The organism is Dyella humi (assembly GCF_044904605.1).
GTDB classification, from domain to species: Bacteria; Pseudomonadota; Gammaproteobacteria; order Xanthomonadales; family Rhodanobacteraceae; genus Dyella_B; species Dyella_B humi.
Window position 1 is genome coordinate 742,740 of the sequence record NZ_JADIKI010000022.1, and the last position, 57,671, is coordinate 800,410.

Sequence of the window (57,671 nt, forward strand, 5' to 3'; positions counted from 1 at the left end):
GTATCGGCCTGCGCACTTTGTTGCAGCATGGCAGTGAAGGCTACGAGGTGGTGGGCGAAGCGGCGAACGGGAACGAGCTTCTCGGCGTGCTCGCACGTACCACTTGCGATGTGGTGATCGTCGACTTCCTGATGCAGGATGTCGGCGAGCCTCTGGATGGCGTGCTGCTGCTGCGCGAATTGCGTCGGCGTCACCCGAAACTGCGTATCGTGGTGCTGACGATGCTGCGCAATCCGGCCATCGTCAGAACCATGTACCAGGAAGGCGTGGACGCCGTGGTGGAAAAAGCCGGCATGGTCGATGAGTTGCTGGTTGCGCTGCGTACCGTGCGCGCCGGGCGCAGCTACGTGCCTCGGCATTTTCAGGAGCGGCTGGCCGATGGACACGACTTCGCCACCGACAAGCGGACCGATCGCGGCGATGCCAAGCCGATTCTCTCCGCGCGAGAGGCGGAAGTGGTGCGCATGTTCGTGCAAGGGCGCAGCCTTACCGAAATTGCCGCCCGCACGCATCGAAGTATCAAGACCATCAGTCGCCAGAAGCGCAGCGCCATGCTCAAGCTGGGCATCGACAACGACAGCCAGCTGTTCGAGTATGCGCGCCTGCATGGCTTGTATGGCGAATAGGTTCGCTTCTACACATTCTCTTGACGATGTTTGAGACAGTTCTGATTTTCATCAGCTGTTCATCTGAATAAGCTCGAGACAACCTTCAACGTTGCGCGTGTTCCACTTGACCGGCAAGCCGTTTTGCTCGCTTGCCTAATAGGTGTCATCGGATGACCGGCGCACACACATCGGCGAAGGCTGCAGCCCATCGGTACGACAGGGCAGTGTTCACTCGGGGGGTCTTCATGCTTATCCAAGTCCGTCGCGGCACGGTTACCGCTATCGCGCAGACGCCTGTCTGCCAGCTATCCGACAAACCTCCACGAAAGCTAATCACGCATCGCTGAAACGGCGAGCGGCATACCTTTTTAGTTTGTGCGCCCGCCGCGTGGCGGGCTCTGACGATGGGCATTGCAAGCGCCCATCGTGCGTTTTTCGGCGAGACATCATTCAATTGAAGGGGAAATCCATGGCGACGTCACCTGTCCAGGTGGAACGGAAATTCGCGCTGCCGGGTATCGATGTCATGCGCAGGGCGTTCGACGAATGCAAGATGGAGGCGATTTCGCTGAGCGAAGGCGAGCTGCGCGGAACGCTGGGCAGTTACCGGCACGGGGCCGCGATGCTGTGCAGCTTCGTGGTCGACTTTGCCATTCACTCGCGCTTCGTGTTGCCGCCGGGGTATTTCCTGTTTTGTTATTTCTATCAAGCAGCGCAGGGCAGTTGGTGCGCGGGCATGCCGCTGCATTCGGGCACGGTGCTGCTGGCGTTGCCCGGCAGTTCCTGCGAAATGATGCTCGCGCCGGAATCGAGCATCAGCCTGGCGCTGGCTCCCGTGCGCCCCAGCGTATTGAGCGCCGTCGAAAGAAACCCCGATTCCTTCGGCGACGCGGGGCAGCAGTTCTCGCTGTTTAGACCGGAGTGCCACACTGAAACACGGTTGGGCGCGCGTTATGCAGTGATGTTCGACAGCCTGATCGGTAAGCCCAGGCATGGCATGTCCGTGTTCGTGGAAAGCGGCATGGCAGACACGCTGGTGGACGACCGCGCCTTGAACGAACTGTTTGCTCAATCCGTTCCCGCCTTGACGCCCGCCAACGGCTACCGGCCACACTACCCGACGTTGCGCAAGGCGGTGCGTTTCATGCGCGCGAACCTGCATCGCGATATCTATATCGAAGAAATCGCTGCCGCCGTGCAGATCAGCGATCGCAGCTTGCGCCATGTTTTCGACGATCTGCTCGGCGTATCGCCCACCCGTTATCTGTCACTGCTTCGCTTGCACGAAGCCAGCCGCCGACTTTCCGTGCATGGCAACGCGAGCAGGCCATCCATCAAGGCGGTGGCCATGAGCTGCGGTTTGTGGGACCTGTCGCGCTTCGCCGCCAACTACCGGCGTGCGTTTGGTGAGCATCCCAGCGCAACGTTGATGCGTACCTGCAGTTTTGCTTCGTGATATTCGGACTCGCGGCCATTCGCCAAACATCCTTCAGAGCGTGATCTTCTATGGCCGTCATTCCCGCGAAAGCGGGAATCCATCTTGCCTCTGGATGGAAAAAAGTGGATTCCCGCTCTCGCGGGAATGATGGCAATACATAGGTTGAGCGCATGCGAATCCTGCCATGCATGATCGGGCGTCGACGTTGGGGGTTCGCATGCGCTCACCCCAGCCTACCGTCTCCCCCGTAACTCGCTTCACAAAGGAAGACAAAACAGCCTCCTTTGCCGAATTTGCATATCACTGACCGACTTTGCGCACATCTTCCTCCGAATTTGCGCATCGCTTTGCATTGTAGATCGATTCAATGCATGTGCAGGGTGAGCAACGCGTCAGTGGATTGCGTTGCGAAACGCGAATGCCAACTCACCACGACCATGCCGTCGCCGGCAAGGTCGTGCGTTGGATGCCGGCCCGATGTTTTCCCGCATGCCAGGACGGCATGTGTTGGCGAATCGACGCCGGCGGCAAGCAAACAGACTCCACCCCCCGAGACGCCTCAGGATCTTTTGCTTGCTGGGGATTGCTTGTTCGACGTGGCGCGTGGTTCGCGCAAAAGGATCGGGCTGCTTCAAGCGCCCATGGAAACGGTTTTCGGAGGTGCCATGAATAGGATCTACAGCAAAGTCTGGAACCATGCCTTGGGGCAGGTTGTCGTGGCTTCGGAGTTGGCAGGGTGCCGTCGCAGCAACGTGGTCGATCGGCGCGACGGATCTCAGCGTTTCTCTCCGAGCCGTCTCAGCGCAGGCGTTCTGACTGCACTGATAGCGCTGGGCTGGGCGGATTGGGCTAGTGCGCAATCGGTGAATTGCACCGCGGCGCCTTACAACGCCTACAACAGCACCGCTTCGTGCATGGGCTACGGGGCTACCGCCAGCGGCACCGGCGCGACGGCGCTGGGCTCTACTGCGAATGCCGCCGTATTGGGTGTGACCGCGGTGGGATATGCATCCTATGGAGCGGGACAGAACGCTGTAGCCGTTGGCTTTCAAGCCTATGCCAGCAGCATCAACGCCATTTATGTGGGCGCGCGCAGCGCTGCAGGTACGGGAGCGACGTCAGCGGGCGCCATCGGCATTGGTACCGACGTAACAGCTTCCGGTTCCAATGCCATCGGTATTGGCACTGACGTCACATCTACCGGTGACTATGGCACCGCCATCGGTTACGTAGCAAACGCGGGATCCGACGCCACTGCGCTAGGTTCGAGCGCCAACGCTGCCGGAGCAGGTGCAGTCGCGGTAGGGGCGACAGCCAATAGCGCAGGACAGAATGGTATAGCCGTCGGCTCTGGCTCTATTGCGTCCAATCTAAACGCCATTTATCTGGGCTCGCGCACCGCTGTAGGCGCCGGCTCGACCGGGCAATCGTCCATTGCCATTGGCACTGACGTCGTCTCTAACGCCGACTATGCGACCGCCATTGGTTTCGAAACCGTGGGGAGCGGCGCCGCAGGTGTATCGGTAGGTTACATAGCCAACAGCTCCGGGACGCATGCTATCGCTGTCGGCTTTCAATCCATCGCCAGCGGTCTCAACGCTGTGTATCTGGGTGCGCGTACCACCGCTGGCACGGGCGCGACCGCGGCGGGGGCGGTTGCCATTGGCACGGATGTGACTTCCTCTGGCCCCTCTTCGCTGGCAGCGGGGACGGTGGCCAGCGCCTCGGCGCAGAATGCGGTGGCGTTGGGGGCGGGAGCCCTCGCAAGCGGCGTGAGCGCGCTTGGCATAATGAACGGTTCCAACGCCAGCGGCGCAAACGCGATAGCGTTGGGTGGGGCCGATTCCGTCGCGGAAGGTGGTGCATCGACCCCCGCTGCGGTGTCAGGCGCCGCGGCGTCAGGCATTCGTGCAATTGCGATGGGGGCCGGCGCGAATGCAGGTGGCGCCTCGTCCATCGCCCTCGGTGATTCGGCTCAGACGGGAGCTAATACCGATGCCATTGCCATGGGCACGACCGCAACGGCGTCAGCCGGTAGCGCCATCGCATTGGGCAACGCGACCGTTGCGAGCAACGCCAATGCGACAGCTGTTGGTTACCGCGCAACGGCCAGCGGAACGTATGCCACCGCACTTGGCGCGTCCGCCACGGCGTCGGGCACCGGCGCGCTCGCCATCGGCGCCAACAGTCTGCCCTCCGCGTCTGCTAATGCGCTAGGCACTGTGTCGGTGGCCATCGGCGACCGTGCGTTTGCGTACAACACCCAAGATTTGGCGATTGGGCCTAACGCAGTGGCCGGTGTTTCGGGCTCTGCCACGATCACCAACGATACGGCGGTTGGATATAACGCACAGGCGACGGGCGGTAATGCGTTTGCCGGAGGCGGTGGCTCCACGGCCTTGGCAGCATCGAGCGTTGCGATCGGCAATTCGGCGTCCGTATTGGCCGCCGCCGGCGCCGGCTCGGTAGCGATGGGCAATGCATCGACGGTCCATTCCGGCACCGGCGCGGTGGCGATCGGTCAGCAACAATCCGCGTCTGGCAATGGTGCAGTGGCGATCGGTGATCCGAACACAGCCACCGGTAATGGCGCCGTGGCGGAAGGTGCGAACAACACCGCCAACGGCAATGGTGCCGTAGCCATTGGCAACACCAACAATGCGACTGGTCAGGGCGCAGTGGCGCTTGGCAATGGCTCCAACGCTACCGCGGCGAGCGCGCTCGCATTCGGCGATACCGCTACAGCCAGCCAAACCAATGCAATCGCTTTGGGCGCCGGCGCTACGGCCGCTGCGCAAGCGGGCGACGTGGCGCTGGGCGCAGGCTCCGCCACGGCAACGGTGGTGAACACCAGTGGCGTCACGCTTGGCGGTACGGCCTATACGTTTGCCGGCACCAATGCGACCAGCACGGTGAGCGTGGGATCGGGCACGGCGCCGCGCACGATTACCAATGTGGCGGCGGGCCGCATCAGCGGCAGCAGCACGGATGCGATCAATGGCTCGGAGTTGTATGCCACCAACCAGGCGCTGTCGTCGGCGATCGCCAGTGGATCGATTCATTACTTCAGCAATAATGATGGCGGCACGCAGCAGGCGAACTACAGCAACAATGGCGCGACAGCTAACGCGGCGCTGGCAGCGGGTATACAAGCTGCGGCTTCGGGAGTGGCCTCAGTAGCGGTGGGTTATCAATCCAACGCCAGTGCCGCCAGTGCGATCGCGCTTGGCAACAATGCATCGAGTGCCGGTGCCAATGATATCGCGATAGGACCCAGCTCGAACGCGAGCGGCACCTCTTCCATCGCAGTGGGCGCGGCAACCATCGCCAACGGCCTTGGGGCGACCGCATTGGGTATCAACGCCAACGCAGCTACGCAGTGGGCGACCGCGCTAGGTGTCAACTCGGTATCCAACGGCTTTAATTCGCTCGCCGTGGGCGCTGCTGCCATTGCCAATGGCGCGCAATCGACATCGATCGGCTGGGGCGCCAATACGCAGGGCAGCTATGACACGGCAGTGGGCCCCACCGCGCGTGCCACGGCCACGACAGGCGCCGTCGCCATGGGATATAAGGCCAATGCGCTAGCGAACAATGCGACTGCGATTGGCAACAGCTCGCAAGCATTAGCGGTTTCCACAGTGGCGATCGGGGATACCAACACCGTTGCTAGTACATCGGGTACCGGCTCGATCGCCGGCGGACACAACTCGCAAGTGCTTGGTGGCACCGGTGCGGTGGCACTTGGCGAAAGCCAGACCGCGAACGGCAATGGCGCAGTGGCTATCGGCGATCCGAACAGCGTCAGTGGCACTGGTGCGGTGGGCGTGGGTGCGAACAACACCGCGAACGGTCAAGGTGCTGTCGCGCTCGGCAACACCAACAATGCTACGGGACAGGGCGCAGTAGCGCTTGGCAATTTGTCCAACGCGACCGCGGCGAGCGCGCTTGCGTTTGGCGATACCGCTACCGCCAGTCAAACCAATGCAATCGCGCTGGGTGCAGGCGCCACGGCGAGTGCGCAGGCGGGCGATGTGGCGCTGGGTTCGGGCTCGGTCACTGCAACGGTGGTGAACACCACCAGCGCCACCGTGAATAGCGTGACGTATTCGGGCTTTGCGGGTACGAACGCGACGAGCACGGTGAGCGTGGGTTCCGGCACTGCGCCGCGCACGATCACCAATGTGGCTGCGGGCCGCATTGGTTCGGCGAGTACGGATGCGATCAACGGTTCGGAGTTGTACAGCGTTGCAAACACGCTGCAATCGAACATTACGGCAGGACAGACGCACGATTACAGCGTCAACAGCACGTCGACCGGCACGGATACGAACTACGGCAATGCCGGTGCGACCGGTAGCAATGCGTTGGCGGCGGGCGTGAGTGCCTCGGCCACGGCTGTGAATGCCACGGCTGTGGGTAATGCGTCCAAAGCGCTTGCGGCATCGACCGTGGCCTTGGGCGACAGCAATAGTGTGGTGGCGGGTTCGGGCACGGGCTCGTTCGCGGGCGGACACAATTCGAAAGTGCTGGCCGGTACTGGTGCGGTTGCGATTGGTGAAAGCCAGACCGCGAACGGCAATGGTGCGGTGGCGATCGGCGATCCGAACACCGTCAGTGGTACTGGCGCGGTGGGCGTCGGTGCGAACAACACCGCGAACGGCCAAGGTGCTGTCGCGCTCGGTAACACCAACAATGCTACGGGGCAGGGCGCGGTGGCGGTGGGCAATGCCTCCAGCGCGACCGCTGCGAGCGCACTGGCGTTCGGCGATACCGCTACAGCCAGTCAAGCCAACGCGATCGCGTTGGGCGCAGGTGCAGCGGCGAGTGCACAAACGGGTGATGTGGCGCTGGGTTCGGGCTCGGTCACTGCAACAGTGGTGAACACCACCAGCGCCACCGTGAATAGCGTGACGTATTCGGGCTTTGCTGGTACGAATGCGACGAGCACGCTGAGCGTGGGTTCCGGTACCTCGCCGCGCACGATCACCAATGTGGCGGCGGGCCGTATCGGTTCGGCGAGTACGGATGCGATCAACGGTTCGGAGCTGTACAGCGTTGCGAACACGCTGCAATCGAACATCACAGCGGGACAGACGCACGATTACAGCGTCAACAGTACGTCGACCGGCACGGATACGAACTATGGCAACGCCGGCGCCACCGGCAGCAATGCATTGGCGGCAGGCGTGAGTGCCTCGGCAACGGCTGCGAATGCCACGGCTGTGGGTAATGCTTCCAAAGCACTCGCGGCTTCGACCGTGGCTATGGGCGACGGCAGCACGGTGGCCGCGGGTGCGGGAACCGGCTCGGTCGCAGTGGGCAGCCAGTCACAAGTGCAGGGTGGCGCGGGTGCTGTGGCGATCGGCAACAGCGACATCGCCAATGGGCAGGGTGCCGTAGCGCTGGGCAATGCCAGCAACGCCACGGGGGCAAGTACGCTGGCGTTCGGCGATACAGCCACGGCCAGCAAGACCAACGCGATCGCGCTGGGTGCAGGCGCAACGGCGAGCGCACAAGCAGGCGACGTGGCGCTAGGCTCGGGTGCCACCACCTCGACCGTGGTGAATACCCCCAGCGCCACAGTGAATGGCCTGACGTATTCGGGCTTTGCCGGCACCAACGCGACGAGCACGGTAAGCGTGGGTTCCAATACATCGCCGCGCACACTCACCAACGTGGCGGCGGGGCGCGTCAGTTCGGCCAGCACGGATGCGATCAACGGTTCCGAGCTGTACAGCGTCGCTAATACGCTGTCCACGCAGATCACCGCAACGCAAACGCACGATTACAGCGTCAACAGCACCTCACCGGGTACCGATACCAATTACAACAACGGTGGTGCAACCGGCAGCAATGCGTTGGCAGCAGGCGTGAACGCCTCGGCCACGGGTGCGAATGCCACGGCCATGGGTAATGCCTCCAAAGCACTCGCGGCTTCGACCGTGGCGATGGGCGACAGCAATACGGTGGCTGCAGCCGCAGGAACGGGTGCGGTGGCGATGGGTTACCAGTCGCAAGTGCTGGGCGGCACGGGCGCGGTGGCCATCGGCAATCAGCAAACCGCCAACGGCAATGGTGCGGTGGCGATCGGTGATCCGAACAACGTCAATGGCAACGGCGCGGTAGGCGTGGGTGCGAACAACACGGCGAACGGTCAGGGCGCGGTCGCACTCGGCAACAGCAACAATGCGACGGGTCTGGGTGCGGTTGCACTGGGCAATGCCTCTACCGCCACGGCAGCGAGTGCGTTGGCGTTTGGCAACACTGCTACGGCCGGCAAGACCAATGCGATCGCACTGGGTGCCGGCGCAACCGCGAATACGCAAGCGGGCGACGTGGCGCTGGGCTCGGGCTCCATCACGTCGACTGTGGTGCCGACCAGCGGCACCACCATCGGTGGCACCAACTACACGTTCCAAGGCACGAATCCCACCAGCACAGTTAGCGTGGGCGCGGCGGGCAGCGAGCGCACCATCACCAACGTGGCGGCGGGTCGCATCAGTGGCACCAGCACGGATGCCATCAACGGTTCGGAACTGTACGCGACCAATCAGCAGGTGACGGCCAACACGACGGCCATCAGCAATCTCACGAATGGCTCCGCCGGCCCGTTCGTATCGAACAACTCGGTGACGGCTACGCAACCGGTGTCGTCAGGTTCGAATGCATCGGCGGGCGGTTTTGGCGCCACGGCCAGCGGCGCTAATTCGACGGTGGTCGGCAATCAATCCACCGATAACGGCGTGGCCAATTCCACTGTACTCGGGCAAGGCGCGAGCATCGCCAGCGGCATGACCGGTTCCAACGTCGCGCTTGGCCAAGGCTCCACGGTAACCACCGCCGCCGTGCCCACGGCCAGTGGCAGCATCGATGGCACCACGTATAGCTACGCCGGCACCAATCCGGGCGGCGTGGTGAGCGTGGGCACTGCGGCCGCGCCGCGCCAGGTCACCAACGTGGCGGCTGGGCAGGTAAGTGCAGCGAGCACCGATGCGGTGAATGGCAGCCAGCTCTACGCCACCAACAGCGCGATCAATACGGTGGGTGGCCAGGTAACCAACCTGGGCAACAGCGTGGCCTCTAGCCTGGGCGGCGGCAGCACGTACAACAGCACCACCGGTGCGGTGACCACCAACCTGAGCTACGGCGGCAACACGTACGGCTCGGTCCAGAACGTGTTGAACCAGATCAACAATTCGGTCAACAGCGGCGGTGGCATCAAGTATTTCCACGCCAATTCCACGCTGGCCGATTCCAATCCGATCGGCACGAACAGCGTGGCGATCGGCCCGGTGTCGACGGCCGGCACGACGAATGCGGTATCGATCGGCAATGGCGCAACGGCGAGCTCGAACACGGGCGATGTGGCACTAGGCTCGGGCTCCGTCACGTCGACCGTGGTGCCGACCACCGGCGACACGATCGCCGGTACGAATTACACCTTCGCCGGCACCACACCTACCAGCACGGTGAGCGTTGGCAGCGCCGGCAACGAACGCACCGTTACTAATGTGGCAGCCGGGCAGGTCAGCGCCACCAGCACGGATGCGATCAATGGTTCGGAGCTGTATAGGACGAACCAGGCGATCGACAGTTTGAGCACTACGGTGACGACCGGCCTGACGCATTACTACAGCGTCAATGATGGCGGTACGCAGCAGGCGAACTACGCCAACAACGGCGCCACCGGCACGAACTCGATGGCGGCGGGCGTAGGTGCATCGGCCACGGTGACCAATGCCACCGCGCTGGGCACCAACACGCAGGCGATCATCACCGACAGCGTGGCGCTGGGTTCGCAATCGGTTTCCGACCGTTCGCTCACACCGGCCAGCGGCACCATCGGCGGCACGATCATTCAGTACAACACCACCGATCGCACCTTGCTTGGTGCGGTGTCGGTGGGCAGTTCCACCACGTATCGCCAGATCACCAATGTCGCGGATGGTACGGCCTCGAACGATGCCGTTACAGTGCGGCAGTTGACCGGTGCGTTGAGTACGTTGTCCACCTCCGCCACCAAGTACTTCCATGCGAACTCCACAGAGACCGATTCGTTGCCTGGAGGCGTTAATTCGATCGCAGTGGGTCCTAATACCATCGTGAACGGTGATAACGGCATCGGTATGGGCAACGGTGCGTTGGTGCAGCAGAACGCACCTGGTGGTGTGGCGATCGGTGATAACGCGGTTTCGAATCTGCAGGATTCGATCGCATTGGGCTCCGCCGCTACGGCGAGCGGCATCGACGCCATATCGATCGGTACGAAGAGCACCACCGTTAATCCGACCGACGTGGCGCTGGGTTCCGGTGCAAGTGCCAGTGGACAAGCGGGCGATGTGGCATTGGGTGCAAACTCAGTGACGACGACGGTGGTGGCAACACCCAGCACGACCATCAACGGCGTGACCTACAACTTCGCCGGCACCAATCCCACCAGCACCGTAAGTGTGGGCAGCGTCGGCAACGAGCGCACCATCACCAACGTGGCGGCCGGCCGCATCAGCCAGAGCAGCACGGATGCGGTGAACGGTTCGGAGCTATATGCCACCAACCAGGCGATCAGCAACATCACCACGGGCGGCACCGGCATCAAGTATTTCCACGCCAATTCGACGCTGGCCGATTCCAGCCCGACCGGCACGAACAGCGTGGCGATTGGTCCGGTATCCACGGCGAGCACCACGAATGCGGTGTCGATTGGCAACGGCGCCACGGCCAGTGCGAACGCGGGTGACGTGGCGCTTGGCGCCGGCTCCACCACTTCGGCAGTAAAAGGCACGAGCAGCGTTACGGTAGGCGGGAACACGTATACGGTAGCGGGCTCGACGCCGACGAGCACGGTGAGCGTGGGCAGCGCGGGCAAGGAACGCACCATCACCAACGTGGCGGCCGGGCAGGTGAGCGCCACCAGCACCGATGCCATCAACGGTTCGGAGCTGTATGCGACCAATCAGCAGGTGAATGCGAATACCACGGCGATCAACAATCTCGACAACACCGTTAGCAATATCACCAGCGGCGGTTCCACCAAGTATTACTCGGTGGATTCCACCGGCAACGCATCCTCGGCGACAGGTACCAATGCGGTAGCGGAAGGGCCTTCGTCGACGGCTTCCGGCAACAACAGCACGGCTATCGGCAATGGCTCCACGTCGAGCGGCAACAACTCGGTAGCGCTGGGTGCCGGCTCCACTGACGATGGCCGCTCGAACGTGGTGTCGGTGGGTTCGTCCACGGATCAGCGGCAGATCACCAACGTAGCAGCGGGTACGGCCACTACCGATGCGGTGAACGTCGGCCAGTTGCAGGCTTCGCAAGCCGGTTCCGTGCAGTACGACAAGAACAGCGACGGCAGCGTCAACTACAGCAGCGTCACCGTAGGTCAAAGCGGTACGCCGGCGCAGATCCACAACGTGGCTGCCGGCACTGCGACCACCGATGCGGCCAACGTTGGCCAGGTGAATGCAGGTATCCAAACCGCGGAAAACTGGGCGAAGAATTACACCGACCAGCGTCTGCAGAACCTGAATCAGAACGTCAACGCAGTGGCCAACCGCGCGAACGCAGGTGTTGCTTCGGCGATGGCGATGGCGGGTTTGCCCCAGGCGTATCAGCCGAACCAGAGTGGTGCGGCCGTGGCAATGGGTTCGTTCCATGGCGAAGCCGGCATCGCGGTGGGTGTATCCACCGTGTCAGAAAGCGGACGCTGGGTCTACAAGCTCAACCTCACTGACGACACGCGCGGCGATGCGGGCGTGGCGGTCGGTGCGGCGGTGATGTGGTGAAGGGAGGCAAGGTCATGACGATGAAACGTTCTGAAGCCGCTGTTGCGCAGTCGGCAACGATTCCGGAAACGAAGACGCTGGACCAGCTGATCGTGTCGCTGGCCGTACTGCTGTTAGCGTGCCTGTTGTTGTTGACGGGATGCGCCACCGTCAGCCACGGCGTCGCCAAGGATGGTTCGCACGCAGAACAGCTGGTGTGGCCAGCGCCGGACAGCGTGACGCCGATGCACAAGGGCGGCACGTTCCCGACGATTCCAAATCTGAAGGCGCTGCACGAAGGCATGAACAAGCAGCAGATTTCGGAACTGATCGGTTACCCGCATTTCGAGGAAGGCGTGTGGGGCGTGCGCGAGTGGAACTACGTGTTCAACTTTCGCGATGCGCAGAGCGAACAGGTCACGGTGTGTCAGTTCAAGATCCTGTTCGACGAGAGCAAGTTGGCGCGCAGCTTCTATTGGAAGCCCGAGGCGTGCTCGCGCTACATGAATCCGCCGGCACCCGCGACGGTGGTCGAAACGAAGGCGCCGGTGGAAGAAACCACGCTGTCGGCGGATGCGTTGTTCGCGTTCGATCGTTGGTCGGCGGCGGATATCACCGATGGTGGTCGTGCGCAGCTCGATCAACTTGCGGGCAAACTCGTCGATGAAAAGGATCGCATCACGCATATCGAGGTGCTGGGTTATACCGATCGCCTGGGTGGCGATGCGTACAACCAGCCGCTATCGCAGCGGCGTGCGGATACGGTGATGCAGTATCTGGCCGAACACGGCGTGCCGGCGAGCATGATGCATGCGGAAGGGCGTGGAAAGTCGGAGCCGGTGGTGCAGTGTTCCGAGCGTGCGCGCCGCGATTTGATTGCATGCCTTGCGCCGAACCGGCGCGTGGTGGTGCAGGTGAAGTAATCTCATGGCTGTCATTCCCCCTTTTGCGGAAATGACAGCCATGGGGTTTATGGCTTGAAACACGTTCCAGCAAATCGAAGGTCAATGGTTATGTTTCTCAAACGTCTCGCGATCATCGCTCTGGCTGCCGCAACTTCCGCGGCATTCGCCCAATCCCCCACGACCCAGCAGCCGACGCCCGAAGCGTATGCACAGAGGAACCAGCAGATCGAACAAGCCGCCGTGCAGGTGGCCGAACTGGTGGACAAGAACCAGACCGCCCAGGTGTGGGACGGCGCTTCCCCCGTCGCCAAGCAAATCGTGAATCGCGATGCTTTTGTCAAAGCGATTGGAACGGATCGCGAGAAAGTAGGCTCCGTGGTGACACGCAGCGTAGCTTCGCTCTCTTTCAGCCAGTCCGACGGCAAGCGGATTCCGGTGGGATTGTTCGCCAACGTGGCGTTCGCCACCCACTTCAAGAACGAAAAGGAACCTGTGCGCGAACTGGTGTCGTTCCATCTGGATGACGACCATGTGTGGCGCCTGGCGGGGTATACGTTGCGTTGACTTGGTTGAAGGGAAGCTCAGGCTTGCCTTATCGTCATTCCGGTCTTCGCCGGAATGACGGCTTAGCGAATATCCAAGATTTTGCGGGGAAACCATGCTCGACGTTTCGGCACTAGGATCCATGAACGTGCTGTGGGCCACACCATGCTACGTGTCGGCCGTTTCCATGAATTACGTCACCAGCATGTTCCAGCTGACGCACGAATGCATGCGGCTGGGTTTGCGCTCCGCTCTGCATATGCGCGCCGAAAGCCTGGTGACGCGAGGAAGGAACGAGATCGTAAAGTTCTTCCTCACGCATGAGGAATACACGCATCTGTTCTGGATCGACGCGGATCTTGCGTTCGAGCCTTCGGCGGCGATCCGCTTGTTGCTTTCCGATTACGACGTGGCCGCCGGCGTTTATCCGATCAAGCGGTTCAACTGGCCGCAGCAAGGCGTGCCCGCGGGTACTACGCAAGAGGCTTTCGAAGCGCTGTATACGGACTATCCGTTCAACGCAGTCGGTCACGGCGCCGAGCGGCTGGATAAGTTCGTCACGCCCGATGGCTTCGTTGAGGTATCAGAAGCGCCAACCGGTTTCATGGTGATCAAGCGTCAGGTGTTTCCCAGGCTGATGCAGCACTATCCGGAACTCAACTACGTGCCGGACGGCCCGCTCGGCAATCCGGAGCAGCCTTATTACTGGCTGTTCTTCGATTGCATGGTGGACCCGGATACCCGCCGTTACCTTTCCGAGGATTACGCCTTCTGCCGCCGCTGGCGGGATATTGGTGGCAAGGTTTATGCCGACATGCACTCCAACCTTGGGCACCTTGGCCAGCACGTGTTCCGGGGCGATCTGGCGGAGAGCCTGCGTCTGCGGAATGGCCTGACGATTGCTCTGCTTGAAAAGGCGCCATGAGGACGTAAAAAAAGCCACCTGGGAGGGTGGCTTTTCTTTCGGAATAAGTGGTGGGCGGTACAAGGATCGAACTTGTGACACCTGCCGTGTGAAGGCAGTGCTCTACCGCTGAGCTAACCGCCCGCCGGGAACGCGAAACTATACGGATCGGGGGGCGGAACGTCAACCTCCGGCAGGGGGCCGCGTTGCTTTTCATGGGCTGCAGCCGCGGGACGGCTAAAATGGCCCGTTCCCCCTCGCCAAGCGGCCGACCCATGCACTTCGATCTTTCCCACATCCTGCAATCTCTGCAGCACTTTCACGTGACGCCGTGGAAGGTCGTTGGCTACCTGGGCACGTTGATGTTCACTGGTCGCTGGTTCGTGCAGCTTTACTACACACGCAAGTACAAGCGTGTGGTGATGCCACTGTCGTTCTGGTGGATGTCGGTGACGGGCAGCGCGCTGCTGCTGGCGTACTTCGTGTTCGGCAAGAACGATTCGGTGGGCATCCTTTCCAATTTCTTCCCGGTGTTCGTGTCGGTATACAACCTAGTGACGCATTTGCGGCAGCACGGAGGGGATGAGGTGGGTGGGAAGGTATGACCGCGAACCACATGGCGCGTAGGCTGGGATGCCAATCCCAGCATCAGGAAAAAGCTGGGATTGGCATCCCAGCCTACTAACTACTCCGGGTCGTAATCGAGATTGGGAGCGAGCCAGCGTTCGGCTTGCTCGCGCGTCCAGCCTTTGCGCTTGGCGTAATCCTCCACCTGCTCGCGGGTGATGCGACCTACAACGAAGTACTGGCTGCCGGGGTGCGAGAAATACCAGCCGGAAACGGCCGCTGTGGGATACATCGCGAAACCCTCTGTTAACTGGATGCCGGCGTTGCGTGTGGCATCGAGCAGTTCGAACAGTGCAGTTTTTTCGGTGTGATCCGGGCAGGCGGGGTAGCCGGGAGCGGGGCGGATACCTCGGTATTGCTCGTTAATCAGCGCATCGTTGTCCAGCGTTTCGTCGGGCTGATAGCCCCAGAATTCGCGCCGCACACGTTCGTGCATGCGTTCGGCGAAGGCTTCGGCGAGTCGGTCGGCAAGGGCTTTGAGCAGGATGGCAGAGTAATCGTCATGCCCCGCCTCGAAGCGCGCCACGTGTTCGTCGATGCCGATGCCTGCGGTGACGGCGAAGCCACCGATCCAGTCCGGTTTGCCCGCTTCTTTCGGTGCGATGAAATCGGCGAGGCAGAAGTCGGGGCGCTCGACGGGTTTTTCGGCTTGTTGACGCAAATGATGAAGGCGCACAACGCCAGCGCCATCGCGGGTGATCTCGACATCATCGCCCACGCCACACGCGGGCCAGAAACCGATCACCGCACGTGCCGTCAGCCAGCGCTCGGCGATGATCTTGTCCAGCATCGCCTGCGCATCGGCGAGCAACTCGCGCGCCTGTTTGCCGACGATCTCATCATCAAGGATGGCGGGATAGCGGCCGGCCAGTTCCCACGCCTGGAAGAAGGGTGTCCAGTCGATATAGGTACGTAGCTCGGCCAAGTCGTAATTGTCGAACACGGTGACGCCGGGTTGGTTCGGTTGCGGCGGCGTGTAGTTGGCCCAGTCGCAGGTAAAGCGTTGTTTGCGCGCGTGTTCCAGCGGTACCAGCGTTTTGGCCGAGCCGCGCTGTTTATGGCGTTCGCGGATATCCGCGTATTCAGCACGGATCTTCGCCATGAAGTTGTCGATCAATTCCTTGCTGACCAGTGATTGCGCTACGCCGACCGCGCGCGAGGCATCTTTCACCCACACCGTGGGTGATTTGTAATGCGGCTCGATCTTCAGCGCCGTATGCGCGCGCGACGTGGTGGCGCCGCCGATCAATAGCGGAATGTGGAAATCCTGCCGCTGCATCTCGCGCGCGACCTGGCTCATTTCTTCCAGCGACGGCGTGATAAGGCCGGACAGGCCGATCAAGTCGGCATTGTGTTCACGCGCGGTGTCCAGAATCTTTTGCGCGGGCACCATCACCCCGAGATCGATCACCTCGAAATTGTTGCAGCGGAGTACCACGCCTACGATGTTCTTGCCGATGTCGTGCACGTCGCCTTTCACCGTGGCCATCACGATGGTGCCGTTGTTCTTGCCGACGTCGCCGGTGCGCAGTTTTTCTTCTTCGATATAAGGCAGCAGATAAGCCACCGCTTTCTTCATCACGCGTGCGGATTTCACCACTTGCGGCAGGAACATTTTGCCGGCGCCGAACAAGTCGCCGACGATGTTCATGCCGTCCATCAGCGGGCCTTCGATCACATCGAGCGGACGCGTGGACAGCTGGCGTGCTTGCTCGGTATCGTCGTCGACGAATTGATCGATGCCATGCACCAGCGCGTGTGCGAGGCGTTCTTGCACGGGTTTCTCGCGCCAGGCCAGATTTTCGACAACGGCTTCGCCTTTCTTCGCCTTGTAGCGATCGGCGATTTCCAGCAGACGCTCAGTCGAGTCGGGACGGCGATTGAGTACCACGTCTTCCACGCGTTCGCGCAGTTCTTCTGGCACATCGTCGTAGATCATCAACGCACCCGCGTTGACGATACCCATGTCCATGCCGGCCTTGATGGCGTGATACAGGAACACCGAGTGGATCGCCTCGCGCACGGTGTTGTTGCCGCGGAACGAGAACGAGACGTTGGAGACACCGCCGGAAATGTGGCTGAGCGGAAAACGCTTTTTCAGTTCACGCGTGGCTTCGATGAAATCCACCGCGTAATTGTTGTGTTCCTCGATGCCGGTGCCGATGGCGAAAATGTTAGGGTCGAAGATGATGTCTTCCGGCGGGAAGTCCAGCTCCTCCGTGAGCAGCTTGTAGGCACGCGAGCAGATTTCCACTTTGCGTTCGCAGGTATCCGCCTGACCTTGTTCGTCGAACGCCATCACCACCACGGCGGCGCCGTATTCGAGCACCTTGCGCGCGTGTTCGAGGAAGGCCTCTTCGCCTTCTTTCATGGAGATGGAGTTGACCACACCCTTGCCCTGCAGGCAGCGCAGGCCGGCTTCGATCACGGTCCACTTGGAGGAGTCGACCATCACTGGTACGCGCGCGATATCGGGTTCGGCAGCGATAAGATTGATGAAGCGTGTCATCGCCGCTTCTGAATCGATCAGTCCTTCGTCCATGTTTACGTCGATGATCTGCGCGCCGTTCGCCACTTGTTGGCGCGCGACCTCGACGGCTTCTTCGTAGCGATCTTCCTTGATCAGTTTCTTGAACTGTGCCGAGCCGGTGACGTTGGTGCGCTCGCCGATGTTGACGAACAGCAGGTCTGGTGTGATGACCAGAGGTTCGAGGCCAGAGAGGCGGGTGTGGCGGATAGAACTCATGGGCTTGTGTGTCTTGCCTTAGTGAGCCCCTCTCCCTTCGGGAGAGGGTGCCGAGAGGCGGGTGAGGGTTCGTGCGGAGTGCAATGGTGACGTTCGACCTGAAGCTTCAATACTGCGCTTCGGTCGCACCCTCACCCCAATCCCTCTCTCGGAGGGAGAGGGGCTTGAGTTCGCAGTGTTTAGTGGTGTTCATGCAGCCTCTTCGATTTCAACCGAAAGCTTCCGCGGCGCATACTTGCTCACCGCCTCCGCAATCGCTTTGATATGCGCCGGCGTTGTTCCGCAACAACCGCCAACCAGATTCAACAAGCCATCACGCGCAAATCCGTCAATCACCGACGCCATCTGCACCGGCGTTTCGTCGTACTCGCCGAACGCATTGGGCAGGCCCGCATTCGGATGCGTGCTCACGTAGCTATCGGCGATGTTGGCAAGCGTCTGGATGTGCGGTCGCAGATCTGCCGCGCCAAGCGCGCAGTTCAAGCCGACGGAAAGCGGACGAATGTGCTTGACCGAGTAATAGAACGCTTCGGCCGTCTGGCCCGATAACGTGCGGCCGGAACGGTCGGTGATGGTGCCGGAAATCATCACCGGCACGCGGCTGCCGCGCGCGCGGAACAGTTCGCTCAGCGCGAATAGTGCAGCCTTGGCGTTGAGCGTGTCGAAGATGGTTTCCACCATGATGAGGTCGGCGTCGCCATCGAGCAGGCCGCTGGCCGCTTCGGTGTAATTGTCGACCAGTTCTTCGAAGGTGACGTTGCGGAAACCTGGATCGTTGACATCCGGCGACAGCGAGGCCGTGCGGCTGGTGGGGCCGAGGATGCCGATCGCGAAACGCGGCTTGGCCGGATTTTTCGCGGTGTACGTATCACAGGCGGCGCGTGCGAGCTTGGCACCTTCGCGATTCAACTCGTAGGCGAGATGTTCCAGGTGGTAGTCGGCCTGGCTGATGCGCGTGGAGTTGAAGGTGTTGGTTTCGACCAGGTCGGCACCGGCTTCCAGATACGCTTCGTGCACGCCACGGATGATGTCCGGTTTGGTGAGCGTGAGCAGGTCGTTGTTGCCTTTTAGATCGCAACTGCCGGGATGATCATGCGCATGCTGGCTGTCATGGCCTTGCGCGAAGCGGTCACCGCGAAAACCGGTTTCATCCAGCTGATGACCTTGCAGCATGGTGCCCATGCCGCCGTCGAGAATCAGTATGCGTTCGTGCAGGGCGGCTTCGAGTGCAGCGACGCGTTCCGGGTGACGCCAGGGTAGGGTGCTCATGTGGGTTCTCCTTACAGCTTACGCGCCAACAGACTGATCACTTCAAAATGCGGCGCCTTGCGCTCACGGCTCAGGCGATTGCAGCTCATCACCTCAAGCTTGGCTTGAGTGACGAGCTTGGTGAGATCGTTCGGATTGAAGCCGAGGTTGCGGTGATCGAACGGTTCCACCACCGCGGGGTGATCGTGTTTGCCTAACGTCACGGCCAGCAATTTCCCGCCAGGCCGCAACACGCGCGCCGCTTCGGCGACGGCTTTGGCCGGATGCTCGGAATAGGTAAGCGCGTGCAGCATCAGCACCAGATCGAAATGATTGGCTTCGAACGTCAATGCATGCATGTCGCCGCGACGCACTTCCACGTTGCTGAACGATGCGAGTCGCTTGGCGGCGGCTTCAGCCACGCGCTCGCTGGCATCCACGCACACGATCGAGCGCGCGTGCGGTGCAAGCAGCTCGGCGGTAACGCCATCGCCGGATGCGATATCCAGCACGTTACCGGTTTCCACCAGTTGCAACAGCGAGCGCGTGAGTGTTTCCCAGGTGCGGCCGGGCGAGTAGTGGCGCTCCATATCGCCGGCCACGGTATCGGCCCAGCCTTGTTCGCGCGCGCGCTGCGCCAAAACGCCGGGTAGGCGCGCTGCGTCTTCACGCAGCAGCGCGTCGTCAATGCTTTCGCGCAGCGAGCGGATCAAGGCGTGTTGGCGTTCATCGCCCTCGCTATTGGCGCGGTAATAGGCCGAAACGCCGGCACGGCGATCGCGCACGAGCTCGGCTTCTTTCAATTTAGCCAGATGGGTGGATACACGCGGTTGCGCCAGATGCAGCACTGAAGCCAGCTCGGCCACAGTCAGCTCCTCCCGCTCGAGCAAGGCCAGCAGCCGCACGCGAGTGGGATCGGCCAACAGGCGCAACACGCTGGAGGCGGTCGCCAGATCCATCGTGCATCCTTATATCGCGATAGAGAGATGGGTAGGGTAGGCGTGGTTGCCTGGGGCGTCAAGGGTTTGCTGCGGCTGCACAAGGGCCGCGCGGCCCATGCCGCTAAAATGGCCGGCTTCCCCATACTGTTTTACCCGGAGCCCCCATGGATTTCCGTTTCACCGAAGACCAGTTGTCCATCCAGTCCATCGCTCGCGATTTCGCGCAAAAGCGCATCGTGCCGGTAGCGGCCGAACTCGATGCCAAGGGTGAGTTCCCGCTGGACAACATCCGCGAGATGGGACAGTTGGGCTTGATGGGTATCGAAGTGCCGCACGAATACGGCGGCGCGGGGATGGACCCGGTTGCGTATGTGCTGGCGATGATCGAGATTGCGGCGGCAGATGCGGCTACCTCCACCATCATGTCGGTGAACAATTCGCTGTTCTGCAACGGCATCCTCAAGCACGGTACGGAAGCGCAGAAGCAGAAGTACGTGCGCGCGATCGCGCAAGGCGAGGCGATCGGTGCTTATGCGCTGACGGAACCGCAATCGGGTTCGGATGCTTCGGCCATGCACACGCGCGCATCGAAGAATGCCGACGGCGATTGGGTAATCAACGGCAAGAAGAGCTGGATCACTTCCGGCCCGGTGGCGCGATACATCGTGCTGTTCGCGATCACCACGCCGGGCATCGGTGCCAAGGGCGTGTCCGCGTTCGTCATCGACACGCAGCGCCATGGTTTCCATGCTGGCAAGACCGAACCCAAGCTCGGCATCCGCGCATCGGCCACCTGCGAGATCGAATTCAACGAATACGTGTGCCCGAAGGAAGATCTGCTGGGCGAGGAAGGCAAGGGCTTTTCGATTGCGATGGGCGTGCTCGACGCGGGCCGCATCGGTATCGCTTCGCAGGCGGTGGGCATCGCGCGCGCCGCGTATGAAGCCACGCTGCAGTGGTCGCGCGATCGCAAGGCGTTCGGCCATCCCATCGGCACGTTCCAGATGACGCAGGCGAAGATCGCCGACATGAAGTGCAAGCTCGACGCGGCCACGCTGCTTACGCTGCGCGCGGCCTGGACGAAGGGCCAGACGGAGAAGAACGGCGGACGTTTCGGCACCGAAGCTTCCATCGCCAAGCTCGTCGCTTCCGAAGCGGCGATGTGGATCACGCATCAGGCGGTGCAGATTCACGGCGGCATGGGCTATTCGAAAGAGATGCCGCTGGAACGCTATTTCCGCGATGCGAAGATTACCGAGATCTATGAAGGTACCAGCGAGATCCAGCGACTGGTGATTGCGCGTGCGGAAACGGGTTTGCGCTAAATAAGTGCGGGCTCTAATAAGGCGCGGCATGGCTATGCCGCGCTTTCCTTTATAGTGTGCGCTGCGTGATAGCGAGGAGTACGTTGCTATCGACACGGTTTTATGCAAATGCTTAATTACAGAGCGGCCAGAATGCGTTTCTGGCCGAGTGACGGCAGTAGTGGATCCCATTAATGGGATCGCAATTTACTCCGGCCGCGGTTTGACGATAACGTAGTCGCCGTAACGCTTATCGGCTCGATCGACGCGCGCGCAGAGCCGCCCATCGCAGAGGCGTACATCGGCCTGGTTATAGGCACGCATCAAATCGGCCTCGATTTGGTTGTCGGCGATCACATTACGGTAATGCCAAAACAAACTGCTGCCAGCCACTATCGCCAGCAACATCGTCGCCAACACGCCAATCACTAGCCACCGCAATTTGCGGATAATGGCAGTCATCTGTTCCTGCGATTGCATCATCCCATGCGTGATGCTGTTGATGTGGTTGACGCTATCGGTTACGTGTCGATTGAAATCGCCCAGCGGCTGATTCAATCCGTTATGCACCGCCTTCGCAATGTCGCTCGTAAATTGCCCCAATGTTTGCTGTGCCGCATTTTGCAAAATACTCGGCGTTGCGTTTGCCGTGCGTTCCAGCAGGTCGGCTGCGCGTAGGTTGCTTTGGCTAAGCTCTTGATTGAGTCGAGCCATGCGCTCCATGATCCCGGCGGCTTGAACCAATTTCGTCCTCTCATCCATGTGCTCACCTTATCTCCTCGTAGGATCATCAAAGGCCTAGTACCTTGGTATGGGTTTGTGTCAGTTGTTGTTGTAATTGTTGCTGTGTCTGTTCAAGCTGGGTCTGCAGTCCGATTTGCCGATCTTCCATAGTCACCCGCTCCGCCACCTGAGCATAAAATTCCTGGACGTAATCCGTCTGACCCACTTGCGTCAACGCCTGCATGAATTGCCGGTCATCTCCCTGCATGGCGTTGCAAAGATGGTCGAAGATTTCATCTACACTCCTATTGGCGGCCAATGGTCTGGGCTGGTGCGAGTCCGTTGAGGCTTGTTGCAGCAGCCTGTCCAGGCTCATGTCCGGTGGCATGCCGGGCGGTAGCTGCTCCAGTGCGCGGTGTTGCTCATGTTGCCAGTCCATCATGTAGTTGTGCGTGAGCACAGGAGCCGCGCGGTTATGCATTTTGTCCCAGAAATTGGCGATGCCGTGCGCACCGAATACAGCGCCCGCTTCGCCAAGCGGTGACGGGATATGGTGCTGATGACGCTGATAATCGGCGTAGTCCATGTATTCCACGGTGCGGCCGATCGGCTTGGTGATGGCTGAGACGGGATCGTGATACATGCGATGGTTCACCACCCGCTCCTGCGCGGCTTCCACATCCAACCCTAAGCGCTGGGCCATGCTGGCTGCGCCGTAGGCGTTGAAGGTTTCGGCGTGTACATCCACCGCAGCGGCTTGCAGTTGGGCGAGCGTGCCGCCCAATGAGTGGCCGGTGACGCTGATGTTCGAGAGGGGAATGCCATTCTGGTGCGCGTAATTCATGGTCCAGCGCAGAGTGGCGGAGGCTTCGGGCCATTGCGCCGGTAAGCCCAGCGTGCCCATGCCTAGATCGGTTTGAATATCGTGAATGTCGAGAGGATCGGTACCTTTGTTGGTGACGATCAGTTGGCCGGTGGCGAGATCCTGCACCACGGCACCGCGATAGCCGCTGCCGGATGGCGGTGAAACGTAGCGGACCCGGTATTCGTGAGTATCGCTCTCGATGCGACTACCGGCTACGATTGGATCGTAGATTTTGCTCGAAAGAAAGGCGTACTGCTCATGCGATAGTGGCATAGGTGTCTCCTTGTCCTGATTTCTGACTTCTCAATAAATGCTAGTTCTGCGAATTCGTGCTAGATGCATCCGCCGGATGCATGGGTTCCAGGAAATGATCGAAAAACCCTGGTAAGCGCGGATGCAAGAGTGCTGAGTCCTGCGATACGCGTAGCGTAAGAGGTACCTTGTGGAAAAGCTTCGGCGGATCAGGCCGCGGTTGATCCCAGCACATGTTGGGGTCGGCGCTTACGAATGTGCACACCGTCTTGAATTCGTTACCTGGAGCTATCGATTCACGCCCAAAGGCGGTGGATGCCGCCCACCTTGTGCTTATATGGGTGACCTCAATGCCAAATGAAGAAAACTCCCAGTTGCAGGTCTCGCGGTTGTACCGATCCAGATAGATGGTGAAATCCCCGTACTTCGGATCACTGCTTTCATTGGGGATATCAAATTGCCCGCTGGGATAAACAAAGTTGCCCACCCACCACGAAGCGATATAGCCGCATTCTTCCTGCTGGTTCTGATACAGCCCATCCATCGATAGCCGATAAAGCTTGGCATCGTCCGGATTGTCGAACGATACGTGAATATGCACTGCTTCTTTCGGATGTGGATTGAGCGGCGGTGCACTCAGGTCCTTCTTCTTGGTACAGCCAGCAAGCGCGCAACTTAACAGAACGCCCACTACAACCAGCAGCACTTTCTGGTACAGCTCGTTCAATTCATCCATGGAAGGTACGCAGTAGGATCGAGATCGCTATGGCTTATAGCGCTACGACGAGCAAGAAGAAAGTCGGCGATGCCCTACGGATTATCAGCAAGAGTCCTCGTAGATGGATCGATGTGTATGCGCCGCACTGTGACGTTGCAACACCTTTCATGCAATGCGGGCATGACAACCTGCTTGTCTTCAGAGGAAGTGGGTTTGCAAAAAAAAGCCCCGGCAGTGCCGGGGCTTTTTTTGTTGACGCTTCAGCTTCCGCCTCAATGCCCGCGATTCGTGTCCGGATCGAGCGGCTGCTGGTGATCATGGCGAGCCAATTTATGCGTGGCTTCGTCCATCTTGTCGCCAAGCATGCGGCGCACGCTCACGTAGAACACCGGAATCAGCAGCAGACCGAGGAAGGTGGCGAACAACATGCCGCCGATCACGCCGGTACCGATTTCGTGGCGGGAGTTGGCACCTGCGCCGGTGGACGTCACCAGCGGCAGCACGCCGAGGATGAAGGCCATCGAGGTCATCAGGATGGGGCGCAGTCGCAGGCGAGCCGCGGTGACCACGGCGTCGAACAGCGTCTGGCCTTCGGCCTGCTGCTCCACCGCAAATTCCACGATCAGGATCGCGTTCTTTGCGGCCAGGCCAATCACCGTCACCATGCCGATCTTGAAGTACATGTCGTTCGGGAAGCCGCGCAACATGGACAGCACGACCATGCCCAACAGGCCCAGCGGCACCACCAGCAGCACGGCTACCGGAATCGACCAGCTTTCATACAAGGCCGACAAGCACAGGAACACGATCACGATCGACAGCATCATCAGCAGCGTGGCCGAGTTGCCGGCCAGCAATTCCTGATACGACTGACCGGTCCAGTCCGCGCCGAAGCCCTTGGGCAGGTCGTTATTCACGATGTCCTGCAGGGTCCCCATGGCTTGGCCGGTGGAGTAGCCCTTGTTCGCATCGCCCACGATTTCGATAGCCGGGTAGCCGTTGTAGCGCGTGAGCGAGGGTGCAGCCATGCTCCAGGTGGAGTGCACCACGCTGGACAGCGGAATCATGCTGTACGGACCGTAGGGCGAACTGGTGCTGCTCGACGAAGTCGTCGACGTGGTACTGGTGCTCAGTGTGCTGGGCGTATAGATGTGGCTGAGTGAATCCGTATCCATGCGATACGGCGCATCGGCCTGCACCATCACGCGCTTCACGCGGTCTTCGTAGATGAAGTTGTTGATGTAGACCGGCGCTAGCATCAGCTGGATGGCTGTATACACGTCACTCACCGACAGTCCCAGTGCGCCCGCCTGCACACGGTCGACGGTAAGGTTGTACAGCGGCGCATCCGGCAGGAGGTTCGGGCGGGTGCCGAATAGTGTTGGGCTCTTCGAAGCCTTGCCCAGCAACATGCCCATTGCTTGCGCAAGCTCGCCACGCGACTGGCCGTTGCGTGCCTGCAGATACATATCGAGGCCGCCGAACTGGCTGAGGCCGCGGATCGTCGGCAAGTTCACCACGAAGATTTGCGCCTCGCGAATGCTATGCAGCACACCGTTGGCTTTGAGGATGAAGTCGTCCGCGGTGATCGATCGCTCGCTCCAGTCCTTGAGCTTGATGAACACCATGCCGGCGTTCTCGCTGCGGCCGACGAAGCTGAAGCCGCTGATCTGGTACATGCCTACGTAGTCGTCTTTCAGCGGGCTCTTTGCAAGCGTGTCGTGGACTTCCTTCATGACCTGCTCGGAGCGCTCGAGCGAGGCGCCCGGCGGCAGGCTGACGATAGCCAGTGCGAAGCCCTGGTCTTCGCTGGGCACGAAGCCGGTGGGCAGCTTGGTATAGAGGAAGCCAGCCAGCATGGCGATCAGAGCGAATACGATCATCCAGCGTGGGGCATGACGGATCGCGCTGCCGATGTGGCCTTGATAGACGTGGGTGACCCGGTCGAAGACGTTGTTGAACCAGCGATAGAGGATGTTCTTCTTTTCCTCATGCGTAGGCTTGAGGATGGTGGCGCACAGCGCAGGCGTGAACGACAGCGCGAGGAACGCGGAGAAGCCCATCGACACCGCGATGGTCAGCGCGAACTGCTTGTAGATCACGCCCGTGGCGCCCGGCTGCAGCGCGGACGGTACGAACACCGCCGCCAGCACCACCGTGATGGCTACCACCGCGCCGGTGATCTGGCTCATCGCCTTGCGCGTGGCCTCCTTCGGCGGCAGGTTCTCCTCGGTCATGATGCGTTCGACGTTCTCGATCACCACGATCGCGTCGTCCACCACGATACCGATGGCCAGCACCATGCCGAACAAGGTGAGCTGGTTGATGGTGAATCCCATCGGCGCCAGGCCGATGAAGGTACCCAGCAGAGCGACCGGAATCACCAGGGTGGGGATGATCGTGGCGCGGAAGTTCTGCAGGAAGATCAGCATCACGAAGAAGACGAGGATGATCGCCTCGATCAGTGTCTGCACCACTTCCTTGATCGATACCTGCACAAACGGCGTGCTGTCGTACGGCGCGAACCAGGTGACACCCTGCGGGAAGTCCTTGGACAGTTCGTCCATCTTCGCGCGCACGGTTTCGGCGACGTTTAGCGCGTTGGCGCCCGGTAGCAGCTGGACGCCGAAGCCGCCGACCGGTTGGCCGCTCCAGGTGGAGACGAAGCCGTAGGTTTGCGGACCGAATTCGATGCGCGCGATGTCCTTCATGCGCACCACGGTGCCGTCGGGGTTGGCGCGCAGAATGATGTTGCCGAACTGCTCAGGCGTGGAGAACAGGCCCTCGGCCGACACCGTGGCGGTGAAGCTCTGCCCATTGGTCGCGGGATCGGCGCCCAGCGAACCGGCGGCGAACTGCACGTTCTGGGCAGAGATCGAGTTCTCGACCTGGGTGGCGGAAAGGCCGTAACCCTGCATCTTGTCCGGGTTCAGCCACACACGCATGCCGTACTCGGAGCCCACCTGGAAGGTGCTGCCCACGCCGGGAATGCGTCCAACCTGGTTGATCACTTGCGAGCCGACAATGTCGCTGAGGCGGTTGGAGTCGATCTCCGGATTGTTGGAAATCAAACCCACGAACATCAGGAAGTCCGGGTTGGCCTTGGCCACCACCACGCCCTGCTGCGTCACCGCGGCCGGCAACTGCGGCTGCGCCAGCGACACCTTGTTCTGCACCTGCACCTGCGCGATGTCAGCGTTGGTACCGGTGGCAAAGCTCAGAGTGATCGTGGACGTGCCGTTCGAGTTCGAGGCCGAACTGAAGTACAACAGGTTGTCGACGCCGGTGAGCTGCTGCTCGATCACCTTGGTGACCGTGTCTTCCATGGTCTGCGCACTGGCGCCGGGGAAGGTCGCCGTCACCGTGACTTGCGGCGGCGCGATGTTGGGGTAGGACTCCACACCCATGCCCAGCACCGAGATGGTGCCGACCAGGGTGATCAGGATGGCGACCACCCATGCAAAGATGGGGCGGTCGATAAAGAAACTCGGCATCAGCGCTCTCCTTACTGATGAGCGGCGGCGGGGCTTTGGCCGGCCGGCGTCTGATCAGGCTTCCATGGGGTGGCCTTGGCAGGGGCGCCCGGCTTGACGGCCTGGACTCCCGACACGATCACCTGATCGCCTGCGTCGAGACCGCTGCTGACCACCCAGTCGTGGCCGAGCATGGTGTCGGCCGCCACGCGCTTTTGCGCAACGTTGCCGTCCTTGCCGACGACTAGAGCATAGGCACCGGCGGGATCACGCTGGATCCCGGCCTGTGGAACCAGGAACACCTTGTTGAGTTCGCCCATGTTGGCGCTCAGGTTGACGTACATGCCCGGCAGCAGGCGCCGCTCAGCGTTCGGCACCACGGCGCGCAGGTTGATGGCGCCGGTGGTCGGGTTGACTGAGGTGTCGGAGAAATTGAGCGTGCCTAGCTGATCGTACTTGTTACCGCTGGGTAGGGTGATCTGCACCGTCGTCTTGTCCTGCTCGGCCAACTGCACGTTGCCCTTGGCCTGGGCATGCCGCAGCGTGTCCAGGTCGGCCGCGCTCAGGGTGAAGTTCACATACAGCGGATCGAGCTGATCCACCGTGGTCAGCAGGGTGGAACTGGAGCCTGTGTCCGCGGTGCCGTTGCCGACGATCGCGCCTTCGGTCACCTGCTGCTCGCCGGCGCGGCCGTCGATCGGCGAAGTGACGTTGGTGTAGGCGAGGTTGACGCGTGCAGTCTGCACGTTGGCCTCGGCCTGCTTCACCGCGGCCGCCGCGGAGCGCTCATTGGCCTCATCGGTATCGAGTTGCTGGTGCGAGATATAGCCCTGTGGCACCAACTGGCGATCGCGGTTGGCGATCACGTGGGCATTGGTATAGCTGGCCTGGTTGGAGGCTAGCGCCGCTTCGGCGTTGGCCAGGGCGGCCTTGTAGGGCGCCGGATCGATCTGGAACAGCAACTGGCCCTGCTTCACGTCCGTGCCTTCCGTATAGACGCGCTTGAGCAGCACGCCGGAGACACGGCCGCGCACGTCGGCGCTGCGGTAGGCGGACAGACGGCCCACCAGATCCTTGTTGAGCGGTACGTTCTGTGGCTGGACGTCCACAACCCCTACCGTCGGCGTCGGCATCTGGGGTGGACCTTGTGTCTTGCTGCTGCAAGCGGCTAGTGCCAGCAGGCTCAGGCACAGCACCGGTGTGCGCATTGGCGTCGACTTCATGAGAACTCCATGACTTGCGTAATCGGGTAGGGGGCAGGCGCGATCGGCCCGTTGCCCGGCGATACTGGCCGGAAAAACTTACGTTTATAGGATTAAGGGCTACTTGTCTTGTGTCGTTCGTCCCTGGACGACGGAGACGTGAACAAGACTATACCGGTCAGTTTACAATTTATTCGCTATGGGAATCCAGCCTTTCAGGCAAATGACTCTCGGCACAGGCGGCCCATGCCGCACCTGTGAACAAAACGCCGTCGGGGTGGCGCAATGACAGCGCACTTGAATGGCTTGTTCGCACCTACGTCATCCTCGCATTGCAAGATTGCATGTTGTATGCAGCGCGCCGCTTTCTTGCATGTGCAACGGCGCATGTTGCTGCGCTGCCGATAGATTCGATGCAGTGCGAAGCGTATCCTTTTAAGGCTTTCTGCTCCACATACCCCCATCATCTCAACTTCTTAAGTAGAAGCCATGAATGCGATCCGTGCAGCCAGCGACATCCCCCTTGCGCCTGTCGTGCTTGAAGAACTGAAGAAAAGCGGTTATCCGACCAAGCGCCTTGATGAGGCGCAATTTTTTATCGACGCCTTTTTCGCGCGCATCGCCAGCACCGACGTCGATCTGCACACGCCGGCGGAGTGGGCCGCGGTGATCGCCAGCTTGCTCGATTTCGTGCAGCAGCGCGCCCCCCAGCGCGCCTCGGTGCGCATCACCAGCACGGCGCACGCGGCGCGCAGCGCGGTGGACATCGTTACCGACGACATGCCGTTCCTGGTGGATACGGCAAGCGTGATCCTGTCCGACTACTCGCCGATCCACCTCGTGCTGCATCCGGTGGTGAAGGCGAGCCGCGACGCGAATGGTCAGCTGCAACGCATCGGCGACGAGCACGGCGCGCCCGAGTCGGTGATGCATTTCGAAGTGGATAGCATTCTTGACGAAGCCATCCAGGCGCAGCTGAAGACGCGCATCGAGGACGCGCTGGAAGATGTGCGCGCCGCCGTGCGCGACTGGCGCGCAATGCGCGACAAGGCGTTGTCGATCGCGGCGGATCTGCCCAGCCGCAAGCTGCAACTGGATCCCGCCTCGATCGCCGAAGCCAGCGAATTCCTGCGCTGGCTGGCGGAAGACAACTTCACCTTCCTGGGCTATCGCGAATACGAAGTGGCGAAGGCCGATGGCGACGAAGTGCTGCGCCCCGTCGAAGAATCCGGCCTCGGCATCCTGCACAAGAGCGAGCGCTCGGTGGCGCCGCGTTCGCTGCGCTCGATGGTGGCGCACGATCTGCCGCAGTCGGGTGCTTACGACGCCATCATCCTCACCAAGACCAATGCGCGCTCGCATGTGCACCGCGCAGGCAACATGGATTACGTCGGCGTGCTGAAGTTCGACGCCGACGGCACGCCGGTCTCCGAGCAGCGCTTCCTGGGTCTGTTCACTTCCAACGCCTACATGACGCGCCCGCAGGAAGTGCCGCTGGTACGCCAGCGTGTGGAGGCGGTGATGGTGCGTTCGGGCTTGAAGCGCGATGCGTATTCCGGCAAGGCATTGCGCCACATCCTGGAAACGCTGCCGCCGGAAGAACTGTTCCAGAGCACCGAGGATGAGCTCTTCGCCACCGCGATGGGCATCCTGGAGCTGCAGCAGCGTGCTCGCACGCGGCTGTTTGTGCGTCGCGACCGCTACGGCCGTTTCTTCAACTGCCTGGTGTTCGTGCCGCGCGAGCGCTTCAACACCACGGTGCGCGAGCGTATCGAGGCGATGCTACGCGAGGTGTTCCACGGCGAGAGCCTGGATTCCAACGTGCTGATGGGCGAATCCGCGCTGGCGCGCCTGCACGTCACCGTGCGCCCGCATCCGGGTGATCATCCCAAGTTCAACGTGCAGGAGCTGGAAACGCGCGTGTTGCACACCGTGCGCAACTGGCACGATGGCCTGCGCGACAGCCTCATCGGCCAGGCAGGCGCCGCGCACGGCGTAGCGCTGTTCAACCGGTTCGACAAGCTGCTGCCAGCCGGCTATATCGAAGACGTGGCGCCGGAGCAGGCCGCGCTGGATGTGATCGCGCTCACCACGCTCAAGAGCGACGACTCGATCCATCTGCATCTGTATGAAGACGCGCGCGACCAGAGCCTGCGCTTCAAGGTGATCCATGTCGGCGCGCCGATCTCGCTGTCCGATGCGCTGCCGATGCTGGAAAACATGGGCGTGCGTATGCTCGCGGAGCACGTCTACACGCTGGAGAGCGAAGGTCGCACACTCACCATTCACGATTTTGAACTCAAGACGAAGTGGCCGCTGGCGTTCGACCTGGCGCATCTGCGCGATCGTTTCGAACGCGGCTTCGAGGCGCTGTGGCGCGGCGAAGCCGAAAGCGACGGCTTCAACAACCTGATGCTGCTGGCGCAGGCCGACTGGCGCCAGGTGGCGGTGCTGCGCGGCTACTGCAAATACCTGCAGCAGGTGGGCATCGCCTTCTCGCAGAGCTACATGGAAGAGACGCTCAACCGTTATCCGGCTATCGCGGGCCTGTTGATCGAACTGTTCAACGCCAAATTCGATACACGTCGCGAACTGCTTTCCACCGACGAGTTGGAAAAAGCGCAGGCCGATCTGCGTCGCGAGATGCAGGCGCTGATCCCAGCCGAGACGCAGAAGGCCAAGCCGGAGCTGATCGACGGCATCGTCAACGCACTGGCGGATAAGCGCGACCAGCAAGTGCACGTATTGTGGCAAGCGCTGAAGTCGCTGCTGGACGACGTCGCCAGCCTCGACGACGAGCGCATCGTGCTCAGCTTTATGAACACCATTCGCGCCACGTTGCGCACCAGCTTCTTCCAGAAGTGGGAGGGTGCGCATCGCCATTACGTCAGCTTCAAATTCGATTCCAAGCAAGTGCCGGATGCGCCCAAGCCGGTGCCGTACCGCGAGATTTTCGTGTACTCGCCGCGCGTGGAAGGCGTGCATCTGCGTTTCGGTCCTGTCGCGCGCGGCGGCTTGCGCTGGTCCGATCGCCGCGAAGATTTCCGCACCGAAGTGCTGGGTCTTGTCAAAGCACAGATGGTGAAGAACACCGTGATCGTGCCAGTGGGCTCGAAGGGCGGCTTCTTCGTCAAGCATCCGCCGGTGGGTGGCGACCGCGATGCGCAATTGGCCGAAGGCATTGCGTGCTATCGCCTGTTCATCAATGGTCTGCTCGACATCACCGACAACCTGGTGGAAGGCAAGGTAGTGCTGCCGCACGACGTGGTGCGTCACGATGATGACGATCCGTACTTGGTGGTGGCGGCCGACAAGGGCACGGCGACGTTCTCCGACATCGCCAATGCGATCTCGATCGAGCACGGCTTCTGGCTGGGCGATGCGTTCGCTTCCGGCGGCTCCAACGGCTACGACCACAAGGGCATGGGCATCACCGCCAAGGGCGCGTGGGAATCGGTCAAGCGTCATTTCCGTGCGCTGGGCCGCGATTGCCAGAGCGAAGATTTCACCTGCGTTGGCATCGGCGACATGTCGGGCGACGTGTTCGGCAACGGCATGCTGCTGTCCCGGCATATCCGCCTACTGGCTGCGTTCGACCATCGCCACATCTTCCTCGACCCCAATTCGGATACGGGCAAATCCTTCGCCGAGCGCGAACGCATGTTCAAGCTGCCGCGTTCGAGCTGGGACGACTATGACAAGTCGTTGATCTCCACCGGCGGCGGCGTGTGGCCGCGTAGTCTGAAGTCGATTCCGATTTCGCCGGAAGTACGCACCGCGCTGAGCCTGAAGGCCGACGTGCAGCATCTGTCGCCCAACGAACTGATGAGCGCGATTCTCAAAGCGCCGGTGGATCTGTTGTGGAACGGCGGCATCGGCACTTACGCGAAAGCTGCCAGCGAAACGCATGCGGATGTCGGCGATCGCGCCAACAACGCGCTGCGCATCAACGGCGCGGAACTGCGTTGCAAGATGGTGGGTGAGGGCGGCAACCTCGGCTTCACGCAGAAGGGTCGCATCGAAGCGGCGCAGCACGGTGTGCTGCTCAACACCGACTTCATCGACAACTCCGCTGGCGTGGATACGTCCGACCACGAGGTGAACATCAAGATCCTGCTCGGCGATGCCGTGCAGCGCAGCGAGATCACCATCGAAGATCGCAATCGCCAATTGGCGGTCATGACCGACGAAGTTGGTCAGCTAGTGCTATGGGACAACTATCGCCAGAACGAGGCCATCACGCTGATGGAGCGTCAGTCGGTGAAGCGTCTGGGCTCTATGGCGCACTTCATCCGCACGCTGGAAAGCGAAGGCCTGCTCGATCGCCAGGTGGAGAATCTGCCCAGCGAAGCGGAGCTGACCGAACGCAAGACGCGCGGCCAGGGCCTTACGCGCCCGGAGCTGTCGGTGCTCCTGTCCTACGACAAGATTCGTCTCTTTCAGCAATTGCTGGATTCGGACGTGCCGGAAGACCCGTACCTGTCGAAGGAACTGGTGCGTTACTTCCCGCGTCCACTGCACGAGAAGTACGCCGCGCATATGCAGCGCCATCGCCTGAAGCGCGAAATCATCGCCACTGCGGTGACCAACTCCACCCTCAACCGCATGGGCGCCACCTTCATGATGCGCATGCAGGAAGACACGGGGCAGGGGCCGGCAGCCGTTGCCAAGGCATACACTGCGGCCCGCGAAATTCTCGGCGCGCGCGAGTTGTGGGCGGAAATCGAAGCACAAGACAGCAAGGTGGCCGAAGGCACCCAGGTCGACGCGATCATGCAGGTCTGGTCGCAGCTGCGCCATCTCACGCGCTGGCTGCTCAACCGCCCTGGCGGCACGCTGGACATCGCCGCGAACGTGCAACGCTACCAGGCTGCCGTGGCCGAACTCAGCGCCACACTGCCCGACACGCTGACACCGGCTGGCAAAGCGGATTTCTCCACCAGCCAGGAAAAATGGGAAGGCCTGGGGCTGCCCACCGACCTCGCACTGCGCTTGGCCAAGCTGCCGGAACTGCGCTCCATGCTCGACATGGTGGAAGTGGCGCAACAGACCGGTCAGTCGATCACCAAGATCGCCAACGTGTTCTTCGAACTAGGGCAGGCGCTCGATCTGGAATGGCTGCGCGGTCAGATTGAAGCCCTGCCGGTGGAAGGCCACTGGCACGCGCAAGCCCGCGGCTCGCTGCTGGACGAGCTCAGCCACCAGCATCGCGCGCTGGCCATCCAGGTGCTGGCGTTGAACGGCGACAGCAAGAACGTATCGCCGGTGCAGGCATGGCTCGATCGTGACGACGCCACGCTCAAACACACCCGCAGCATGCTGTCGGAGATCCTCACGCAGAATGCGGATTACCCGATCGCGTCGGTGGCGGTGCGGCGTTTGGCGCAGTTGGCACAGGTGCCGGTGGCTTGATGCTCTTAAGCCCTCTCCCTTCCGGGGAGAGGGTTTGGGTGAGGCATAGTCAGCTCACTTCACCTGTCGTAAGCTCGATTGTCTAAAGCTCTCAGATGGACCTCTAGCCATGCGCCTTGCGTTCGTCGCCAGCGAAACCAGCATTGCCCAGCAAGCGCGCCGCAAACTTGTGGATCGCTACGGCGATGTGGCGGCCACTGACGCCGAGGTAATCGTCGCGCTCGGCGGCGACGGTTTCATGTTGCGCACCTTGCATGCCCACCGCGCCATCGGGGTGCCGGTGTATGGCATGAAGCTGGGTCGCGTCGGCTTTCTGATGAACAAGCACAACCTCGACGAGCTGCCGGAACGCATCGCGCGCGCGCATGCCGCGGAGTTGTTTCCACTGGAGATGGAAGCAATCGACGGTGATGGCCAGACGCGCCTCGCGCTCGCTTTCAACGAAGTATCGCTGTTGCGGCAGACCAACCAGGCCGCGCATATCGAGGTGAAACTCAACGGCATCGTCAAGCTGCCGAACCTGACCTGCGACGGCATCCTGGTTTCTACGCCAGCCGGTTCCACCGCTTACAACCTTTCCGCGCACGGCCCGATTCTTCCTCTGGATGCGAACGTGCTGACGCTCACGCCGATCAGTCCGTTCCGCCCGCGGCGTTGGCGCGGCGCGATCCTGCCGCATCGCACGTTGGTAAGCCTGCGTGTGCTCGATCCGGGCAAGCGGCCGGTGAGCGCCACCGCCGACTTCCTCGAAGTGCGCAACGTGCGCACGGTGGAAGTGCGCCAAGCTCGCGAGCAAGGCGTACGGCTGCTGTTCGATCCGGAACACAATCTCGAGCAGCGCATCCTGGACGAACAATTCGCCGCGGACTGATGTAGGTTGGGGTGAGCGCTCGCGAACCCCAACATCGCCATGCTATGCCGCCACACGTGTGTTTGGGTTCGCTTACGCTCAACCCAACCTACCGAGCTTTTGCGGTAAATTGACGCTCATGACGCGTCCCACCAAAACCGCCCACGATCCCAGCGTGCCCAGCGACAACAGGCTCGTCGTCGCTATCTCCTCGCGTGCGCTGTTCGACCTAGGCGACAGCCATGCCTTGTTCGAGCGGGAAGGGCTGGATGCGTACCGCGGTTACCAAATCGAGCACGAGAACGAAATCCTGCCGCCGGGCGTGGCCTTTCCGCTGGTGCAGAAGCTGCTCGGCCTCAACAAGCTGGCTGGCGATGTACCGCCGGTCGAGGTGATTCTGTTGTCGCGTAATTCCGGCGACACTGGGCTGCGCATTTTCAATTCCATCCAGCACTACGGACTGGAAATCAGTCGCGCTGCCTTCACCAGCGGTGCGCCGACGTCCGACTACATTGCGCCGTTCAAGACGGATCTGTTTCTTTCGGCCAATGCCGAAGATGTCGGCCGCGCGCTGAAAGCTGGCGTTGCCGCCGCGACGATCCTGCCTTCCACCGCCGCACCGCGCGCCAGCGAGCAGTTGCGCATCGCTTTCGACGGCGATGCGGTGATCTTCGGCGACGAAGGCGAACGCGTGTCGCGCGAAGAAGGGTTGGAAGCGTTTCACCGCAATGAAACCGAACTGGCCGAACAGCCACTGTCGGTAGGGCCGTTTCGTGGATTCCTCAGCGCGGTGCATCGTTTGCAGGCAGCGTTTCCTGCAGAGAATTCTCCTATCCGCACCGCACTCGTCACCGCGCGCTCCGCGCCGGCACACAAACGTGTGATTCTTACCTTGCGCCGCTGGGGCGTGCGTATCGACGAAGCGCTTTTTCTCGGCGGGCGTGACAAAGGGCCGTTTCTGGATGCGTTTGGCGCGGACATCTTTTTCGACGATTCACCGTCAAACGTAGAGTCGGCGCGCAAACATGTGGCAACGGGGCATGTGCCGCATGGAGTAAGCAATCCGTAGGCCGGATGCTCTGTAGGCTGGGATGCAAATCCCAGCCTAGTCGCCATCGCCATGCTGGAATTTGCATCCCAGCGTACGAGGGCTCAGGGTACTGAATGCCCTTTGCTTGCCGTCCAGATCGCATACCAATCTTCGGTATCGAGCTGCACTTTCAACGCAGCGACCGCATCGCGCAAACCTTCGATACGGCTTGTTCCCGTAATCGGATAAGGCCGCGACGGATGCCGTAGCACCCATGCGAAAGCGAGCGTGGTCAGCGAGATGCCATGGCGACTAGCGATCGCGGACATCTCAGCACGCACCCGCTGCGCCTGCTCATCCACGCTGTTGAACAGCCGCCCGCCTGCTAGCGGCGACCAGATCATCGGCCGCAGACCCAACTGCTGCGCCTGGTCGAGCGTGCCATCGTCCAATGCGCTCATCTGCAGCGGCGACAATTCCACCTGATTGGTGACCAGCGGATGCTGTTGATGCAACAGTGAGAACTGACTGGTGCTGTGATTGGACACGCCCCAATGCGCCACTTTTCCTTCCCTGGTAAGCGCCGCGAAGGTTTCCGCCAGCGGGGCGGCGTCCATCAGGTAGTCAGGGCGGTGGATCAGCACCAGATCCAGTTGCTCCGTGTGCAGATTGCGCAGCGATTGTTCCACCTCCGCTCTTACGTACGCTGCGCTGGTGTCGTAGTAATTGATGCGATACGGCTTCTGCGAGGAACGCAGGCGAATGCCGCATTTCGTCACCAGTTGCATGCGTCCGCGTAGATTAGAAGTGGCCTTCAATGCTTCGCCGAAGAGCGATTCCGCGCGGTAATCGCCGTAGATGTCCGCGTGATCGAACGATGTGATGCCAAGCTCCAACGCTTGCTCGATCCATCGCACGCGATCCTGCACGCTCAACTGCCATTCGGTGATGCGCCACAGTCCGGCGACGATGGGCGATAGTTCGAAGCGATGCGTATTATCGATGGGCATGAGAATGGGATCAGCGTTCAGCGGTGGATTTTTGCGAGGCATTGAGTTCGTCGGCCGACCAGCCGCCGCCCATGTCGCCGATCAACGATACCGTATCGAGCAGGCGTTGTTGTGTAATGCTCAGCGCGCTCTGCTGTGCGCTCAACTGGGTGGCTTGCGCTGTAGCGGCGGTGGTGTAGTCCACCGTGCCGGCCTGGTATTCGTTGAGCGCGATCTGCGCGCCTTGCGTGGCATTGCTCACGACGGCGTTTTGCACGTCCGCCTGTTGCGCGAGGATACGCAGGTTCGACAGATCGTCTTCTACGTTCTGCAGGGAGGTCAGCACGGTGCCGCGATAGTTGGCCACTGCGGCCTCATAAGCTGCTTTGGCGGCGGCCACTTGGCCGTGCCGCGCGCCGAAGTCGAACACGGTTTCACTGGCGTCGGCGCCCAGCGACCACACGTGATTGGCGACGTGCAGCAATCCCGCCAGCGGCGTTTGCGAAAAACCATCGGCGGCCGATAGCGTAAAACTCGGATAGTAGGCGGCCACCGCGACGCCGACTGCCGCATTCTGTGCCGCCATCTGCCGTTCGGCCACCGCAATGTCGGGACGACGTTGCAGCAGGGTAGAAGGCACGCCGACGGGCATCGTCGGCAGTGTCGGCAAGCTTGTGCTGTGCGGAATATCCAGCTCTTCCGGATTCTTGCCGACTAGCACAGCGATGGCGTGCACGTACTGTGCACGCGCGATGCCGAGCGCGATCAGACTGGATTTCGCGCTTTCCAATTGCGTGCGCGCAGTAAGCACATCAGAGGGTGGCGTAGTGCCCGCGGCGCCCTGGTTTTCGACCACGCGCAGGTATTCGGTGTAGGCGTCCACGGTTTTCTGCAGCAGATCGATATCGGCATCGCTCACACGCAGTTCGATCAGCGCATCGGCCAGCGAGACCTGTTCGGACAGCGTAGCGTTAGCCAATGTCGCCTGGCTGGCCTGCGCGGTCGCTTTGCTCTCCTCGACGGAGCGCCGCACCTTGCCCCACAGATCGGGCGCCCAGCTTACGTTTCCTTCCAGCGAGCCGGATGTGCTTATCGCGCGTTGCGAGGAGCTGCTGCCAGTACGTTGCTTGGTTGCCGAGCCAGTAACGCCGAGCGTAGGAAACAGCGATGCGCGCGCCACCTGCACTTCGGCCTGCGCTTGCTGATAATTGGCGTACGCCTGCTGCACGGTTTGATTGGAGACGGATACCATCGGCTCAAGCTGGTTGAGCAGCGGATCGTTGAAGGTCGTCCACCATTCGCCCTTGGGCGCTTCGCCCGCTTCCGGCGTGGCAGCGGTCCAGCCGGGCATCTCCTTGTATTGTGTGGGAACGGACACCTGCGGACGGTGATAGTCCGGGCCGACCATGCAGCCGCCGAGCAACACTGCCAGCGATGTGGCAAGAACTGTATGCAAAGTCTTCATATTCATGCACTCACGTCCGATCTGTTCCACGGCAGGGTGGCCGACCACCGTGCGAGTCTTGCGCGCAGGCGGTCGAGATACAGGTAGATCACCGGTGTCGTGTACAGAGTAAAAACCTGGCTGAGGATCAAGCCGCCCATCACGGTAATACCGAGTGGCTGGCGCAGCGAGGCGCCTTGTCCGATGCCGACGGCCAGCGGCACCGCGCCCAGCACGGCGGCCGCCGTGGTCATCATGATCGGGCGCAGACGTATCACCGCGGCATCGTGGATGGCTTTGACCGGATCGTGGCCTTCATCGCGCTGCAGGCGGATCGCCACGTCGATCATCATGATCGCGTTCTTCTTCACGATGCCGATCAGCAGGATGATGCCGATCATCGCGATCACCGAGAACGGCGTACCGAAGATCAGCAGGGCCAGCGTGGCGCCGATACCGGCCGAAGGCAGTGTTGAAAGGATGGTGATGGGATGCACGGTGTTCTCATAAAGAATGCCGAGCACGATGTACACCGCACCGAGCGCGGCAAGAATCAGCAGCGGCATGGTCGACATCGACTGCGAGTACACCTGCGCGGCGCCAGCGGTGGCGCCGTGAATCGATGCTGGCATGCCAATTTCTTGCATAGCCTGTTGAATGGCCGACAGCGCATTGCCCAGCGAGCCACCGGGAGGCAGATTGAACGAGATGGTGCCGGCCACCAGTCCGCCCTGATGATTCACCTGCGTGGCAGTGTGATTGCTCGTGTAGCTCAGCATGGTTGGGAACGGCACCATGGTTTCCGCCGAGGTGCTGTCGGCACTGCCGCTGGAAGTGCCGCCCTTGGAATTGGAAATGGCGTTGGTGAGCTGGTTCGCCTGCGCATCGGCATTGAGCGAACTGGTGTTTGAGGTGGAACTGCTCGACGTGCTCACTGCGGAATAGCTCGGCACAGCCTTGATCGTGCTGGACGACATCTGCGTCTGCTGCGTGCCGGAGGGATTGCCGGCCGCTTTGCTGAAGTACATGCGCTCGAGCATCTGCGGGTATTGCCAGTATTTAGGCGCGACTTCCATCACCACGTAATACTGGTTGAGCTCGTTGTAGACGGTCGACACGGTGCGTTGGCCGAACGCGTCGTACAGCACGCTGTCGATCTGATTGGGCGCGAAGCCGTAGCGCGCCATCGTGGCACGGTCGAAGTTGACATACGTCTGCAAGCCGTTCTGCTGGAGGTCCGAATTCACGTCCTGCAGCTGGTTGCGATAGTTGCCAAGTTCGGCGATCAGTTTGGGAACCCAGGTGTACAGCGCCGTGGGATCGTCGCTGGTCAACGTGTACTGGTATTCGGAAGCGGATTGCCGGCCGCCGATGTGCAGATCCTGCGCCGCCTGCAGGAACAGTTTCGCTCCGGAAATCGCATTGAGTTTGGGACGCAGGCGGTCCACCACCTGCGCCGCCGAGAGCTTGCGCTGGGCCAGCGGTTTCAGTTCCACGAACAGGTTCGCGGTATTCAACGCGCGGCCGCCGGTGAAACCTGCCACCGAGGCGACGGCCGGATCCTTCTGCACGATCGATTGCAATTGCGCCAATTTCTTTTCCATCGCCTGGAAGGAAATGCTTTGGTCGGCGATGATCTGGCCCATCAGGATGCCGTTGTCCTGTTCCGGGAAGAACGTCGACGGCAGCAGCTTGAACAGGAACACGTTGAGCACGAGCAGGCCGATCAGCGTCAGGCCAACCACCCATGCATGGTCGAGTACCGCGGTAAGAGAGCGCGAGTAGGCCTGTTTGAAGCGCTCGAACTGCTTTTCGTACCACACCGCCCACCGCGCCTTGGAATGCATCGCTGCGCCGGGGCGCAGCAGATAGGCCGCCATGGTGGGCGTAACCGTCAGCGAGATCACCATCGACAGCAGGATGGCGACCGACAGCGTCACCGCGAATTCGTGGAACAACAGACCAATGATGCCGGGCATCAGCAGGATCGGCAGGAATACCGCGATCAGCGACAGGCTCATCGAGATCACCGTGAAGCCGACCTCGCCGCTGCCCTTGAGCGCCGCCTCGCGCACATCCATGCCTTCTTCTACATGGCGCACGATGTTTTCCAGCACCACAACTGCGTCGTCGACCACGAAGCCAGTGCCGATGGTGAGCGCCATCAACGAAAGATTGTCGATGCTGTAGCCCAGCAGGTACATCGGCCCAAAGGTGCCGATAATCGAAAGCGGCAACGCCACCGACGGAATCAGCGTGGCGCGCGGCGATTGCAGGAACACGAACACCACGCCGATCACCAGCAATACGGCGATGAACAGCGAGCGTTCCGTATCGCCCACCGCCGCGTTGACCGATACCGAACGGTCGATCGCCACGCCGACCTTGATGCTGCTGGGCAGGGTGGCTTCGATCGAGGGCAGCACGGTGCGGATCTGCGCCACTGTCTTGACGATGTTGCTGCCGGGTATGGGATACACGATCACCAGCACCGCGGGCTTGCCGTTGTACAAGCCCATGTTGCGGAGGTTTTCAGCGGAATCTTGGACGTCGGCCACGTCGCGCAACTGCACTGGCGAGCTATTGCGATAGGCGACGATCAGATCGCGATATGGGGCGGCCTTGTTGATCTGGTCGTTGGACGTAACTTCGTAGCGCAAGCCGTCCTGGTCGATATGGCCCTTGGCGCTGTTCGCATTGGCGGCGCTGATCGCCGCGCGCACGTCCTCCAGGCCGATGCCGTAGCTGTTCAATTTGTCCGGCTCCAGCTCCACGCGCACCGAGGGCAGGGCGCTGCCGCCCAGCGTGATCTGGCCTACGCCGTCGACCTGCGACAGCTGCTGCTGGATGACTGAATTGGCCGAATCGTAAAGCTGCGCGCGCGTAAGCGTATCGGAGGTGAGCGCCAGCACCATGATCGGCGAATCGGCTGGGTTGTATTCGCGATAGGAGGGATTGCTGCGCAGCGTGCTCGGCAGATCTGCGCGCGCCGCCTGGATCGCAGCCTGCACGTCGCGCGCGGCGCCGTTGATGTCGCGATCGAGGCCAAACTGCACCACGATCTGCGCCGAGCCGACGAAACTGGTCGAGGTAAGTTCGGTGACATCGGCGATCGCGCCCAGGCGCTTTTCCAGCGGCTCGGCAACGGTGGAGGCCATGATGTCGGGGCTCGCGCCGGCCATGCTCGCCTGCACCACGACGACCGGGTACGTAACGTTCGGCAGCGGCGCCACTGGCAAGCGGAAATACGCCAGGCTGCCGGAAAGCAGGATGGCGATCGCCAGCAGGGTGGTGGCGACGGGGCGCTTGATGAAGAGGGCGGAGATGTTCAAGAGACATCACCCGCTGCGATGACCACGTTCCCTCTCTCCTCCGGGGAGAGGGTTAGGGTGAGGGGCCAGTCTTGCCTGTAACTCGAAACATGCCACGTAGGTTGGGGTGAGCGAACGCGAACCCCAACATCGGCATGCATGCGTATCCGTGATGGGGTTTCTCGCGAGGCTCGCCCCTCACCCCAGCCCTCTCCCCGGAGGGGAGAGGGGGCCAGAGCGCTATACGGCACGAACATCGTCACGGCGCACTATCCCCAGCCGCCAGCGACGGTTTGCGACTAAACCGCTGCGCCAGCCGATCGAAGAACAAATAAATCACCGGCGTGGTGAACAACGTCAGCAACTGGCTGAGCGTCAAACCGCCGATGATCGCCAGGCCCAGGGGACGCCGCAGTTCCGAACCGGTGCCGGTGCCGAGCAGCATCGGCAGCGCGCCGAGCATGGCCGCCAGCGTGGTCATCAGGATCGGACGGAAACGCAGCAGTGAGGCTTCGAAGATCGCTTCCGCCGGCGGCTTGCCGTGATCGCGTTCGGCTTCGAGCGCGAAGTCCACGATCATGATCGCGTTCTTCTTCACGATGCCGATCAAGAGCACGATGCCGATGATGCCGATGATGTCCAGATCTGAGCCGGCAATCATCAACGAGAGCAGTGCGCCGATGCCGGCTGAAGGCAACGTCGACAGAATCGTCACCGGATGGATGAAGCTTTCATACAGCACGCCGAGCACGATATAGACCGCGATCAGCGCGGCGATCAGCAGATACACCTCGCTGGACAGCGAATCCTGGAATGCCTGCGCTGCACCCTGGAACGACGAGGTGATCGACGCAGGCAGCTGCACCGCTTGCTCGGTCTGGTTGACCTCGGCGACCGCCTTGCTCAGCGAAGCGCCGTTGGCCAGGTTGAAGGAAATGGTGACCGACGGGAACTGCGCCAGATGGCTGATCACCAGCGGCGACTTGGTGACTTCGATTTTCGCGATCGCCTTCAACGGCACCTGGCCGCTGCTTGCCGTTTGGCTGGGCAGGTACAAGTCGCCCAGCGATTCCAAGGTTGGCAGCTTTTCCGGCTTAGCGACCAGAATCACGCGGTACTGGTTCGATTGGTTGAAGATGGTCGACACGATGCGCTGGCCGAGCGCGTCGTAAAGCGCATTGTCGATCGTCGCCGCGGTAATGCCGAAACGCGCCGCCAGTTGGCGATTCACGTTGACGTTGACGCTCAAGCCTTCGTTGTTCAGATCGCTGGTCACGTCGGTGATCGAAGTGATCTGCTTCATGCGCTCGATCAGTGCCGGCACATATTGCTGGAAAGCTTGCTGGCTGGGGCCGCGCAGCACGAACTGATATTGGTTCGGCGAGACGGTGGTATCCAGCGTGAGGTCTTGCTCGGGCTGCAGATACAGCTTGATGCCGGGCACGTGCGCCACTTCATCCTGGATGCGCCGCGCGATCGTGGCGGCGGTTTCCGAGCGATCGTCGCGCGGTTTGAGGTTGATCAGGAAACGGCCGTTGTTGAGCGTGGTGTTCGAGCCGTCGATGCCCACGTAGGACGTGAGGTTGGTGACATCCTGGTCCTTCAAGATCGCCTCGGCCAGTTGCGCTTGGCGATCTACCATGGTGCTGTAGGACACGGAGTTGTCGGCAATACTGATGCCTTGCAGAACGCCAGCGTCCTGCACCGGAAATAGGCCCTTCGGTATCACGATGTAGAGGATTGCGGTGACGGCCACTGTCACGACGAAGGTGACCAGCGTGGCTCTCTGATGATCCATCACGAAGCGCAGCCCGCGCTCGTATGCATGCAGCAGCTTGTTGAAGAGTCCTTCGCTGATCCGTTCGAAGCGGCTGGGATGGCGCTCGGCCTGCGCGCGCAGAATGCGTGCGCAAAGCATCGGCACCAAAGTGAGCGACACCACGCCGGAGATCACGATGGTGATTGCGAGTGTGACTGCGAATTCGCTGAATAGCCGTCCGATCACACCGCCCATGAAAAGTAGCGGAATCAACACCGCGATCAGCGACACGGTCAGCGACAGAATAGTGAAGCCGATTTGTCCGGCGCCGATAAGCGCTGCGTTCAACGGCGTTTCACCTTCCTCCAGATAGCGCACGATGTTCTCGATCATCACGATCGAGTCATCCACCACGAAGCCGGTGGCGATAATCAGCGCCATCAGCGAAAGGTTGTCGATGGAGTAGTTGAGCTCGTACATCATCGCCAGCGTGCCGATCAGCGAAACCGGCACGGAAATGCTGGGAATGATGGTGGCGGGCAGGTTGCGCAGGAATACGAAGATCACCAGCACCACCAGCACCACCGCCAGCACCAGCTCAAACGCTGCGTCGGCGACCGAGGCGCGGATCACGCCGGTGCTGTCGTTGACGATCTCCACGTGCATGCCGGCGGGCAGGGTGGATTCCAACTGCGGCAAGATGCGCGTGATCTGATCGACCGTGGCGATCACGTTGGCGCCGGGCTGGCGCTGTACATTCAGGATGATCGCCGGCGTGGTGTTGTACCAAGCACCTTGCTCGGTGTTCTGCGCGGACTGCGTGACGCGTGCGACGTCGCGAAGGTACACCGGCGCACCGTTTTGATAGGAGACAACTGTTTCCAGATAATCCTTCGGGTCCTGGATCTGGTCGTTGCCGTTGATGGTGTAGTCGAGTTCCGGTCCGTCGAAGTTGCCCTTCGGCTGGCTCACGTTGACGTTGGCCAGTAGTGAGCGCAGATCGTCGATGTTGAGCCCGTAGGCGGCGAGTTTCTGTGGATCGGCTTCCACGCGCACGGCTGGCACGTTGCCGCCTGAGGGCGTGACCAGGCCCACGCCGGATACTTCAGAAATTTTGGTGCCCAGGCGATTGTTCGCCACGTCTTGAAGCTGCGGCAGCGACATCGATTTGGACGTGACCGCCAGCGTGAGGATTGGCTGGTCGGCCGGATTCACTTTCGCGTAGGTCGGCGGCGCGGGTAGGCCGCTGGGCAGCAGACTGTTGGCGGAATTGATCGCCTCCTGCACGTTCTGCTCGGCCACGTCGAGGTTGAGCGCGAGGTCGAACTGCAAGGTGATGATCGATGCACCGGCCGAACTGTTCGACGTCATCTGCTGCAGGCCAGGAATTTCGCCAAGCTGCACTTCCAGCGGCGCGGTGACCGTGGTGGCCATCACCGACGGACTCGCACCGGGATAGAAAGTTTGTATCTGGATGGTCGGATAGTCGACGCTAGGCAGCGACGAAACCGGCAGAAAGCGCATCGCGACCAGGCCCACCAGCACCAGCGCGATCATCAGCAGCGACGTCGCGACGGGCCTGAGTACGAACAGGCGTGAGATATTCATCGGATCACACGCTGCTCGTCACGATGCGGAAGAAGTGGAGCCGGCATCCGCACCGGCACTGTGCTTCCTTTTTCCACTCCCATGCGGCGCCCCGGCCGTAGAAGAAGATGCCGGTGCACCCGCGCTGCCGGCGGCGGCAGGACGTGCCTGCGCGATGCGGATCTTTGCACCGTCGCTCAGGCGATCCGTGCCGTCCGTCACCACGGTCTGTCCGATGGAAAGACCGGAGAGAATGGCCGTGTATTTACCGTTGCTCGGCCCCAGCGTCACCTTTTGCACCGAGACCGTGTCGTCGGCATTCACCAGAAATACGTAATCACCGGGTGCGCCGGTCTGCACGGCCGGCGTGGGCACCAGCACGGCGTTGTGCAGCGTATCCACCAGCAATTGCACGTTGACGAATTCGTTCGGGTAAAGTTTTTCGTCGTCGTTGGGGAAACTTGCGCGCAGCGTTACCGTGCCGGTGCTGGTGGCCATCTGATTGCTGACGGCATACAGCGTACCGGTGGCGACCTGTTTGGAGTTGTCGCTGTTGTACAGCGTCACCGGCAGTTTCGCGCCGCCGTTGACGCGATCAAGCACCTTGCTCAGCGAATTCTGCGGCACGGTGAACTGCGCAGTGGTGGGCTTCATCGTGGTGATCACCACGATGCCGGTTGAGCTGGACGGCGTGACGTAATTGCCGGGGTCGACCAGACGCAGGCCGACGCGGCCATCGACCGGCGCGATGATGTGGCAATAGGCAAGATCGAGATCGAACTGGGCAATGTTCGCCTTGTCCGCCTTCACCGCCGCTTCGGATTGCTCGACCAGGAATTTCTGGTCCATGTATGTTTGTTCGGCGATCGATTTTTTCTGGTAGAGCTGCGTGTAGCGGGCGAGGTCGGTACGCGCTTGATCGAGCGTGGCCTGATCCTTCGCCAACTGCGCCTCAGCCTGCTGCTTGCTGATCTGGTATTGGCGCGGATCGATCTGGGCTAGGAACTGCCCTTTCTTCACGTCCTGGCCTTCCTGGTAGCCCACTTCGGTGAGATAGCCGCTCAACTGTGGCAGCACCGTGACAGTGGCTAGGGGTGTGACCGTGCCGAGCGAATTGATGATCTCCGGCATGTCGCCCTGATGCGCGGCGGCGACGCTCACTACCTGGGCCGGAACGCCGTTTTTGGCGGGTGTCCTGTTGAGGAGGTGGAATACCACAATGGCGATGACTGCTATGACGATCGCCACCGCGATCCACACGCCACGCCGTTTGCGAGAGTATCCGGCTGTTCGCGGGGTATCCGCACTCATAACCATCTCCAAATACCCGCTCCCGAGTCTACAGGAGCGCTTTCAGTTGTCGAAACGTAATCGCCGGCAGGTCCGGGCGATAGACGGCCGTCAGCACGACGATCGGAACAATCTTTAACGGTCTGCCGCGCACATGGTTGACATGCATTTGCACGATCCCATTCACGGTCAATGAATCACAGTCAATGAATTAACGGATTAGCACAAAGGGCCTTTCGGCTCTGTTGATCGGGTGGATGTTGTGGTACGGCATGCATACGAGATGCGATGGCAGCACTTGATGAAATTACATGTTGCCGCTTAGGTGGAACTTAACCGCGTAGGCTGGGATGCTAATCCCAGCATTGCTATACGCATGAAAGCTGGGATTGGCATCCCAGCCTACGCGCGATAAGACGCGCGATGCATCAGACGATCTTCTGCCGCCTCCACCACGGCGTCACTTTCTCTTCGCGCACCAGCGTGAACAGACCGGCACCCAGAATCATCACGATGCCGATCAGCATTGGCCAATCAAGCTTGTCGCCGAACAGCCAGTAACCCAGACCGATAGCCCATAGCATCTGGCTGTATTGCGTAGGCGCCACGCGGTTGGCGGGCGCGATCAAAGTGGCATACATCAGCAACACGCCGGCCAGCGCGGCGAGCAAGCCGTAGCCAGCAAGTAGCCCCCATTCGTGCAGGTTCGGCCAGCGAAAATGCGGCAGCATCAACAGGCCGCCGATAATGAGCGGCCCCATCACGCCTGCGCCATACAGGCTGATGCGTTTTTCGTGCGGACCGGCCATGCGCAGCGCTACTACCGACGCCGCGGCGAACAGGCCGCACACCAGTCCTGCGATATCGCCCACGCCCAGCGCGCGAAAGCCCGGCCGCAGCACCACCAGCACGCCGGCAAAGCCCACCACCACCGCTGACCAGCGTCGCCAGCCGACGTGTTCCTTCAGGAACAGCACCGACAGGATGGTCACGAAGATCGGCATCAGGAAGATCATGGTGAACACTTCGGCCATCGGCAGCAGAGTGAATGCCGTCACTGAAGCGATATTGCCGACAGCTCCCGCCGCCGCGCGCACCCACCATAAAGACGGACGTTGCGCAGTCACCACGTCACGCCAGCGATCGCCCTTGCCCATGATGAAGGGCAGGGCGGCGAGTCCGAACACCGCGCCAAAGAACACCGATTCATAAGGCGGCACCGAGCCGTGCAGCGATTTCACGAACGCATCGCTGATCGCATAGGCCGCGAAGCTGGCGAAGCCGAGAAGGATACCTTTGATCATGCGAATTCCGGTGGGAAGCGGCAGGGCGCGGCATCCGACAGGCGGATGTACGGGCACCTCTCGTTATCCCGATGCTGCCAGGACCGGAGACTCCCTGCGATGTGCGTATGCAGCATACCGTGGAAGCCTGGAATGACAAGGTTGCCAGGGCTTTTCGTGGCCGGATTCTTGGGGTATTCCGCGTGCATTGCAGATGAGGCGAGCATCGCCTGTCTGCATTAGGCGATGAAGCGCGCCATCGGCGTGCGCGTGCGGCAGGGAAGCGGCGTGTGGGATATCTACCTGCAGCGCGAAATCATCCTTGCCGCAAGCGCCGTGGGCAGGCAAAAAATCCTGCAGCTTTCCGACGTGTGTGACAAGGCGTTGCTGGACCAACACAGTATTGAGACGCTACATCATTTTCCCGCGATCGCCGCCAACCTGCAGCTCTACTTCAAGCCGCGCCGGCCTATCAGCTGCTGCGCGGTATGGGTTCCTCGCCCCGGCGTCATAAGCCTGGCTTGAGGCTGACAGGCTGCTGTTGCACCCCGGCATGACCGCCATCCGACCCGACGGCTACAATGTAGGGCTTCCCCGACTGTTCCCGGATTCCCTATGGCAGCCCGCTTGAACCCTCTCGATCTATACGACGTCCGTTCCCTGCTCACCGACGAGGAGCGCATGGTGCAGGACACCGTGGGTCGTTTCGTGGACGAAAAAGTGCTGCCGATCATCGGCGACTGCTTCGATCAGGGCCGTTTCCCTGCGGAGCTGGTCCCGGAAATCGCCAACCTTGGCCTGCTCGGCGCCACCATTCCGGAAAAATACGGTTGCGCCGGCATGAACGGCGTCAGCTATGGCCTGATCTGCCAGGAACTGGAGCGCGGTGATTCTGGCCTGCGCAGCTTCGCTTCCGTGCAGAGCTCGCTGTGCATGTACCCCATCTACGCCTACGGCAACGAAGAGCAGAAGATGCAGTACCTACCGAAGATGGCGGCAGGCGAGATCATCGGCTGCTTCGGCCTGACCGAGCCGCACGGTGGTTCTGATCCCGCCAACATGAAGACCAACGCCAAGAAGGACGGCGGCGATTGGGTCATCAATGGCGCCAAGATGTGGATCACCAACGGCAATATCGCGCACATCGCCATCGTGTGGGCGCAGACCGAGGACGGCATCCAGGGCTTTATCGTGCCCACCGACACCAAAGGCTTCACCGCGCAAGAAGTGCACAAGAAGATGAGCCTGCGCGCCTCCGTCACTTCCGCGTTGTTTTTTGACAACGTGCGCGTGCCCGATGCACAGCGACTGCCGAACGTGAAGGGCTTGAAGGGCCCGCTCGGCTGCCTGACGCAGGCGCGCTACGGCATCACCTGGGGACCGATCGGCGCCGCGCAGGCGTGCCTGAAGGAAGCGCTCGATTACACACAGGAGCGCGTGCTGTTCGGCCGCCCACTGGCATCGAACCAGGCGATCCAGTTGAAGCTGGCCGACATGGCCCGCCGCATCACCATGGCGCAGTTGCTCTCGCTACAGCTCGGCCGCCTGAAGGATGCCGGCAAGATGGAACCCACCCAGGTGTCGCTGGCGAAGTGGAACAACGTGCGCATGGCGATCGACATTGCGCGCGAATGCCGCGACGTGCTCGGCGGCGCCGGCATCACGGTAGAGCACTCGGCGATTCGTCATGCGCTGAATCTGGAATCAGTGATCACCTATGAAGGTACCGAGACGGTGCATCAGCTGGTTGTGGGACGCGAGTTGACGGGTATCAACGCATTCTGACGTGATCCGACTTAGTGAATCCCTCTCCCTCCGGGAGAGGGTGCCGACAGGCGGGTGAGGGTTCGACCGGAGCGTGGGATGAAGTCTTGCGAAAGTTGCCAGCATCGCGCTTCGTTCGAACCCTCACCCCAACCCCTCTCCCGGGGGGAGAGGGGCTCGGTTCCAGGCGAGGCAAAAAGGATTCCAACGTGTCGATCCACGATATCCGCATCATCGAAACCGAACGCCTGATCCTGCGTCCGCCGATCCGCGAGGACTTCGACGCGTACGCCGCGAACATGGCCGATCCCGAAGCCGCGCATTTCATCGGCGGCGTGCAGTCGCGCGCGGTGGCATGGCGTGGATTCCTTACGCTGGCCGGCGCGTGGATGATCCAGGGCTTTTCCATGTTCTCGGTGATCGAGAAAACCACCGGTCGCTGGGTCGGACGCCTCGGCCCTTGGCAACCGGAAGGCTGGCCGGGCACCGAAGTGGGTTGGGGTCTGGCGCGCGAAGCCTGGGGCAAGGGCTACGCCTACGAAGGTGCTGCTGCGGCCGTCGATTGGGCCTTCGAGCATCTGGGATGGACCGACGTGATCCACTCCATCAACTCCGACAACCTGCCGTCGATCGCGCTGGCCAAGCGATTAGGGTCGCAGTTCCTGCGCCATTCAAGGCTGCCGGAACCTTACCAAGACGTCACCGTTGAAATCTGGGGCCAGACGCGGGAAGCATGGTTGCGCGGCAAATGATGCAACTCAGCCCGGCATTGCACGATGTGATGGCGGCCAGTGTGCCGTTGCTGCAAACGCATTGTCGCGATCAGTGGGTGGTGATCGGCAGTGCTGCATGCGCGCTGGCCGGCGCCGCAGTGGAAGTCGCCGATCTGGATTTGCTGACCAGCGCAGCGGATGCCGAGCGCCTTATGGGTTTGTGGCCGTCACAGTTGGATACCTCGTATACGCCCGCGGGCGCCGATCGTTTCCGCTCGCGTTTCGCGCGCTTCCAATTTCCCAGCATGTCGCTTGAAGTCATGGGCGACCTTGAACTGCATGATGCCGACGGCTGGCGCGCGGTGCGCGTGAACGACGTTGTGCACGTCAACGTTGCAAACATCGCGGTACCGATTCCATCCCGCGCTGAACAGATTCGCATCCTTGAAAGTTTCGGTCGCCCCAAGGATCTGGCGCGTGCCGAACTGCTGCGCGCCTTGTAGACCGCATGCCAACCGATCATCGTAGAGAACTTCGCCATCATGTCCGCTACTCCCATCGCCGCCCGCCACAAGGGCTTCAACCGCGCCGAAATCGTCGACCAGAACTTCACCGAGTTCGTGCAGCTCTGGCAGGGCGACGTGCACGCCAGGCCGCGCGACAACGAATCTGTGCTGCCGGGTAGCGTGCTCGATGCACGGGGATTTCGCGAGCTGCTGGAATCGCAACTGATCTCGCGCCACCTCGACCTGATGGCGCGCGTGCTGCGCGTGCAGAACAAGGTGTTCTACACCATCGGCAGTTCCGGCCACGAAGGCAACGCGATGGTGGCGCGACTTACGCGCCATACCGATCCGGCCTTCTTGCATTATCGTTCCGGCGGTTTCATGGCCGAGCGCTTCCGCAAGTTGCCGGGCATGGATCCGGTGATGGATTCGGCTTTGTCGTTCGCCGCCAGCAAGGAGGATCCCGCTTCCGGTGGTCGCCACAAGGTATGGGGCAGCAAGCCGCTGTGGGTGTTGCCGCAAACGTCGACCATCGCTTCGCATTTGCCGAAAGCGCTGGGCACAGCCGTCGCCATCGAGCAGGCGCGCCGCATCGGCCATGCTTTGCCTATTCCGAACGACGCCATCGCCATTTGCTCGTTCGGCGATGCATCCAGCAATCACGCCACAGCGCAGACGGCCTTCAACGCCGCGGCCTGGACGGCGTATCAAAAGCTGCCCGCACCGGTGCTGTTCGTGTGCGAAGACAACGGCATCGGCATCTCGGTAAAAACGCCCAGCGGTTGGGTGGCGAACAACTTCCAGCATCGCCGCGATCTGGATTATTTCTTCGCCGACGGCTTGGACTTGGCAAGCGGCTACGAGCAAGTGCAGCGCGCGGTGAATCATTGCCGTGAAACGCGCCGCCCCACCTTCCTGCATCTGAAGACCACGCGCATCATGGGCCACGCCGGCACCGATTTCGAAATCGAGTGGCGCAGCATCGAGGAACTGGTTGCGGTAGAAGCGTCCGATCCACTGTTGCGCTCGGCTGCCATTGCATTGGAATCGGGCCTCTACACGAAGGACGAACTGCTGGCATTGAACGAAGCCATCCGTCAGCGCTGTTTCGCCGCCGCGGAAGACGCCGATCGCCGTCCTAGGCTACAAACGCTGGACGAAGTCATGGCGCCGCTCGCGCCTTACACACCCGATCAGGTGAAAGCGGAAGCCGGACGCGCCGATTACCACGACAAGCGCGTGGCGGTATTCGGCGGCGAAGACAAGCTTCCGGAGAAACAACCGCCTCGTCATTTGGCCATCCAGATCAATCAGGCCTTGCATGACCTGCTGGCGAAGTATCCCGAATCGCTGCTCTTTGGTGAGGACGTGGCGCAGAAGGGCGGCGTGTACACCGTCACCAAAGGCCTGAATAAAGTGTTCAAGGGCAACCGCGTGTTCAACACGCTGCTCGATGAAACGATCATCCTCGGGCTCGCGCAGGGCTATGCCAACATGGGCATGCTGCCGATTCCGGAGATCCAATACCTGGCGTATTTTCACAACGCCTGCGACCAGATCCGCGGAGAAGCGGCATCGCTGCAATTCTTCTCCAACGGCCAGTACCGCAATCCGCTGGTAATGCGCGTGGCCTCGCTCGGCTATCAGCGCGGCTTCGGCGGCCATTTTCACAATGACAATTCAATCACGGCACTGCGCGACATTCCCGGCCTCGTGGTGGGCTGCCCCAGCCGCGGCGACGATGCAGCCACCATGCTGCGTACGATGATGGCACTGGCGAAGGTGGATGGTCGCGTATGCGCTTACCTCGAGCCGATCGCGCTGTACATGACCAAGGATCTTTATGAGGCCGGCGACGGGCAGTGGCAGTTCGCCTATCCCGCACTCGGCGAAGCGATGTCGCTGGGCGAAGGCCGCATCTACAACGCGGACGCCGACGACCTGGTGATCTTCACCTTCGGCAACGGCGTGCCGATGGCATTGCGTTCGGCACGCACCATCGAGAAGGAACTGGGCTGGAACGTGCGAGTGGTCGACCTGCGCTGGCTGGCACCGCTCAACGATGCCTTCATCGCTGAACAGGCCAAGAGCGCCAAGCACATCCTCGTGCTGGACGAAGGCCGCAAGAGCGCGGGCGTGGGCGAGGGCGTGATCACCGCCATCGTCGAAGCCGGTTTCGGCAGCACGCCGCTGGAGCGCGTGGTGGGTGCGGATACGTATACACCGCTAGCGGGCGCCGCGTTCCTGGTGTTGCCGGGCGATGCGGACGTGGTGGCGGCAGCGAAGAAACTTGCTGGCCGCAAATAACAGGGCGCTATCTAATCGTAAGCTGGGATGACAATCCCAGCATTGCGGAAAAGCCGCTGGGATTTGCATCCCAGCCTACGCATCGCTCCAACGTTCTTACTCCGAGCCTTTCCTTGGCGGAGAGAACGGATGACGCGTGGAATACTCCGCTCGCCGCTCATACGCATGCACCTGATTGCGTCCATGCAGCTTCACGTAATACATCGCCTGATCCGCGCGTTCGATCATCGTCTCCAGCGTGTCGCCCATGCTGCGCATGGCCAGGCCGATGCTTACGCTCAGCCGCAGATCGTCCAGGTTCACCGGGATTTCGAGCCGGTGCACGCGCCGGCATAGCCGCGTGGCGACCTGCATGGCCTGTTCCTGGTTCACGTCGTGGAGCATGGCGACGAATTCCTCGCCACCGTAGCGACCTAGCAGATCGGTGGGACGCAGTTCGCTGCTCAGCATCTCGGCCACGGCGACGAGCGCACGATCGCCGGCGGCGTGACCCTGCAGATCGTTGAGCAGCTTGAAATGATCCAGATCCAGAAACAGCAGAGCGATGGAGCGCTCCGAGTTGGGCGTGCTCAGCATGCGGTTGGCCGCTTCGGTCCACGCGCGCCGGTTGAGAATGTTGGTCAATGCATCGCGATCGGCTAGCACGCGCACACTGTCGCGGTCGCGCCGCATCGTGAGTGCGCGATCGGCCAGGCCCAGAGACAGCACGATGGCTTCGAACGCACCCATGGCAATGCTTGCGTCATTGAGCCAGTCCATGTTTTGCAGGGCGCCGGTGGTCTGCGCACTGGTCATGGCGGTGAGCACGAGTAGCGGTGTCCAGCCAGTGAGAAAGAACCAAGCCTGGCGTGATCCGCGTGCCCCGGTCACCAACGCGGTGAACAGCAACAATAGGGCGCCGAGGATCAGCACCGGATTGACCAGCGTCTGCGCCATCACCACCAGCTCGGCAATGCCGGAACAGCGCAGCAGCACAATCAGCGGCATGGCAAAACCCAACGCCACCACCGGTACGCGCAGTGCCGGCGCGTAATGCTGGATGTCGCAGAAGCGGCTGATGAACAGCGCCGCGAACGATACCGACAGCGCTACCGCCGAGGCACCCACCAGCACTTCCGATCCGGCCAGCCAGCTCAAGCCCAACGGATGGAACAGAAAGCCGGTTTCCACGCCTTGCACGACCACGTAGCAAAGCATGTAGCCGGTGTACCAGGCGAAGGTCACGTCGCGCAGCATGATGGCGAAGCAAAGGGCCATCAGCGCCATCGCCACCATGATGGCGAAGCACGCCGTCGCGAACGTCAGCCAGTTGGAATCTTCCCGCAGAAAATCATCCAGGCCCTGCAACTCGAAGCGCTCGGGCGCGGTCAGGGTATCGCTGGGTTCGAACTTCAACAGGATCGGCGTCGACAGTGGCTTGCCGTCGGCGAGCCGGAACGCTAGCCGGCCATGCCCGTGGAAATCACCTTCGAAGTCGTCCATGGCAAGTGTGCGGATCGGACCCTGCTCGCCGTAAAGCGTGACTGACCCCATGGGGGCCGGGTAGATCGAGAGTACGTGCTCTTCTCCCGCATTGTCCGCCGTCGGCTGCAATACTACCCAGCTGCCCAGGGCATCGCGCGGGAAACGCTTCAGCAACGCGGGATTGAAGGCTTTGAACGCCCCCTGCCGGAATGCGGCCATGACTGACGCAGGCGTGTCTCCCCGTGTCGCTTCGCGCCACGCCCCACGAAGTGGCGTGTGCGTGTCGGCCAGAACAAGGGACAGCCATAGCAGGCAAATCACCAGAAGAGCGGCCACGAGCCACCTTCGCCCCGAACCTGGTTTGAGCAAGGACTCCCCCAACACCTCAACCCCCGAATCCTTGAAGCGGTCCTGCATTTACGCTTCCCTTTTATGCCGGATGCCGCTGCAGCCATGGCAGGCGTTCTGACGACCTGCTGCTTTCCTTGGCCTTGCGGACGATGACCGACTCCCCTGATGGAACGGTACCGCCATTGAGACGTACTGTCGCCCCATAAAACGTTGATCGACTGTCATGCAGGACGCGTGCCAGTCCTCAGGACCCATCCCGATGCAATTTTTCACATCCGATTACGCGCTATCGGGGCATGTTGCCAGCATCTGCGATTGACGCGCGACCGGGCGCATCGATGACGGCTTGAGGAGATCGACATGACGGCAATCAAGGTGGCGGTACTGGTGGGCAGCCTGCGCAAGGACTCCTTCAACCGCAAACTGGCCAAGGCGGTAGAGAAGCTGGCGCCTTCGGAGCTGTCGTTCGAGCATGTGCGTATCGATAACTTGCCGCTGTACAACCAGGATTTCGACAGCGACTACCCGCCGGTATGTCAGCAGCTGAAGGCGCGAATCAAGGCAGCCGATGCCTTGTTGTTCGTCACGCCCGAATACAACCGCTCGGTTCCCGGCGTGCTAAAAAATGCCATCGACATCGCCTCACGTCCGTACGGCACGAGCGCATTTGCCAACAAGCCGGGCGCGGTGATCGGCATTTCGGTGGCTGCCACGGGCACGGCCATGGCGCAGCAGCATCTGCGCAACATCCTGGCTTATCTGGACGTGCCGCTAATGGGGCAGCCGGAGGTGTTCGTTAAATACAGCGATGGATTGATCGACGACGAAGGCAATATTGGCGTCGACAGCACGAAGAAGTTTTTGCAGGGGTTCGTCGATCGTTACATGGAGTGGGTGAAGCGGCACGTGCACGGCTGACATATGACTTCACAGCCGCCATTCCTGCGATAGCGGGAATGGCGGCCATGTAATCTCACGGCGATAATCAAGGCGCCGCAGGCGCTCCCACACCGCAATGCTTCTCCAGCAACTGCTGCTGCACGTCGTGCGCCGCTTGCCCCTCGGCTGGCAGTAGGTGTGAATAGCTGCCGTCCGCTTGCAATTCCCAGGTCGTGGTGTTGTCGGCGAGGTACAGATCCAGCTCCTTGCGGATGCGCAGGCGCAATTTCTTGTCCTCGATCGGGAAGCCGGTTTCCACGCGGCGGTCCAGATTGCGCTCCATCATGTCGGCACTGGCCAGGTACATGCGTTCCTCGCCGTCGTTGGCGAACCAGTACACGCGGCTGTGTTCCAGGAAACGGCCGACGATCGAGCGCACGCGGATATTCTGCGAAACGCCCGCAATGCCAGGCCGCAGGCAGCACATACCGCGTACCAGCAGATCCACCTTTACGCCAGCGATGCTGGCCTTGTAGAGCGCGCGGATCATCTTCGCGTCGGTCAGCGCGTTGATCTTGATGATCATGTGCGCCGGCTTGCCGGCTTCGGCATGCGCGGTTTCGCGCGCGATCATGTCGAGCAGCGATTTCTTCAGCGTGAACGGCGCATGCAGCAGCTTCTTCATTTTCAGCAGCTTGCCCATGCCGGTGAGCTGGCTGAACATCTTGTGCACGTCTTCGCACAGCGCCGGATCGGAAGTGAGCAGGCTGTAGTCGGTGTACAGGCGCGCGTTGCCGCTGTGGTAGTTGCCGGTGCCCAGGTGCGCATAGCGCTGCAGTTTCTGGCCTTCGCGACGCTGGATCAGGATCATCTTAGCGTGCGTTTTCACGTCGACTACGCCGTAGATCACCACTGCGCCGGCCTGTTGCAGGCGCTGGGCCAAACTGAGATTGGACTCCTCGTCGAAGCGCGCGCGCAATTCCACTACCGCGATCACTTCCTTGCCGGCGCGCGCGGCTTCCACCAGCGCGTCCACGATTTCGGAAGTAGCGCCGGTGCGGTACAGCGTTTGCTCGATGGTGAGCACGGCCGGGTCCTTGGCCGCTTGGCGCACCAGATCCACTACCGGCGCGAACGATTCATAGGGATGCAGCAACAGCACGTCCTGCTTGCCGATCACCTGGAACAGGTCTTCGGCCTTCTTCAATGCCTTGGGTATGGCCGGCACAAACGGCGGATATTGCAGGTGAGGGCTCTGGCTGCGATTGATGATACCGAATAGGCGTGTGAGGTTCACCGGCCCGTTGACTTCGTACAGCTCTGCTTCGGTCAGGCCGAACTGCTTGAGCAGGTAATCGGTAAGTTTCTTCGGGCAGTTGTCCGCCACTTCCAGGCGCACAGCATCACCGAACCGGCGCGAGGACAGTTCGCCGCGCAACGCGCGGGCGAGATCGTCCATTTCTTCCGGGTCGATGGTGAGGTCGGCGTTGCGGGTGAGGCGGAACTGATAGCAGCCGAGCACTTGCATACCGGGGAAGAGTTCTTCCGCATGCGCATGGATGATTGAGGACAGTAGAACGTAGTTTTCACCGCCTTCGCAGACGTCGTCGGGCAGGCGCATGATGCGCGGAAGCACACGCGGCGCGGGCAGAATGGCCAGACCCGAGTCGCGCCCGAACGCGTCCACGCCTTCCAGTTCGACGATGAAGTTGAGGCTCTTGTTGACCAGCAACGGGAACGGATGGGTTGGGTCCAACCCGATCGGCGTCATCATCGGCGCCACTTCCTGGCGGAAATAGCGCTGTACCCAGCGCTTCTGCGCCGGCGTCCAGTTTTCGCGGCGCACGATGCGGATGCCGTGACGATCCAGCTCCGGCAACAGGCGCTCGTTGAGAATGGAGTACTGGCGTGCGATCTGGCGGTGCGCGATCTCGCTGATTTCCGTCAGCGCCTGCTTGGGTGGAATACCATCCGGCCCAACGATTTCGTGCCCGAACGCAAGTTGGCTCTTCAGGCCTGCCACGCGGATCTCGAAGAACTCATCCATGTTGCTGGAAAAGATCAGCAGGAATTTCAGGCGCTCCAGCAGCGGCGTGCGCTCGTCCAGCGCCTGCTCCAGCACGCGGTTGTTGAACTGCAACTGCGACAGTTCACGATGGATGTAGTGCGCCTTGTCGTTGAGATCGACGACTGGTGGCGCTTCGACCTCGGCTATGACTGTACTGGCAGCGGACATGGCATCTTCATCGTTGCGTTTGCTCATCGATACATCTATCCGGTGAATGTCGTTGCGCGACGACCTGGTCGTCGAGTGTGCCACGCTGCTGACATGGTGCGACTGCGCGTTGACATAGATATGACATCGATCGCGGAATCACTTGTCATGGAGCATTCCTGGCCATCAGGTAGTGACTGGGAGAAGCCCCCAGCGTACGCCGAAACGCCGCGGTAAACGCGCTGGCGCT

General features: G+C 61.3%; 34 protein-coding genes and 1 tRNA gene (2 of these 35 cut by a window edge). 17 read left to right on the forward strand and 18 right to left on the reverse strand.

Features of this window, described 5'->3' with window-relative positions:
• From ISP18_RS08335 to ISP18_RS08360, 6 genes are all read left to right on the forward strand, one after another.
• Positions 1–626 carry the 3' portion of a response regulator gene (locus ISP18_RS08335; protein WP_380009356.1) on the forward strand. It extends 37 nt beyond the left edge of the window, so only the last 626 of its 663 coding nucleotides appear in the window; the start codon falls outside the window, past its left edge; it ends in the stop codon at positions 624–626.
• 451 nt (positions 627–1,077) lie between these two features.
• Entirely contained in the window at positions 1,078–2,064 is a 987-nt protein-coding gene (locus ISP18_RS08340) for a helix-turn-helix domain-containing protein (protein ID WP_380009359.1), read from the forward strand.
• A gap of 647 nt (positions 2,065–2,711) precedes the next feature.
• Positions 2,712–11,837, forward strand: coding sequence for an ESPR-type extended signal peptide-containing protein (locus ISP18_RS08345; RefSeq protein ID WP_380009362.1), 9,126 nt, complete (start codon positions 2,712–2,714; stop codon positions 11,835–11,837).
• A 14-nt stretch (positions 11,838–11,851) separates the two neighbouring features.
• Positions 11,852–12,739: an OmpA family protein gene (locus tag ISP18_RS08350; protein ID WP_380009365.1), complete on the forward strand. Its 888-nt coding sequence runs from the start codon at positions 11,852–11,854 to the stop codon at positions 12,737–12,739.
• 90 nt (positions 12,740–12,829) lie between these two features.
• Positions 12,830–13,285 (forward strand): DUF4019 domain-containing protein, encoded by a 456-nt coding sequence (locus tag ISP18_RS08355; protein ID WP_380009368.1) that lies wholly within the window; start codon positions 12,830–12,832, stop codon positions 13,283–13,285.
• A gap of 121 nt (positions 13,286–13,406) precedes the next feature.
• Positions 13,407–14,189 (forward strand): hypothetical protein, encoded by a 783-nt coding sequence (locus ISP18_RS08360; RefSeq protein WP_380009371.1) that lies wholly within the window; start codon positions 13,407–13,409, stop codon positions 14,187–14,189.
• Positions 14,190–14,237: 48 nt separating this feature from the next.
• Here ISP18_RS08360 and ISP18_RS08365 read toward each other — a convergent pair.
• Positions 14,238–14,312: transfer RNA gene (locus ISP18_RS08365), tRNA-Val, on the reverse strand.
• Positions 14,313–14,443: 131 nt separating this feature from the next.
• On the opposite strand from ISP18_RS08365, the gene ISP18_RS08370 reads away from it, so the two are divergent.
• Entirely contained in the window at positions 14,444–14,773 is a 330-nt protein-coding gene (locus ISP18_RS08370; protein WP_380009374.1) for a lipid-A-disaccharide synthase N-terminal domain-containing protein, read from the forward strand.
• A gap of 80 nt (positions 14,774–14,853) precedes the next feature.
• Here the strand turns inward: ISP18_RS08370 and metH are convergent, their stop codons facing one another.
• From metH to ISP18_RS08385, 3 genes are all read right to left on the reverse strand, one after another.
• On the reverse strand, positions 14,854–17,541 hold the full coding sequence (gene metH, locus ISP18_RS08375; RefSeq protein WP_380009377.1) for a methionine synthase: 2,688 nt from the start codon (positions 17,539–17,541) through the stop codon (positions 14,854–14,856).
• Between the two features lie 189 nt (positions 17,542–17,730).
• Positions 17,731–18,810, reverse strand: a complete 1,080-nt coding sequence (locus tag ISP18_RS08380; RefSeq protein WP_380009380.1) for a homocysteine S-methyltransferase family protein — start codon at positions 18,808–18,810, stop codon at positions 17,731–17,733.
• A gap of 11 nt (positions 18,811–18,821) precedes the next feature.
• Positions 18,822–19,748, reverse strand: a complete 927-nt coding sequence (locus tag ISP18_RS08385; RefSeq protein WP_380009383.1) for an ArsR/SmtB family transcription factor — start codon at positions 19,746–19,748, stop codon at positions 18,822–18,824.
• A gap of 146 nt (positions 19,749–19,894) precedes the next feature.
• Here ISP18_RS08385 and ISP18_RS08390 point away from each other — a divergent pair, with 146 nt between their 5' ends.
• Entirely contained in the window at positions 19,895–21,055 is a 1,161-nt protein-coding gene (locus ISP18_RS08390; protein ID WP_380009386.1) for an acyl-CoA dehydrogenase family protein, read from the forward strand.
• A 186-nt stretch (positions 21,056–21,241) separates the two neighbouring features.
• Here the strand turns inward: ISP18_RS08390 and ISP18_RS08395 are convergent, their stop codons facing one another.
• The 5 genes from ISP18_RS08395 to ISP18_RS08415 form a co-directional block, all read right to left on the reverse strand.
• The gene (locus ISP18_RS08395; RefSeq protein ID WP_380009389.1) at positions 21,242–21,796 is read right to left on the reverse strand and encodes a hypothetical protein; all 555 of its coding nucleotides are present in this window, start codon (positions 21,794–21,796) and stop codon (positions 21,242–21,244) included.
• A gap of 28 nt (positions 21,797–21,824) precedes the next feature.
• Positions 21,825–22,895, reverse strand: coding sequence for an alpha/beta hydrolase family protein (locus tag ISP18_RS08400; protein WP_380009392.1), 1,071 nt, complete (start codon positions 22,893–22,895; stop codon positions 21,825–21,827).
• A 40-nt stretch (positions 22,896–22,935) separates the two neighbouring features.
• Positions 22,936–23,610 (reverse strand): hypothetical protein, encoded by a 675-nt coding sequence (locus ISP18_RS08405; RefSeq protein ID WP_380009395.1) that lies wholly within the window; start codon positions 23,608–23,610, stop codon positions 22,936–22,938.
• A gap of 254 nt (positions 23,611–23,864) precedes the next feature.
• Positions 23,865–27,086 (reverse strand): multidrug efflux RND transporter permease subunit, encoded by a 3,222-nt coding sequence (locus ISP18_RS08410; RefSeq protein ID WP_380009398.1) that lies wholly within the window; start codon positions 27,084–27,086, stop codon positions 23,865–23,867.
• Positions 27,087–27,097: 11 nt separating this feature from the next.
• Positions 27,098–28,288, reverse strand: a complete 1,191-nt coding sequence (locus ISP18_RS08415) for an efflux RND transporter periplasmic adaptor subunit (protein ID WP_380009401.1) — start codon at positions 28,286–28,288, stop codon at positions 27,098–27,100.
• Positions 28,289–28,756: 468 nt separating this feature from the next.
• On the opposite strand from ISP18_RS08415, the gene ISP18_RS08420 reads away from it, so the two are divergent.
• The 3 genes from ISP18_RS08420 to ISP18_RS08430 all read left to right on the forward strand — a co-directional run bounded on the left by ISP18_RS08420 (position 28,757) and on the right by ISP18_RS08430 (position 35,598).
• Positions 28,757–33,679 carry an NAD-glutamate dehydrogenase gene (locus tag ISP18_RS08420; protein ID WP_380009404.1) on the forward strand — a complete coding sequence of 1,641 codons (4,923 nt, stop codon included), beginning with the start codon at positions 28,757–28,759 and terminating at the stop codon, positions 33,677–33,679.
• Between the two features lie 109 nt (positions 33,680–33,788).
• Positions 33,789–34,550 carry an NAD kinase gene (locus tag ISP18_RS08425; protein ID WP_380009407.1) on the forward strand — a complete coding sequence of 254 codons (762 nt, stop codon included), beginning with the start codon at positions 33,789–33,791 and terminating at the stop codon, positions 34,548–34,550.
• 118 nt (positions 34,551–34,668) lie between these two features.
• The gene (locus ISP18_RS08430) at positions 34,669–35,598 is read left to right on the forward strand and encodes a 5'-nucleotidase (RefSeq protein ID WP_380009410.1); all 930 of its coding nucleotides are present in this window, start codon (positions 34,669–34,671) and stop codon (positions 35,596–35,598) included.
• Between the two features lie 83 nt (positions 35,599–35,681).
• Here ISP18_RS08430 and ISP18_RS08435 read toward each other — a convergent pair whose 3' ends face one another.
• From ISP18_RS08435 to ISP18_RS08460, 6 genes are all read right to left on the reverse strand, one after another.
• Positions 35,682–36,569: an aldo/keto reductase gene (locus ISP18_RS08435; protein WP_380009413.1), complete on the reverse strand. Its 888-nt coding sequence runs from the start codon at positions 36,567–36,569 to the stop codon at positions 35,682–35,684.
• A gap of 10 nt (positions 36,570–36,579) precedes the next feature.
• Positions 36,580–38,019 (reverse strand): efflux transporter outer membrane subunit, encoded by a 1,440-nt coding sequence (locus ISP18_RS08440; protein WP_380009416.1) that lies wholly within the window; start codon positions 38,017–38,019, stop codon positions 36,580–36,582.
• Positions 38,016–41,324, reverse strand: a complete 3,309-nt coding sequence (locus tag ISP18_RS08445; protein WP_380009419.1) for an efflux RND transporter permease subunit — start codon at positions 41,322–41,324, stop codon at positions 38,016–38,018. Before ISP18_RS08445 ends, ISP18_RS08440 begins: the two co-directional genes overlap by 4 nt.
• A 238-nt stretch (positions 41,325–41,562) precedes the next feature.
• Positions 41,563–44,670 (reverse strand): efflux RND transporter permease subunit, encoded by a 3,108-nt coding sequence (locus ISP18_RS08450; protein WP_380009422.1) that lies wholly within the window; start codon positions 44,668–44,670, stop codon positions 41,563–41,565.
• Positions 44,671–44,688: 18 nt separating this feature from the next.
• Positions 44,689–45,960, reverse strand: coding sequence for an efflux RND transporter periplasmic adaptor subunit (locus ISP18_RS08455; RefSeq protein ID WP_380009425.1), 1,272 nt, complete (start codon positions 45,958–45,960; stop codon positions 44,689–44,691).
• 407 nt (positions 45,961–46,367) lie between these two features.
• Entirely contained in the window at positions 46,368–47,243 is an 876-nt protein-coding gene (locus ISP18_RS08460) for a DMT family transporter (protein WP_380009428.1), read from the reverse strand.
• Positions 47,244–47,468: 225 nt separating this feature from the next.
• Between ISP18_RS08460 and ISP18_RS08465 the strand changes: the two genes are divergently transcribed.
• The 5 genes from ISP18_RS08465 (at position 47,469) to ISP18_RS08485 (ending at position 52,512) form a co-directional block, all read left to right on the forward strand.
• Positions 47,469–47,747 (forward strand): hypothetical protein, encoded by a 279-nt coding sequence (locus ISP18_RS08465; protein WP_380009431.1) that lies wholly within the window; start codon positions 47,469–47,471, stop codon positions 47,745–47,747.
• Between the two features lie 90 nt (positions 47,748–47,837).
• Positions 47,838–49,007, forward strand: coding sequence for an acyl-CoA dehydrogenase family protein (locus ISP18_RS08470; protein WP_380009434.1), 1,170 nt, complete (start codon positions 47,838–47,840; stop codon positions 49,005–49,007).
• Positions 49,008–49,195: 188 nt separating this feature from the next.
• Entirely contained in the window at positions 49,196–49,738 is a 543-nt protein-coding gene (locus ISP18_RS08475) for a GNAT family N-acetyltransferase (protein WP_380009437.1), read from the forward strand.
• Positions 49,735–50,202 (forward strand): nucleotidyltransferase family protein, encoded by a 468-nt coding sequence (locus ISP18_RS08480; RefSeq protein WP_380009440.1) that lies wholly within the window; start codon positions 49,735–49,737, stop codon positions 50,200–50,202. Before ISP18_RS08475 ends, ISP18_RS08480 begins: the two co-directional genes overlap by 4 nt.
• A gap of 39 nt (positions 50,203–50,241) precedes the next feature.
• Entirely contained in the window at positions 50,242–52,512 is a 2,271-nt protein-coding gene (locus ISP18_RS08485) for a thiamine pyrophosphate-dependent enzyme (RefSeq protein ID WP_380009443.1), read from the forward strand.
• Positions 52,513–52,608: 96 nt separating this feature from the next.
• Here ISP18_RS08485 and ISP18_RS08490 read toward each other — a convergent pair whose 3' ends face one another.
• Entirely contained in the window at positions 52,609–54,312 is a 1,704-nt protein-coding gene (locus ISP18_RS08490; RefSeq protein ID WP_380009446.1) for a sensor domain-containing diguanylate cyclase, read from the reverse strand.
• A gap of 375 nt (positions 54,313–54,687) precedes the next feature.
• Between ISP18_RS08490 and ISP18_RS08495 the strand changes: the two genes are divergently transcribed.
• Positions 54,688–55,245: an NADPH-dependent FMN reductase gene (locus ISP18_RS08495; protein WP_380009449.1), complete on the forward strand. Its 558-nt coding sequence runs from the start codon at positions 54,688–54,690 to the stop codon at positions 55,243–55,245.
• Between the two features lie 67 nt (positions 55,246–55,312).
• Here the strand turns inward: ISP18_RS08495 and ppk1 are convergent, their stop codons facing one another.
• Both ppk1 and ISP18_RS08505 read right to left on the reverse strand, forming a co-directional pair.
• On the reverse strand, positions 55,313–57,442 hold the full coding sequence (ppk1, locus tag ISP18_RS08500; protein WP_380010985.1) for a polyphosphate kinase 1: 2,130 nt from the start codon (positions 57,440–57,442) through the stop codon (positions 55,313–55,315).
• A gap of 145 nt (positions 57,443–57,587) precedes the next feature.
• Positions 57,588–57,671: the 3' portion of an AraC family transcriptional regulator gene (locus ISP18_RS08505; RefSeq protein ID WP_380009452.1), read on the reverse strand. The gene runs 702 nt beyond the window's last position; only the last 84 of its 786 coding nucleotides appear in the window; the start codon falls outside the window, past its right edge — the gene reads right to left on this strand; the stop codon is at positions 57,588–57,590.

Bases quoted from the DNA above. Each gene is read 5' to 3' on its own strand.
- ISP18_RS08340 (WP_380009359.1), top strand. From the start codon at position 1,078: ATGGCGACGTCACCTGTCCAGGTGGAACGGAAATTCGCGCTGCCGGGT.
- ISP18_RS08345 (WP_380009362.1), top strand. From the start codon at position 2,712: ATGAATAGGATCTACAGCAAAGTCTGGAACCATGCCTTGGGGCAGGTT.
- ISP18_RS08350 (WP_380009365.1), top strand. From the start codon at position 11,852: ATGACGATGAAACGTTCTGAAGCCGCTGTTGCGCAGTCGGCAACGATT.
- ISP18_RS08355 (WP_380009368.1), top strand. From the start codon at position 12,830: ATGTTTCTCAAACGTCTCGCGATCATCGCTCTGGCTGCCGCAACTTCC.
- ISP18_RS08360 (WP_380009371.1), top strand. From the start codon at position 13,407: ATGAACGTGCTGTGGGCCACACCATGCTACGTGTCGGCCGTTTCCATG.
- ISP18_RS08370 (WP_380009374.1), top strand. From the start codon at position 14,444: ATGCACTTCGATCTTTCCCACATCCTGCAATCTCTGCAGCACTTTCAC.
- metH (WP_380009377.1), bottom strand. From the start codon at position 17,541: ATGAGTTCTATCCGCCACACCCGCCTCTCTGGCCTCGAACCTCTGGTC.
- ISP18_RS08380 (WP_380009380.1), bottom strand. From the start codon at position 18,810: ATGAGCACCCTACCCTGGCGTCACCCGGAACGCGTCGCTGCACTCGAA.
- ISP18_RS08385 (WP_380009383.1), bottom strand. From the start codon at position 19,748: ATGGATCTGGCGACCGCCTCCAGCGTGTTGCGCCTGTTGGCCGATCCC.
- ISP18_RS08390 (WP_380009386.1), top strand. From the start codon at position 19,895: ATGGATTTCCGTTTCACCGAAGACCAGTTGTCCATCCAGTCCATCGCT.
- ISP18_RS08395 (WP_380009389.1), bottom strand. From the start codon at position 21,796: ATGGATGAGAGGACGAAATTGGTTCAAGCCGCCGGGATCATGGAGCGC.
- ISP18_RS08400 (WP_380009392.1), bottom strand. From the start codon at position 22,895: ATGCCACTATCGCATGAGCAGTACGCCTTTCTTTCGAGCAAAATCTAC.
- ISP18_RS08405 (WP_380009395.1), bottom strand. From the start codon at position 23,610: ATGGATGAATTGAACGAGCTGTACCAGAAAGTGCTGCTGGTTGTAGTG.
- ISP18_RS08410 (WP_380009398.1), bottom strand. From the start codon at position 27,086: ATGCCGAGTTTCTTTATCGACCGCCCCATCTTTGCATGGGTGGTCGCC.
- ISP18_RS08415 (WP_380009401.1), bottom strand. From the start codon at position 28,288: ATGAAGTCGACGCCAATGCGCACACCGGTGCTGTGCCTGAGCCTGCTG.
- ISP18_RS08420 (WP_380009404.1), top strand. From the start codon at position 28,757: ATGAATGCGATCCGTGCAGCCAGCGACATCCCCCTTGCGCCTGTCGTG.
- ISP18_RS08425 (WP_380009407.1), top strand. From the start codon at position 33,789: ATGCGCCTTGCGTTCGTCGCCAGCGAAACCAGCATTGCCCAGCAAGCG.
- ISP18_RS08430 (WP_380009410.1), top strand. From the start codon at position 34,669: ATGACGCGTCCCACCAAAACCGCCCACGATCCCAGCGTGCCCAGCGAC.
- ISP18_RS08435 (WP_380009413.1), bottom strand. From the start codon at position 36,569: ATGCCCATCGATAATACGCATCGCTTCGAACTATCGCCCATCGTCGCC.
- ISP18_RS08440 (WP_380009416.1), bottom strand. From the start codon at position 38,019: ATGAATATGAAGACTTTGCATACAGTTCTTGCCACATCGCTGGCAGTG.
- ISP18_RS08450 (WP_380009422.1), bottom strand. From the start codon at position 44,670: ATGAATATCTCACGCCTGTTCGTACTCAGGCCCGTCGCGACGTCGCTG.
- ISP18_RS08455 (WP_380009425.1), bottom strand. From the start codon at position 45,960: ATGAGTGCGGATACCCCGCGAACAGCCGGATACTCTCGCAAACGGCGT.
- ISP18_RS08460 (WP_380009428.1), bottom strand. From the start codon at position 47,243: ATGATCAAAGGTATCCTTCTCGGCTTCGCCAGCTTCGCGGCCTATGCG.
- ISP18_RS08465 (WP_380009431.1), top strand. From the start codon at position 47,469: ATGAAGCGCGCCATCGGCGTGCGCGTGCGGCAGGGAAGCGGCGTGTGG.
- ISP18_RS08470 (WP_380009434.1), top strand. From the start codon at position 47,838: ATGGCAGCCCGCTTGAACCCTCTCGATCTATACGACGTCCGTTCCCTG.
- ISP18_RS08480 (WP_380009440.1), top strand. From the start codon at position 49,735: ATGATGCAACTCAGCCCGGCATTGCACGATGTGATGGCGGCCAGTGTG.
- ISP18_RS08485 (WP_380009443.1), top strand. From the start codon at position 50,242: ATGTCCGCTACTCCCATCGCCGCCCGCCACAAGGGCTTCAACCGCGCC.
- ISP18_RS08495 (WP_380009449.1), top strand. From the start codon at position 54,688: ATGACGGCAATCAAGGTGGCGGTACTGGTGGGCAGCCTGCGCAAGGAC.
- ppk1 (WP_380010985.1), bottom strand. From the start codon at position 57,442: ATGTCCGCTGCCAGTACAGTCATAGCCGAGGTCGAAGCGCCACCAGTC.